Origin of the sequence: Streptomyces sp. NBRC 110611 (assembly GCF_001590865.1) — a bacterium.
In the GTDB taxonomy this organism is placed as follows: domain Bacteria; phylum Actinomycetota; class Actinomycetes; order Streptomycetales; family Streptomycetaceae; genus Streptomyces.
Window position 1 is genome coordinate 230,687 of sequence record NZ_BBUY01000005.1, and the last position, 56,552, is coordinate 287,238.

The window sequence follows — 56,552 nt, forward strand, 5'->3', positions numbered from 1 at the left end:
ACGGACCGTAGTCGTAGTCCTCCAGCGGGACCGCCTGGCCGGAGCCGGTGCCGAAGGGCGAGTAGTCGATGTCGTCGTAACCGACGGCCGAGTACATCGCGGCCTTGGCCTCCTCGGTGGGCTCGACCCGGATGTTGCGGTAGCGGGACAGACCCGTACCGGCCGGGATGAGCTTACCGATGATGACGTTCTCCTTGAGGCCGATCAGGGAGTCCGACTTGGCGTTGATCGCCGCGTCGGTCAGGACCCTGGTCGTCTCCTGGAAGGACGCCGCCGACAGCCAGGACTCGGTGGCCAGCGAAGCCTTGGTGATACCCATCAGCTGCGGACGGCCGGAGGCCGGGTGGCCGCCTTCCGCCACCACGCGACGGTTCTCGCCCTCGAACTTCGTGCGCTCCACGAGCTCGCCCGGCAGCAGCTCCGCGTCGCCGGACTCGATGATCGTCACCCGGCGCAGCATCTGCCGGATAATGATCTCGATGTGCTTGTCGTGGATCGCCACGCCCTGGCTGTTGTAGACCTTCTGGACCTCGCCGACCAGGTGGACCTGGACGGCGCGCTGGCCGAGGATCCGCAGCACGTCGTGCGGGTTGATCGCACCCACCGTCAGCGGCTGGCCGACCTGGACGTGATCGCCCTCGCCCACCAGGAGACGGGCGCGCTTGGAGACGCCGTAGGCCGTCTCGTCGCTGCCGTCGTCCGGCGTGACGATGACCTTCTTGGTCTTCTCGGTCTCCTCGATCCGGACGCGGCCGGCCGCCTCGGAGATCGGGGCGACACCCTTGGGCGTACGGGCCTCGAAGAGCTCGACGACACGCGGCAGACCCAGGGTGATGTCGTCACCGGCCACACCACCGGTGTGGAAGGTACGCATCGTCAGCTGGGTACCGGGCTCACCGATGGACTGGGCGGCGATGATGCCGACCGCCTCACCGATGTCGACCAGCTTGCCGGTGGCCAGCGAACGGCCGTAGCAGAAGGCGCAGGTGCCGACCGCGGACTCACAGGTCAGGACCGAGCGGGTCTTGACCTCCTCCACGCCGTGCGCGATCAGCTGGTCGATGAGCACGTCACCGAGGTCGACGTTCGCCGAGGCGACGACCTTGCCGTCGACGACGACGTCCTCGGCCAGCATGCGGGCGTAGACGCTGGACTCGACGTCGTCCGCCTTGCGCAGCACGCCGTCCGCGCCCTTCGACCCGATCCGCAGCTTGAGGCCGCGCTCGGTGCCGCAGTCCTCCTCGCGGATGATGACGTCCTGGGAGACGTCGACCAGACGACGGGTGAGGTAACCGGAGTCGGCGGTACGCAGAGCGGTGTCCGCCAGACCCTTACGGGCACCGTGCGTGGAGATGAAGTACTCCAGCACGGACAGGCCCTCGCGGAACGAGGCCTTGATGGGACGCGGGATGGTCTCGTTCTTCGCGTTCGACACCAGACCACGCATACCGGCGATCTGCCGCATCTGCATCATGTTTCCTCGGGCACCCGAGTCAACCATCATGAAGATGGGGTTGGTCTTGGGGAAGTTGTCGTTCATCGCCTCGGCGACCTCGTTGGTCGCCTTGGTCCAGATGTTGATCAGTTCCTGAGTGCGCTCGTCCTTGGTGATCAGACCGCGCTCGTACTGCTTCTGGACCTTCTCGTCCTGGGCCTCGTAGCCCGCGACGATCTCCTTCTTCGCGTCCGGGACGACGATGTCCGACACCGCGACGGTGACACCGGAACGGGTCGCCCAGTAGAAGCCGGCCGCCTTCAGGTTGTCGAGCGTCGCCGCCACGATGACCTTCGGGTAGCGCTCGGCCAGGTCGTTGACGATCTGGGAGAGCTGCTTCTTGCCGACCGAGTAGTCGACGAAGGGGTAGTCCTCGGGCAGCAGCTCGTTGAAGAGCGCGCGGCCCAGGGTCGTCCGCAGGCGGAAGCTGTCACCCTGCTGCCACTCGGGCTCACCCTCCTCCGGCGCCGGCGGGGTCCAGCCGCGGGGCGGAACCGTACCGATCGGGAAGCGGATGTCGACCTTCGCCTGGAGCGAGAGCTCCTTGGCGTCGAACGCCATGATCGCCTCGGCGACCGAGGAGAACGACCGGCCCTCGCCCTTGACCTCGCGCTCCTCCTCGTCCGTGGTGAGGAAGAAGAGGCCGAGCACCATGTCCTGGGTCGGCATGGTGACCGGACGGCCGTCGGCCGGCTTGAGGATGTTGTTCGAGGACAGCATCAGGATGCGGGCCTCGGCCTGCGCCTCCGCGGACAGCGGGAGGTGGACGGCCATCTGGTCACCGTCGAAGTCCGCGTTGAACGCGGTGCAGACGAGCGGGTGGATCTGAATGGCCTTGCCCTCGACCAGCTGCGGCTCGAAGGCCTGGATGCCGAGGCGGTGCAGGGTGGGAGCACGGTTCAGCAGAACCGGGTGCTCGGCGATGACCTCTTCGAGGACGTCGTAGACGACCGTACGGCCGCGCTCCACCATGCGCTTGGCGCTCTTGATGTTCTGCGCGTGGTTCAGGTCCACCAGGCGCTTCATCACGAACGGCTTGAACAGCTCCAGCGCCATGGCCTTGGGCAGACCGCACTGGTGCAGCTTGAGCTGCGGGCCGACGACGATGACGGAACGCGCCGAGTAGTCGACTCGCTTACCGAGCAGGTTCTGACGGAAGCGGCCCTGCTTGCCCTTCAGCATGTCGCTGAGGGACTTCAGCGGACGGTTGCCGGGGCCCGTCACCGGGCGGCCGCGGCGGCCGTTGTCGAAGAGGGCGTCAACCGCCTCCTGAAGCATGCGCTTCTCGTTGTTGACGATGATCTCGGGCGCGCCGAGGTCGAGCAGCCGCTTCAGACGGTTGTTGCGGTTGATCACACGGCGGTACAGGTCGTTCAGGTCGGAGGTCGCGAAGCGGCCACCGTCCAGCTGCACCATCGGACGCAGGTCCGGCGGGATCACCGGGATGCAGTCCAGCACCATGCCCTTGGGGCTGTTGCGGGTCTGCAGGAAGGCGGAGACGACCTTGAGGCGCTTGAGCGCACGGGTCTTCTTCTGGCCCTTGCCGGTCCGGATGATCTCGCGGAGGCGCTCGGCCTCCTCCTCGAGGTCGAAGGTCTCCAGGCGCTTCTGCAGCGCGGCGGCGCCCATGGAACCGTCGAAGTACGTGCCGAAGCGGTCACGCAGCTCGCGGTAGAGCAGCTCGTCGCCCTCCAGGTCCTGGACCTTGAGGCTCTTGAAGCGGTTCCAGACCTCGTCGAGACGGTCGACCTCGCGCTGCGCACGGTCGCGCAGCTGCTTCATCTCGCGCTCGGCACCCTCGCGCACCTTGCGGCGCACATCGGCCTTGGCGCCCTCGGCCTCCAGCTCGGCCAGGTCGGTCTCGAGCTTCTTGGCGCGGGCCTCCAGGTCGGAGTCGCGGCGCTGCTCGATCTGCTGGCGCTCGACGGAGACGTGCGCCTCCAGCGAGGGCAGGTCGCGGGTGCGGCGCTCCTCGTCCACGTACGTGATCATGTACGCGGCGAAGTAGATGACCTTCTCAAGGTCCTTGGGCGCCAGGTCCAGCAGGTAGCCCAGCCGGCTCGGGACGCCCTTGAAGTACCAGATGTGGGTAACAGGAGCGGCCAGCTCGATGTGGCCCATCCGCTCACGGCGCACCTTGGCGCGAGTGACCTCGACGCCGCAGCGCTCGCAGATGATGCCCTTGAAGCGGACGCGCTTGTACTTACCGCAGTAGCACTCCCAGTCCCGGGTCGGACCGAAGATCTTCTCGCAGAAGAGTCCGTCCTTTTCGGGCTTGAGGGTGCGGTAGTTGATGGTCTCCGGCTTCTTGACCTCACCGTGGGACCACTGACGGATGTCGTCAGCGGTGGCGAGGCCGATCCGCAGCTCGTCGAAGAAGTTGACGTCGAGCACTATGCGTCAATCCCTCTCAGGGTCGTGTCTCAATGGTCTGTCGGGGTCCGGGGCGGGGCCGGGAGCTCCTGGGGCAGAAGCTCCCGGCCAGACCCGTCAGACCTCTTCGACGCTGCTCGGCTCGCGCCGGGACAGGTCGATGCCGAGCTCCTCCGCAGCGCGGAAGACGTCCTCGTCGGTGTCGCGCATCTCGATGGACATGCCGTCCGAGGACAGCACCTCCACGTTGAGGCACAGGGACTGCATCTCCTTGATGAGCACCTTGAAGGACTCGGGGATGCCGGGCTCGGGGATGTTCTCGCCCTTGACGATGGCCTCGTAGACCTTCACGCGGCCGGTGACGTCGTCGGACTTGATCGTCAGCAGCTCCTGGAGGGCGTATGCGGCGCCGTAAGCCTCCAGCGCCCACACCTCCATCTCACCGAAGCGCTGACCACCGAACTGAGCCTTACCACCCAGCGGCTGCTGGGTGATCATCGAGTACGGACCGGTCGAGCGGGCGTGCAGCTTGTCGTCGACCAGGTGGTGCAGCTTGAGGATGTACATGTACCCGACGGAGATCGGGTCCGGGAACGGCTCACCCGAGCGGCCGTCGAAGAGCTGGGCCTTGCCGGAGCTCTTGACCATCCGCTCGCCGTCGCGGTTGGGGAGCGTCGAGTCGAACAGACCCGCCAGCTCGTCCTCGCGCGCGCCGTCGAAGACCGGGGTGGCGACGTTGGTGCGCGGCGCGACGTCGTCGGCGCCGATCGCCTGCAGCCGCTGCTGCCAGTCCTCGGAGCCCTCGACCTTCCAGCCCTGGCTGGCGAGCCAGCCGAGGTGGATCTCCAGGACCTGTCCCGGGTTCATTCGGGACGGGACACCCAGCGGGTTGAGGATGATGTCGACCGGGGTGCCGTCCTCCAGGAACGGCATGTCCTCGACCGGCAGGATCTTCGAGATGACGCCCTTGTTGCCGTGGCGGCCGGCGAGCTTGTCACCGTCGGTGATCTTGCGCTTCTGCGCGACGTAGACGCGGACCAGCTGGTTCACGCCCGGGGGCAGCTCGTCGCCCTCCTCGCGGTCGAAGACGCGGACGCCGATGACCTTGCCGATCTCACCGTGCGGCACCTTCAGCGAGGTGTCGCGCACCTCGCGTGCCTTCTCACCGAAGATCGCGCGGAGCAGACGCTCCTCGGGGGTCAGCTCGGTCTCACCCTTGGGCGTGACCTTGCCGACGAGGATGTCACCGGCCACGACCTCGGCACCGATGCGGATGATGCCGCGCTCGTCGAGGTCGGAGAGGACCTCCTCGGAGACGTTCGGGATGTCCCGGGTGATCTCCTCGGGGCCGAGCTTGGTGTCACGGGCGTCGACCTCGTGCTCCTCGATGTGGATCGAGGACAGGACGTCGTCCTGGACGAGGCGCTGCGACAGGATGATCGCGTCCTCGTAGTTGTGGCCCTCCCACGGCATGAACGCCACGAGCAGGTTCTTGCCGAGCGCCATCTCGCCTTCGTCCGTGGACGGACCGTCGGCGAGGACCTGGCCCTCGACGACCCGCGCGCCCTCGTCCACGACGACCTTCTGGTTGAAGGAGGTGCCCTGGTTGGAGCGGGTGAACTTGGCGACGCGGTACGTGGTGTACGTGCCGTCGTCGTTGGCGACGGTGATGTAGTCCGCGGAGACCTCCTGGACCACACCGTTCTTCTCGGCCTTGATGACGTCACCGGCGTCGACCGCGCAGCGGTACTCCATGCCGGTGCCGACCAGCGGCGACTCCGCCTTGATCAGCGGCACGGCCTGGCGCATCATGTTCGATCCCATGAGCGCGCGGTTGGCGTCGTCGTGCTCGAGGAACGGGATCATGGCGGTCGCCGCCGACACCATCTGGCGCGGCGAGACGTCCATGTAGTCCACCTCGTCGGCGGGGACGAGGTCGACCTCGCCGCCACGCCGGCGGACCAGCACACGCTGCTCGGCGAACCGCATGTCGTCGGTCGTCTTGGCGTTCGCCTGGGCGATGAGGAAGCGGTCCTCCTCATCGGCCGTGAGGTAGTCCACGTCCTCGGTGATCTGACCGTCGACGACCTTGCGGTACGGGGTCTCGATGAAGCCGAAGACGTTGACCCGGCCGTACGAGGCCAGCGAGCCGATCAGACCGATGTTCGGGCCTTCGGGGGTCTCGATCGGGCACATGCGGCCGTAGTGCGACGGGTGCACGTCACGGACGTCCAGGCCGGCCCGCTCACGGGAGAGACCACCCGGGCCCAGCGCCGACAGACGGCGCTTGTGGGTCAGACCCGACAGCGGGTTGGTCTGGTCCATGAACTGGGACAGCTGGCTGGTGCCGAAGAACTCCTTGATGGAGGCGACGACCGGCCGGATGTTGATCAGGGTCTGCGGCGTGATCGCCTCGACGTCCTGGGTGGTCATGCGCTCACGCACGACGCGCTCCATACGGGCGAGACCCGTACGGACCTGGTTCTGGATGAGCTCGCCGACGTTGCGCAGACGACGGTTGCCGAAGTGGTCGATGTCGTCGGTCTCGACGACGATCATCTGGCCGTTGCCACCGGTCGTCTCGGTCTCCCCGGCGTGCAGCTGCACCAGGTACTTGATCGTGGCGATGATGTCTTCGGTGGTCAGCACGCCGGCGTCGAGCGGCTCGTCGCCGCCGAGCTTCTTGTTGACCTTGTAGCGGCCGACCTTGGCGAGGTCGTAGCGCTTGGGGTTGAAGTAGAGGTTCTCCAGCAGCGTCTGCGCGGCCTCACGGGTCGGCGGCTCGCCCGGACGCAGCTTGCGGTAGATGTCGAGCAGCGCGTCGTCCTGGCCCTGGGTGTGGTCCTTCTCCAGGGTGGCGCGCATGGACTCGTAGTCGCCGAACTCCTCGAGGATCTGGTCGTTGGTCCAACCCAGAGCCTTGAGCAGCACGGTCACGGACTGCTTGCGCTTACGGTCGATACGCACACCGACCATGTCGCGCTTGTCGATCTCCATCTCCAGCCAGGCACCCCGGGACGGGATGATCTTGGCGGAGAAGATGTCCTTGTCGGACGTCTTGTCGATGGAGCTGTCGAAGTAGACACCCGGCGAGCGGACCAGCTGCGACACCACGACACGCTCGGTGCCGTTGATGACGAACGTGCCCTTGTTGGTCATGAGCGGGAAGTCGCCCATGAAGACCGTCTGGGACTTGATCTCGCCGGTCTCGTTGTTGGTGAACTCCGCCGTGACGAAGAGCGGGGCGGCGTACGTGAAGTCGCGCTCCTTGCACTCGTCGATGGAGTTCTTCGGAGGCTCGAAGCGGTGGTCGCGGAACGTCAGCGACATCGACCCGGAGAAGTCCTCGATCGGGGAGATCTCTTCGAAGATCTCTTCCAGACCGGACTTGGTGGGGACTTCCTGCCCACTCTCCAGCGCAGCCTCGACGCGACCCTTCCATGCGGCATTGCCGAGCAGCCAGTCGAAGCTTTCGGTCTGCAGCGCAAGGAGGTTCGGAACCCCGAGGGGCTCCTTGATCTTCGCAAAAGAGATGCGCAGCGGGGCGGTGCTGTCGCCGTTGTTCGTATTGGCAGTCGAGGCGTTGCGCGAGGCGGCCAAGAGGGGGTCCTTCCGAGGGCTCGGACTCACTACGCGCGTACCGGTCCCGAATCGAGCAGACTGAGGGAAAGCCCAGGTCAGGGCGGATCAATCAGCTTTGCTCGGGCTCGGGTATGCCCCTGGTGACGGGCAGGGAGCAGCTAACAGGCAGCGCAAAGGGTCAGTGTAGCCACAAGGCCCACTGATGTCCAGAGCGAGTTTCCGGAGACCGGTTCAGCACCGTGATACCGATCTTCTCCCTCCGGGAAGCCATCTCCTCCACTGCGGAGGATCCCCTCGTTTGTTCTTCTCAATGCCTGCGTCAACGCCTGCGCCTGCCGAAAGCCCCGCGCCAGTGGCGCACCCCGATGCTTCCCTCTTCGTCGGCGATCCATGCCTCGAACCCGGGATCGCTTCCGCGTCGCGTCCCGAGAATTGCGCGCCGCGTCCGGTTCGTCAAGGCCTCCACCTCTGGGAGATCGTCACGTGAGGCCACGTCCGGGCAACGAAGATCACCATACTCGCACTCCGGCCCGAGGCAACGCAGCCGTGGCGAGCACGCCGAAGGGCGACCACCCGTATGGGTGATCGCCCTTGGCATGGTGTCCGTTACGCCTGAGGCGCTGTGGACGTGAGTCGGGGACTCAGCGGGGTCACTTGACCTCGACGGAGGCGCCGGCGCCCTCGAGGGCCTCCTTGGCCTTGTCCGCGGCGTCCTTGGCGACCTTCTCCAGGACCGGCTTCGGGGTGCCGTCCACGAGGTCCTTGGCCTCCTTCAGGCCCAGCGAGGTCAGCTCACGCACGACCTTGATGACCTGGATCTTCTTGTCGCCGGCACCGGTGAGGATGACGTCGAACTCGTCCTTCTCCTCGGCGGCCTCGGCGGCACCGCCACCGGCGGCACCACCGGCGACGACGACCGGCGCGGCAGCGGCGGCGGTGACGTCGAACTTCTCCTCGAACGCCTTCAGGAACTCGGAGAGCTCCATGAGGGTCATCTCCTCGAACTGCGCGAGCAGGTCTTCCTGGCTGAGCTTCGCCATGATGGGCGATCCTTCCACTAAATCGGCTGGTGCCGGATGTACATGTAAGGCGGGCGTACGTCAGGCCCGCTGTGGCGTCCCCGCCCAGGCGCACCTAGGCGACGGCTGCCAGTGTGCGAGCCGAATTACTCGGCACCGCCCTGCTCGGCCAGCTTGACGCGAAGCGCTTCCGTGGTACGGGCGAACTTCGACGGCAGCGCCTGGAAGAGCGAGGCAGCCTGGGACTGCTTGCCCTTCATGGCACCGGCCAGCTTGCTGAGCAGAACCTCGCGGGACTCGAGGTCCGCAAGCTTCTTGATCTCGTCGGCGGACAGCGCCTTGCCTTCAAGGACACCGCCCTTGATGACGAGAGCGGGGTTGTCCTTGGCGAAGTCACGAAGACCCTTCGCCGCCTCGACCGGGTCACCGGTCACGAAGGCGACAGCCGTCGAGCCCTTGAGGTGCTCGTCCAGCTGAATCCCGGCCTCATTGGCCGCGATCTTGGTCAGCGTGTTCTTCACCACACGGTACTGAGCGTTCTCGCCGAGAGAACGGCGCAGATCCTTGAGCTGCGCCACAGTCAGTCCGGTGTAAGAGGTGACAACCGCCGCGTTGGACGCACGGAGCTTCTCCGTGATCTCTGCAACGGCTGCGTTCTTCTCGGACGTCGCCATGAGCCTCGGCCTCCTTCCGGGTGATGAGGACCGCACAGAAGGGGCTGGGCAAAACAAACGCCCCGGCGCAGGCGCACGGGGCGATACTCGACCAGGCTCACGCCCGGGAGTTCTTCCACAGTCACCTGCGCAGGCCGTCCGCAGCTAGCGGATCCTTCGGCCACCACACGCCCGGGGGTCGGACGCGCGGAGACAACCAGCGGTCTTTGGCTTCCCGGACACGGTACGGGAACGGCCTGCGCCAGGCAAATCGGATACGTCAGTCAGCCCTGGGCGAGGGCCTTCTGCTTCTCGGCGGCTTCCTTGAGCATCTTGAACAGGTCGACGGTCTCGTCCTCGGCGGGGGTGCTCACCTCGGCCTTGGCCCCGTAGTCGTAGAGGTCCATCTGCATCTTCGTCAGGCCCTGCTTGCCGTCCATGGCGATGTTCATCTTCGAGGGGTAGTCGTCCTCGTTGACCCACACGTCGATGTCGTACCCCGTGACACCCGCCTTCTTGACACGCTCCAGCAGCTTCTTCCGCTCCTCCGGGCTGAGCGCGTCGGCCTGCTTGTTGCTCTTGAGGGCCTCGTCGACGGTCAGCTTGCCCTTGTAGTGCTGGTTCTGCTTGCCGTCGATCTTCTCGGCGCCGACGTGCTTGATGCTGGGCGAGTCGAGCATCAGGGCGAGCTGCTGGGCCGGGTCCTGGTTCATGTCGTCCAGGCCGCGGGTCATCTGCTGGACGGCCTTCTCGTCACCCGACGCCTCGGCGGCCGCCTTCAGGTCGAGCTTGAGCCACCGCTTGCCCTCCATGTCCTGGCCGGGCATCTGGCCGGCCTCCATGTACATGGCGCCGTCCTTCATGATCATGCGCATCTTCTGCGGCCCCCCGGAGGCGGCGGCGACCTTGGACATGTCCACGGTCATATCCATGACGGACGGGTTCCAGCCCGTGACGCCCTCGGCCTTCATGTCCCCGCCGCCGGCCGCCGCCGGGCCGGGCATGGACATCGCCATGCGGAACTTCGCCGACTTGGCGGCCCGGGTCTTCTTGTACGCGGCGGTGACGGCCTGCGCGGGCGTGCGCGACTGTGCCTGCGCACCCGCCTTGTCCGAGCCGCCGTCCTTCTCCGCGCCGTTCTGACAGCCGGCGACACCGGCCACCAGCGCGACCGCGGCCACGGAGATCCCCACCCTGCGTATGGTCGTGCGCTGCACCTTCCACCCCTCTATGTACGTACTTTACGAATTTTTGTTCTTCGCACAGTAACGCACGGCTATGACGGGCCAACGGCCCGGCGGTGCGACGGCCGAACGCCTTCGGCCCCGCCCTCCGCGAAGGAGGACGGGGCCGAAGGCTCGCGTGTGCGCTACGAGGCGTCGATCAGGGGATCAGACGGCCTCGTCCTCGACGAGGAGGTTGCGGGTGCGGTTGACATCCACCGGGATGCCGGGGCCCATCGTGGTGGTGATGGTGGTCTTCTTGATGTACCGGCCCTTGGCAGCGGACGGCTTGAGGCGGCTGATCTCCTCCAGCGCCGCGGCGTAGTTCTCCACCAGCTTGGTCTCGTCGAAGGAGGCCTTGCCGATGATGAAGTGGAGGTTCGCGTGCTTGTCCACGCGGAACTCGATCTTGCCGCCCTTGATGTCGGTGACAGCCTTGGCGACATCCGGGGTGACGGTGCCGGTCTTCGGGTTCGGCATCAGACCACGCGGACCGAGCACGCGGCCGAGGCGGCCGACCTTGCCCATCAGGTCCGGGGTGGCGACGACGGCGTCGAAGTCCAGGCGGCCCTTGGAGACCTCGTCGATCAGTTCGTCGGAGCCGACGATGTCGGCGCCCGCGGCTTCCGCGGCCGCAGCACGGTCACCGGTCGCGAAGACCAGGACCCGGGCGGTCTTACCGGTGCCGTGCGGGAGGTTCACGGTGCCACGGACCATCTGGTCGGCCTTGCGCGGGTCGACACCCAGGCGCATGGCGACCTCGACGGTCGCGTCGAACTTGGCGGACGAGGTGTCCTTGGCGAGACGGACGGCCTCGAGCGGGGCGTACACGCGCTCCCGGTCGATCTTCGCGTCCGCGTTGCGAAGAGTCTTGCTGCGCTTCACTTCTGCTCCTGATGAGTGGGGTGGAGTCGTGGTACGGACCAGCGCCTGGTCCTGCCACGGTGCCCTTACGGGCCGAGGTCAGCGGAGGCTGAGGATCAGCCCTCGACCGTGATGCCCATGGAACGGGCGGTGCCGGCGATGATCTTCGACGCGGCGTCCAGGTCGTTGGCGTTCAGGTCGGGCATCTTGGTGGTGGCGATCTCGCGGACCTGCGCCTCGGTGATCTTGGCGACCTTGGTCTTGTGCGGCTCGCCGGAGCCCTTCTCCACGCCCGCGGCCTTCAGGATGAGCTTCGCGGCCGGCGGGGTCTTGGTGACGAAGGTGAAGGAACGGTCCTCGTAGACCGTGATCTCCACCGGCACGACCATGCCACGCTGCGACTCGGTCGCGGCGTTGTAGGCCTTGCAGAACTCCATGATGTTGACGCCGTGCTGACCCAGCGCAGGGCCGACCGGCGGGGCCGGGTTCGCGGCGCCGGCCTGGATCTGGAGCTTGATGAGCCCCGTGACCTTCTTCTTCTTGGGAGGCATAGCTCTCCGGGTCCTTTCGATTCGGGTCTATACCGTCGGCCGGGTTGCTCTCCCGGCTGAAGGCATACCGCACAACGATAGCGGGTATGGATGCGCGGCTAAAAACCGCGCAGGTCAGACCGTCCCCCGCCAGGGAGTACCCCCGGCGAAAGCTCCGTCTGACCTGCGCGGAAGCGGTACGCCTGAAGGGGCCGGCCCGCCCGGACCGGCCCCTTCAGGATCAGTTCTTCTGGATCTGGTCGAAGGAGAGCTCCACCGGCGTCTCCCGGCCGAAGATCTCCACCAGGCCCTTGACCTTCTTCGAGTCGGCGTTGATCTCGTTGATCGTCGCCTGCAGCGTCGCGAACGGGCCGTCGGTGACGGTGACGGAGTCGCCCACCTCGAAGTCCAGCACCTGGACCTCGACCTTGCGGGACGGCGCCGGCTTGCCCTCGGCCGCGGCGGCCTCCTTGGCGGCCTTCTCCTCGGCCTCCGGGGCGAGCATCTTGACGATCTCGTCCAGCGTCAGCGGGTACGGGTCGTAGGCGTTGCCGACGAAGCCGGTGACGCCCGGCGTGTTGCGGACGACGCCCCAGGACTCGTTCGTCAGATCCATGCGCACGAGCACATAGCCCGGGAGCTTGTTCTGGCGGATGGTCTTGCGCTCGCCGTTCTTGATCTGGGCGACCTCTTCCTGCGGCACCTCGGCCTGGAAGATGTAGTCCTCGACGTTCAGCGAGACGGCGCGCTGCTCAAGGTTGGTCTTCACGCGGTTCTCGTAGCCCGCGTAGGTGTGGATGACGTACCACTCACCGGGGAGGCCGCGCAGCTCGTCGCGGAGGGCGGCCACCGGGTCGGCCGGCTCCTGCTCCTCGGCGTCCGCTGCCTCGGCCGCCTCTTCGGCGGACTCGACGTGCACCGCGGCCTCTTCGGCGGGCTCGCCGGCCGCGGCGTCCTCGGCGTCGAGCTCGTCGACGGTGTCGGCGCCCTCGACGATGTCGCGCGCGGTGTCCTCGCCCTCGACCTCGGCCGGGGCAGCCGCGTCAACGTCGGCCGCTGCCGTCTCGGCGGAGTCGGCGGCGTCGTTCAGGTTCGGGTCAGACACGGTGGCTGCTTCTTCCTGGCTTCAAGGGGTTGAACATGCGAAATGGATGCCCGCGCAGGCTCCCTCCGCGGGATCAGCCGAAGACGTACCCGACGACTCGGTTGATTCCCAAGTCAAGCACGGTTACGAGACCAATCATGATGACAACGAAGACGATCACCACAGTGGTGTACGTCGACAGCTGGCCACGCGTGGGCCAGACGACCTTACGCAGCTCCGCGACGATCTGGCGGTAAAAGAGTGCGAGACGCGCGAAGGGGCCCTTCTTACCGCGCTTGCCGCCACGGCGGGGCTTTTTCTGGGACTCGGCGGCCTCGTCCTCGGAACGACCGCGCTCAGGCATGTCGATGGAGCCCAGGGCGTCCGTCACTCGTCCTCACCTGAATCCGGGTCGTGGCCGTGCCGCGCCCGGTGGAGCCGCACGGCGGTGCATACGTACGCGTGCACGCACTGCGGTGAAGAGTGCGTGTAGCAGGGCCGGAGGGACTTGAACCCCCAACCGCCGGTTTTGGAGACCGGTGCTCTACCAATTGAGCTACGACCCTTTGTGGTTCCCCAACCTACCGCATGCGGCCGACTGCACTAAGTGCGTGCGTCGCGGCGACCCGTTGGGAGCCAACGGTCAGCGAGTGTACGTGGTTCCGGGCCGGGCGTCGAACAGGATCCTCCCGGGCGGCGCCCGCAAACCCGTGTGCCGGGCCCGTCGGGGGTCTGCAACGATGCCTTCATGAGCCCTGCAAACCCATCCGTACCGTCCGCCAGCGACCGCCGGGTCTCGGCCCGCGTCGGTTCGATCTCCGAGTCCGCGACCCTCGCCGTCGACGCCAAGGCGAAGGCCCTCAAGGCCGCCGGACGCCCGGTGATCGGGTTCGGCGCCGGTGAGCCCGACTTCCCCACGCCGGACTACATCGTCGAGGCCGCCGTCGAGGCCTGCCGCAACCCGAAGTACCACCGCTACACCCCGGCCGGCGGCCTCCCCGAGCTGAAGTCCGCGATCGCCGCGAAGACGCTGCGCGACTCCGGCTACGAGGTCGAGGCGGCGAACGTCCTGGTGACGAACGGCGGCAAGCAGGCCATCTACGAGGCGTTCGCCGCCATCCTGGACCCGGGTGACGAGGTCATCGTCCCTGCGCCCTACTGGACCACCTACCCGGAGTCGATCCGGCTCGCGGGCGGCGTCCCCGTCGAGGTCGTCGCCGACGAGACCACCGGCTACCGCGTGACCGTCGAGCAGCTGGAGGCGGCCCGTACGGAGCACACCAAGGTGCTGCTCTTCGTCTCGCCGTCCAACCCGACCGGCGCGGTCTACACCCGTGACCAGGTCGAGGCGGTCGGCCGCTGGGCCGCCGAGCACGGCCTGTGGGTGCTGACCGACGAGATCTACGAGCACCTGGTCTACGGCGACGCCACGTTCTCGTCGCTGCCGGTGGTCGTGCCCGAGCTGCGCGACAAGTGCATCATCGTCAACGGCGTGGCGAAGACGTACGCGATGACCGGCTGGCGGGTGGGGTGGGCGATCGGCCCCAAGGACGTCATCAAGGCCGCCACGAACCTCCAGTCGCACGCCACCTCCAACGTCTCCAACGTCGCGCAGGCCGCGGCCATCGCGGCGGTCTCCGGTGACCTGACGGCCGTCGAGGAGATGAAGACCGCCTTCGACCGGCGCCGCCGGACGATCGTGCGGATGCTCAACGAGATCGACGGAGTCCTCTGCCCGGAGCCGGAGGGCGCGTTCTACGCCTACCCGTCGGTGAAGGAGCTGCTGGGCAAGGAGATCCGCGGCAAGCGCCCGGCGACGAGCGTCGAGCTGGCCGAGCTGATCCTGGAGGAGGCGGAGGTCGCCGTCGTCCCGGGCGAGGCCTTCGGCACCCCCGGCTACCTGCGGCTGTCGTACGCGCTCGGCGACGAGGACCTGGTCGAGGGCGTGTCCCGGATCCAGAAGCTGCTGGCGGAGGCGAAGTAGCGCCACGCGCCGAGTGGGCCGAGCGGGCAGCCGGGAGGTGTTCCGGCTGCCCGCTCAGCCGTTCTGCGGGACACCCCTTCGCGAAAGGCCCTACCGGCCGGGGGCCCGCGTGCGGCAAGATCTCCGAATGGAGAGCAACCGTGCCCGCGACGGAGCCGGCGTCCGAGACCTGCGCCGGCTGCCGAAGGCCCATCTGCACCTGCATTTCACCGGCTCGATGCGGCCCGCGACCCTGCTGGACCTCGCCGACAAGTACGGCGTCCATCTGCCGGAGGCGCTGAGCAGCGGAAAGCCGCCCAAGCTGCGGGCCACGGACGAGCGCGGCTGGTTCCGCTTCCAGCGGCTGTACGACATCGCCCGGTCGTGTCTGCGCGCGCCCGAGGACATCCAGCGGCTGGTGCGCGAGGCCGCCGAGGAGGACGTCCGCGACGGGTCGCGCTGGCTGGAGATCCAGGTCGACCCGACCTCGTACGCGCCGCGGCTGGGCGGCCTGATCCCGGCGCTGGAGATCATCCTGGACGCGGTGCACGGCGCCTCCCGCGACACCGGCCTGGGCATCCGCGTCCTGGTCGCGGCGAACCGTACGAAGCACCCGCTGGACGCCCGTACGCTGGCCCGGCTCGCGGTGCGCTACGCCGACCGGGGCGTGGTCGGCTTCGGGCTCTCCAACGACGAACGGCGGGGTTTCGCCCGCGACTTCGACCGGGCCTTCGCCATCGCCCGGGAGGGCGGGCTGCTGGCCGCCCCGCACGGCGGTGAGCTGTCCGGTCCGGCCAGTGTCCGGGACTGCCTGGACGATCTGCACGCGGGGCGGGTGGGGCACGGCGTGCGGGCCGTGGAGGACCCCGCGCTGCTGCGCCGGCTGGCCGCGCGCGGGGTGACCTGCGAGGTGTGCCCGACGTCGAATGTGGCGCTGGGGGTCTACGAGAAGCAGGCGGACGTACCGCTGCGGACCCTCTTCGACGCCGGTGTGCCGATGGCGCTGGGCGCGGACGACCCGCTGCTGTTCGGGGCGCGGCTGGCCGCCCAGTACGAGGCCGCCCGGACCGCGCACGGCTTCACCGACGAGGAACTGGCCGAGCTGGCCCGCCAGTCGGTCCGCGGCTCGCGCGCCCCGGAGGACGAGCGGCGGCGGCTGCTGGCGGACATCGACGCCTGGCTGGCCTCCTGACCTCACCGACTCACGTGAGTCGGTGACCTGACAAGGGGCCTTACAGGCTGACGCCGACCGTCACCGGCTCGTTCACCAGCGTGACCCCGAAGGCCTCCCGCACGCCGTCCCGGACCTCCCGGGCCAGCGCGAGCAGGTCCTCCGTGGTGGCCTCGCCGCGGTTGGTGAGCGCGAGGGTGTGCTTGGTGGAGATCCGGGCCGGGCCCGTGCCGTAGCCCTTGGTGAAGCCGGCCCGGTCGATGAGCCAGGCGGCGGAGGTCTTCACCAGACCGTCGCCGGCCGGGAAGGCGGGCGGGGCGGTGTCGGGGCCGAGGCGGTCCTGGACGCGCCCCAGGAAGGCGGCGTGCTCGGCCTCGGTGAGGACCGGGTTGGTGAAGAAGGAGCCGGCCGACCAGGTGTCGTGGTCCGCGGGGTCCAGCACCATGCCCTTGCCCGCGCGCAGGGCCAGGACGGTCTTCCGGGCGATGGCCACCGGGACGCGGTCGCCGGCCTCGACGCCGAGGGCGCGGGCGGTCTCGGCGTACTTCAGGGGCGCGGAGAGGCCGCCGGCGTCCTCCAGGGCGAAGCGCACCCGGAGCACCACGAACCGGTCCGGGTGCTCCTTGAAGCGGCTGTGGCGGTAGGCGAAACCGCACTCGTCGCCGGGGATGACGACCGTCTCGCCGGCGCGGCGGTCGTAGGCGACGACCTCGGTGACCGTGGCGGAGACGTCCTGGCCGTACGCGCCCACGTTCTGGATCGGGGTGGCGCCCGCCGAGCCGGGGATGCCGGCCAGGCACTCGATACCGGCCAGGCCGGCCTCGACCGCACGGGCGACCGCGTCGGACCAGTTCTCGCCGGCGGCGAGTTCCAGTGCCGTGCCGTCGAGCCGGAAGCCCGTGGTGGCGATGCGCAGAGCGGTGCCGTCGAAGCCCTTGTCGCCGATGACGAGGTTGCTGCCGCCGCCGATGATCAGCAGCGGGGTGCCGGCGTCGTCCGCCGCGCGGACGGTGGCGATCACCTCCTCGTCGGTGGCGGCCGTGACGAGGCGGGTCGCCGGGCCGCCGAGGCGGAAGGTGGTCAGCGGGGCGAGGGGGGCGTCATGGAGTTCCTGCACCCGGCCAAGGGTACGGGCACCCGGTGACACCACCGGGTGCCCGTACCCGTCTATGCCCGAGGTGCGGACGCTCAGGCCAGGCGGACCACCGCGCGGGCCATGCCCAGCACCTTCTGGCCCGCGCTCCGCGCGGTGAGGTCGACCCGGACCGTACGGGCCTCGTCGTCGAGCTTGGCCGCGACCTTGGCGCTGACCTCTATCACGGCGCCGTTGTCGTCGTTGGGGACGATGACCGGCTTGGTGAAGCGCACGCCGTACTCGACGACCGCGCCCGGGTCGCCGGTCCAGTCGGTGACCACCCGGACCGCCGCGGCCATGGTGAACATGCCGTGGGCGATGACGTCCGGCAGCCCGACCTCCTTGGCGAACTTCTCGTTCCAGTGGATGGGGTTGAAATCGCCGGAGGCGCCCGCGTACCTGACGAGTGTGGCCCGGCTCACGGGAAAGTCCTGCGCCGGGAGTTCGGTGCCGGCCTCGACCTCGTCGTAGGAAATCTTGGCAGTCATCTCAGGCCTCCTCCTTCGCGGCACGGACGACCAGCTTGGTGAAAGCGGTGACGACGTGTTCGCCCGCTTCGTCGTGCACCTCGCCGCGGATGTCGATGATGTCGTTGCCGGCCATCGACTTGATCGCCTCGATGGTGGAGGTGACGGTCAGCCGGTCACCGCTGCGTACCGGCCGCGTGTAGGCGAACTTCTGGTCGCCGTGCACCATGCGGTCGTAGTCCAGGCCCAGTTGCGGGTCCGCGACGACCTCTCCCGCGGCCGCGAAAGTGATCGCGAACACAAAAGTCGGCGGTGCGATCACATCGGGGTGGCCGAGTGCCCTGGCCGCTTCGGCATCGGTGTAAGCGGGGTTGGTGTCACCGATCGCCTCGGCGAATTCCCGGATCTTCTCCCGGCCGACCTCGTAAGGCGTGGTGGGCGGATACGTACGGCCGACAAAGGACTGGTCGAGCGCCATGGCCCGCAACCTCCGTTTACTGATGGTGATAACGCCGTGAGGCCGCCCCCATTCCTGGGGACGGCCTCACGGACGAGCCTGTGTTATCGCGTCTCGCGGTGCGCGGTGTGCGAGTTGCAGCGCGGGCAGTGCTTCTTCATCTCCATGCGGTCCGGGTTGTTACGCCGGTTCTTCTTGGTGATGTAGTTCCGCTCCTTGCACTCCACGCAGGCCAGCGTGATCTTCGGGCGGACGTCGGTGGCAGCCACGTGAGTGCTCCTTGACGGACGGATGGACGGATTAACGCAGAAAAGAGTAGCCGATCGAAGGACCGACCCCACAATCGGCTACTGTCTGTAGCGGTGACCGGACTTGAACCGGTGACACAGCGATTATGAGCCGCTTGCTCTACCGACTGAGCTACACCGCTGCGATGCGCGTGGACCCCGTCCGAAGACGGGAGCCTCACACATCAGAGCCCCAAAACGGAATCGAACCGTTGACCTTCTCCTTACCATGGAGACGCTCTGCCGACTGAGCTATTGGGGCGAGCGATGAAGACATTACACGGCCCGCCGCCAAACGTGAAATCCGTACCGGCGGCCGCGGCCCGCCCGCCCCGCGCACCACACCGGTACGACTATTGCGCGCCTGCGCCAAGCTCCCCCGGCGGCGCCCTAATCTCAAAGGCACGCTGCGTGATCATGTACGCCGGGCCCTCGAGGAGCGCGATGACCGACAGCACTTCGCCGCAGCCGCAGCCCCAGCCGGGAAAGCCGGGCGGCCCCGGCCGGCGCACCAGGGCGGACAGCGGCGCGCTGGTCCTGTGCGGCGCCCGGCTCGCCGACGGCCGCACCGTGGACGTACGGCTGGGCGGCGGATGCATCGAGGCCGTGGGGACGGCCGGCAGCCTCGCCCCGCAGGGCTCCCGCGTCGACCTGGCCGGCTACCTCCTGCTGCCCGCCCCCGCCGAGCCCCACGCGCACTGCGACACCGCGCTGACGGCGGACTCCGAGGGCCCGGCCTCCGACTCCCCCGACGATGTCCAGCGGCGCACCACCGAGGCCGCGCTGCTGCAGCTGGGGCACGGCGCCACCGCCTCCCGCAGCCATGTCCGGATCGGCGACGTACAGGGGCTGCGCTCCCTGCAGGCGGTGCTCCAGGCCCGCCGGTCGCTGCGCGGGCTGGCCGATCTGGCGGCGGTCGCGGTGCCGCGGGTGCTGACCGGGGTGGCCGGCGCGGACGGGCTGGCGATGCTGCGGGACGCGGTGAAGATGGGCGCCTCGGTGATCGGCGGCTGCCCCGACCTGGATCCCGATCCGGCCGGATACGTCGAGACGGTCCTGGAGCTGGCGGGGGAACACGGCTGCCCGGTGGACCTGCACACCGACGGTGACGACCCGGCCCGGCTGGCCCGCTTCGCGGCGATGTCCGGCGGACTTCGGCCGGGCGTCGCACTCGGCCCGTGCGCCGGGATGGCCCGGATGCCGCGCAGTGTGGCGGCCCGGGTCGCCGAGCAGCTGGCCGCCGCCGATGTGGCCGTCGTCTGCCTGCCGCAGGGCGACTGCACGGGCCTGGAGCGCTACGGCTCGCGGGTGGCGCGGCCGGCTCCGGTACGGCTGCTGCGGGCGGCCGGGGTGCGGGTGGCGGCCGGCAGCGGGGCGCTGCGGGACGTGGCGAACCCGGTGGGGCGCGGTGACCCGTTGGAGGCCGCGTACCTCCTGGCGTCTCTGGGCGAGGCCACGCCGGAGGCGGCGTACGAGGCGGTGAGCTCGGCGGCGCGGGCGACGCTGGGCCTGCCGGAGGTCCGCGTCGAGGCGGGCTTCCCCGCGGAGCTGCTGGCGGTGCGCGGCGAACGGATCGCCGGGGTGCTCTCCCTGGCCTACAGCCGGATCGTGGTCCACCGGGGGCGGGTGGTCGCCCGCACCAGCGCGGTGCGCGAGTACTGCGACTCCGCGGCCGAGGTGGCACTGGAACTGCCCCGGCAGTCACAGCGTTAGGTGTTCCGTCCGGAGGGGCTTCCCGGAGGGGTTGGCGGCGCTTCGCCCGGCCGGTCCCCCGCTCGCCGGCGGCACGTGGGCGTACCGTCGTGATCATGCGCATTGTCATCGCAGGTGGACATGGTCAGATCGCGCTGCGGCTGGAGCGGTTGCTCGCCGCGCGCGGGGACGAGGTCGCGGGTGTCATCCGCCGGACCGAGCAGGCCGGCGACGTGCTGGCCGCGGGCGCCGAGCCGGTGGTCTGCGACCTGGAGGCGGCATCGGTCCCGGATGTCGCCCGGCATCTGGAGGGCGCCGACGCGGCGGTCTTCGCGGCGGGCGCGGGCCCGGGCAGCGGCGCCGCGCGCAAGGACACGGTGGACCGTGGCGCGGCGGCGCTGTTCGCGGACGCCGCCGAGGCGGCGGGCGTACGCCGCTTCCTCGTCGTCTCCTCCATGGGCGCGGACCGCGAGCCGCCGGCGGGCACCGACCCGGTGTTCGCCGCGTATCTGCGGGCGAAGGGCGCCGCGGACGCGGACGTACGCGCCCGCGCCGGCCTGGACTGGACGATCCTGCGGCCCGGACGGCTGACCGACGGCACCGGCACCGGCCTGGTGCGGCTCGCCGAGACCACCGGGCGCGACGAGGTGACCCGCGACGACGTGGCGGCCGTCCTGGTGGAGCTGCTCGACGAGCCGGGCACCATCGGCCGCACCCTGGAGCTGATCGGCGGCGACGTCCCGGTCCCCGAGGCCGTACGCGCCGTAGCCGCCGGATGAGGACACGAACCGCCGCGTGAGGTCACGAACCGCCGAGTAAGGACACGAACCGTCGCATGAGGACATGAAAAACCCCTCCTCTCTCTGCCGTTCTCGCAGAGAGAGGAGGGGTTTTCGCTACCTGTGGCGGCGCTAGGATTCGAACCTAGGAAGGCGAAGCCGGCAGATTTACAGTCTGCTCCCTTTGGCCGCTCGGGCACACCGCCAGGTTTTACCGACAAAGAGCCGCTGTGGGCGGCGCTCCGTGGCAACGACGTAAACGATACCTGATGCCCAGGGGTGCTCCGCCACTCGATTCGGAACCGCTGGATCTTGGCCGGGTGGCTAGGCTTGGCAAGCGGTCCGGGCACGGTCCGCACCCTGACGGATCTACGTACGAGGAGCCAACTCAACATGGCCGACTCCAGTTTCGACATCGTCTCGAAGGTAGAGCGGCAGGAGGTCGACAACGCCCTCAACCAGGCCGCCAAGGAGATCTCCACGCGCTACGACTTCAAGGGCGTGGGCGCGTCCATCGCCTGGTCGGGCGAGAAGATCGAGATGCGGGCCAACGCCGAGGAGCGGGTCAAGGCCGTGCTCGACATCTTCCAGTCCAAGCTGGTCAAGCGCGGGATCTCACTGAAGGCGCTGGACGCCGGTGAGCCGCAGGCCTCGGGCAAGGAGTACAAGATCTTCGCCTCGATCGAGGAGGGGATCTCCCAGGAGAACGCCAAGAAGGTCGCCAAGATCATCCGCGATGAGGGCCCGAAGGGCGTCAAGGCGCAGGTGCAGGGCGACGAGCTGCGGGTCAGCTCGAAGAGCCGGGACGACCTGCAGGCGGTACAGCAGCTGCTGAAGGGCAAGGACCTGGACTTCGCCCTCCAGTTCGTGAACTACCGGTGATCAACCGGCCTGACCTGCACGAACGCGGCTAGGCAGACTGCGCAGGGCACAACGGGGGCACATCGCCGAGGACAGCCTCGACGGCAGCCCGCGTTGTGTCTTCCTCATCGGGCCACAGGTGCGTATACGTGTCGAGCGTGATCGACGGCTTCGTGTGCCCGAGCCGCTTCTGCACGGTCTTCACGTTCTCACCGTGCTTGATCAGCAGCGAGGCGTAGAAGTGCCGTAGGTCGTGCAGGCTGGCCCCCTCGGGGATCACCACCCGGGCCGGTTCGCGCCCCTCGGGCTTGCCGGCGCGTACCCATGCCGCGTGCGCAGTGTCGTACGCCTTGGCGAGCGCCTCGCCCGCACGCTTGCGGGACCTCCCCCACACCTGCGACCAGGCGCCGCGCCGGAACACTTCCCGATGCTGGTTGAGGAAGAGGAGCCGCGCCGTGCGGGTACGGGGTTTCCGCGGGTCCGTACGATCCTCGATCTTCACGCCATGCGCCGGGAACTGTTCGAGATGCGCGGCGAGCGCGTCGACCACTGCTTTCGTGAGCGGCACCGTGCGATAGCTCTGATGGGTCTTGGGTTCGCCGAGGTACGGCTCGCCGTCGTCCGGGTCGACGAGTTGCTGACGCACCTTGACCTCCCGGCGCAGGAAGTCGATGCAGTCGACCTCCAGGCCGAACAGTTCCCCTTGGCGCAGCCCCGATGACGCCGCGAGCAGGTACAGGGCGCGGAATCTCGGCGCCGCCGCTTCGATGAGCGCCCGTACGGCGTCGTTGTGCAGGGGCGTGACCTCGGCTTTCCGCTGGCGCGGCAGCCGAACGCCGTCACACGGGTTGCTCGCGATGATCCGGTCTCGTACGGCCGCCTTCAGGGGCGTGACCAGATAGGCGTACGTGACCTCTAGCGTCGAGGGCGCCAGCACCTGCGAACGGTCCTTTATCCAGGCTCGTATGTCCGACGCCCGTATGCCGGCAACCGGCCGATCACCGAACATCGGATAGATGTGATTGCGCAGCCCACGCTCAACGCGTGACGCCGTGGTGGGCCGGTGGACTGCGGACGTGCGCCACCGCTCGGCGACGGCCCGGAAGCTCTCTTTGCCGGCCGAGGGGGCGATGTACAGACCACGATCAAGGTCGGCCTTGACGGCGGCCGCGCGCGTGTCGGCGTCGGCCTTCTTGCCAAGTTCTCTTTGCACTGCTTCCCGCTGGCGTCACGCCAGCGGACCTGCCACCGCTTCCCCTTGCCGTGCTCGCTGCTCGGCACCAGCTTCCGCGTCTTGCTGGTGTGCTCGCCGCACTCCTTGTCGTCCTTACCCGGACGGGACTTGTGCCAGCGGTCGTAAACCTCAGCCATCCGTTTCCCTCCCCTTGCTGGGCAGCCCCTCTGCCTCTGTGAGTACCGCTCGATCGGACTGTGCGCTGCGCCGTCCCCCGTACGCCTTCACGACCGGTTCGAGCTCGGCCAAGAGCGCTCGCGTGATGTGGCCGCGTGCGGATTGGAGAGCGCGCCTGCCTTCCGGCAGGTCGCCCCGCTCGCGTAGTCGCACCTCGCGTTCCGCGGCCAGGCCGTGCCCCCAGGTCTCGCGCGCCGCGTAGGCGACGTAATGCGGCGTGACACCGAGCCGCTTCGCTGCCTTGGCCTCCGCTTCATCGGGCTTGTCCTGCGTGTAGCGCACCTGTGCGTCGGCCGGCCAGGGGGAGCGCTCCGACAGCTCTGTCACCGCCTGCGCCACGCGGCCGGCCAACTCCTCTCCGGTCTGGTCGCTCCACCCCTTCACGTGCCAGCCGCCGGGGGTTCTCAGGGCGCGGGCGCTGGGGTTGTAGTCCCCGCCGAGCACGCGCCGCACCTCGCGGTCGTAGACGCCCAGGTCGGGCGTCAGCCAGAGCGTTCCCTCGGGCAGCAGTTCCCCCAACGGGCGCCCGTAGATCAGCGGCAGTACGACCAGCTCGACGGCGGAAAGTGCACGCTGCCCGCGCTCGATCTGTCCCACAGTCGGACGGTGCCACGAGAGCCCGAGCTGTTGCGCCGTGCGCGCCACGTCTTCGGCTGTACGCCCCTTCTCCTCCCGTACGCGCTGCAACTGTCGGCCGATCGCCTTACCGAAGGCCGGGGCCTCTTCCAGGGCTCGCGTCCACTGATCGTCGACGCCGCCGGCGGCTGTGGAGCCGCCCTGCTGTTCTCGCTCGTTGCCATCACTTCGACTCATGGAGCGAAAGAATACATTCCGCTGGACACGGGTGCGAAAGATCGTTAAGTTTCGAGAGAACGATTTGATAACGCTTCAGCCGGAGGAATCCACACCATGTCCCGCGCTCAACTCACCGGCCTCGCCGCCCCGAAGCACCGCAAGCTCGCCACCGCGCAAGAGCTCGCCGACTACTGCGGCGTACCGCTCGCCACGGTCTACCAGTGGAGTCACCGCGGAGGTGGCCCCCGCATGATCAAGGTCGGCCGCCACCTGCGCGCCCGCTGGGAGGACATAGAGCGCTGGCTCGACGAACAGGCGATAGACGCCGCATGACGCGCGTGCCACTCGCCCCGCCACGCACAAGGGCCGCCGAACTCGATCATCTTCGGGACCTCCCGAAAATGATCGCCCCCGCCACGCACAAGGGCCGCCGGCGCAGCCACGCCGACGGCCCGAACGCCCTCGCTCACCACTTCGCCAGTGATCGCTGGCGGCACCGGATCTCTCACCACCCGGGCCGCCCAGAAGGACGCACCACCATGCAGACTACGTACCCCCGCCGCCCGCTCACCCCGCCCGCCATGGCCTACCGCCTCCGCGTCCGGCACGGATGGGTCGCGCTGCCCCAACCGACAAGGGAGTTCGGCGGGCTGGCCCCCGTCCCGTACGGCTACCGGGCCGACATCTACATCGGGGCCGCGCGCGATATCGATGCGCACACCGCGCAGCAGCTCGCCACCGCCCTGGATGGCTGCGCGTTCTACACCGTGCGCGGCACCGACCCGCAGGGCCTCGCCGCCGTTGGTGACGCGCTGGACGCCCTGATCGGCGACGTCGCAGCGGGGAGGACCGTTTGAGTTCCCCGGCCCCCGATCCGCTGCGCGTCGCCCTGCGGCTGGCCGGCCAGGGCTACGCCGTGCACCCGCTCGCCCCTGGCATGAAAGTGCCCGTGCGCGGCTGCGGCCGCTGCTCCCCCGGTACCACCGACCGGCCCAACCCTGCCTACGTCGAACACGACGGGCACACCTGCCCCTGCCACGCTGACGGCCACCCCTGTCATGGGGTGCTGGCCGCCACGACTGACCCCGACCGCCTCACTACCTGGTGGGCGAACATGCCCGCGGCCGGGGTCGGCGTGGCCGCCGGCCCGTCCGGGCTGGTGATCCTCGACGTCGATTGCCACGGCGGGGAACCCCCGGCCGACCCCGAGAAGCTACTGCCCGGCATCGAACTGCCCGACGACATCACGCCAGGGAGCATCGTGGACGGCCGGGACGTCCTGGCGCTGCTGGTGGAGGCGCGCCACGCCACGCTGCCCGGCTGCGCCCCGGAAACACTGACCGTGCGGACGCCGTCGGATGGGCTGCACTACTGGTTCCGAGCCCCGGCCCGTACCGTCTGGCGCCCCCAAGCAGGGGCGCTGGGCTGGTAGTTGGACGTACGGGCCGGATCGTCGTACGCCGTCGCTCCGGGCACTGTCACACGCGATGGCGCCTACACCGCCCTCGGGGACTGCCGTACGGTCGCCGAGCTGCCGGTGTGGCTGACCCGCGACCTCGACCGCACCGGCCACCGCGTACACCCGAACGCCCCCGCGTCGTCCTGCCCTGGCGCTCCTCTCATCGCGTGGACAACGGGTATGTCGCCGCTGCTGTCGAGGCCGAGCTGCGCGCCGTCGCCCAGGCTCCGGCTGGCACCCGCAACGCCACGCTCAACCGCGCCGCGTTCAGCCTCGGCACCCTGTGCGGTGCCGGCCGCCTCGACCGCGTCCATGTCGCCGGCGTCCTCGCCGACGCCGCCCGGCACGCCGGGCTCGGCGAGCGGGAAGCCGAAGCCGCGATTCGCTCGGGCCTCGCCGCCGGCGAGCGCCACCCGCGTCCGCTTGCCGGAGCCGCCGCGTGACCCAGGCCCCGACCTTCAATCCCACCGCCGCCGCGCGTACCGTCGTCCCCTTTCAACGGCCGGAAATGGGCACGGAGCAGCCGCGCGCGCCGAAGTCCGAGCGCCAGCCGCCGCAGGCCGAGCTGCTGCGCGTCCTCGGGCAGAACCGTTTCCGCTACCTGCATCACAACGGCGCACCGTACGCCGTGGCCTACGCCGGCCCGCCCGTCGCCGTACCCCTGCACGCCACCGCCCACACGGGCACCGGCAGCCTGCGCCAACACCTCATCCACGCGTCCGTGACCGAGCACAACCGCACACCATCGCAATCCGCGCTCGCCGACGCCCTCGCCGCCCTCGACGCGCTCGCGATGCACGCCCCCGAGACGGAGCTGCACCTGCGTGTTGCTCCCGACCCGCACGACCCTGCGGTGTCGTGGCTCGACCTCGGCCGCGCCGACGGGGAGTCGGTACGCCTGTCTCCGGAGGGCTGGCAGTTGACGTACCCGGACGTCGAGGCAGGCCCGATCTGGCGGCGCAGCAGGCTGATTCGCCCGCTACCGCGCCCGGACCGCCCAGCAGGCGGCTGGCAAGCGGGCATCGAAGAATTCGCCGCGCTGTTGCCGTTCACCGCCGAGACGCTCCCGCTCGCCGTCGGCTGGCTGCTCGCCGCCCTACGCCCCGCCATCCCGCGCCCCATCGCCTACCTCACCGGCGAGCAGGGTACGGGCAAGAGCACGTCCGGGCAGATGCTCGCCGGGGTCGTCGAGGGTGCCCGCGCCCCGCTGCGACAGGCCCCCGAGGGTCCACGCGACCTCGGTCCGACTACCGCCGCCGGGTGGGTGCTGGCGCTGGACAACCTCTCGGGGATGCAGGGCTGGCTGTCCGACGCGCTGTGCCGTGTCGTCACCGGCGACGCCCAGGTAACCCGCGCCCTGTACACCGACGACGACAACGTGCTCACCTACCAGCGCCCCGTCCTGCTCACGGGCATTGACCTCGGCGCGCTCCGCAACGACCTCGCCGAACGCATGATGCCGCTCGAACTCCAACCCATCCCCCGCCACAAGCGGCGCACCGCCGGCACCTTGTGGACGGCGTACGAGCGGGCGCACCCGCGCATCCTCGGCGCGCTGCTCGACCTCGCCGCCACCGTGTGGGCCGACCTGCCGCACGCCGCCGCCGACTTGACCGAACGCCCGCGGCCGACTTCGCCGAACTGCTGCACGCCCTCGACCGCGTGACGGGATGGCGCAGCCTCGAGACGTTCAACCGTGCGCAAGACGCGCTGAACGAGGCAGCCATCGACGGGAACCCCGTTGCCTCCACCCTGCGCGAGTGGGTCACCGCGCCCACCTTCCCGCTCGGCGGATGGACCGGAACCATGACCGAGCTGCTCGCCATCCTCGACGAACGCACCAACCCACACAGGAAGGAATGGCCACGTACCCCGCGGGTCCTCAGCGGCCGCATTACACAGAGCGCACCCGCCCTGCGGTCCATCGGCATCCGGGTCGAGCGCGCTACGGGCAGCAAGAAGAACGGCAGGCTGTACGACGTCACCCACACCCCACCCACATAGCCCCTACAGGCCCCTGCGCGCCCCGGCACCGCACCCCGCCGCCCCGGGGCGCTCCCATGCCCGGGGGGCGCAGAGGGGACGCACGGGGGACGCTAAGGGGACGCACCCTGCCCCTGCTGCGCCCCACCAGTTCCCCACCCCCGCCAGCGGAAACGGACGAACCGGCCACGCAAGGGGACGCAGGGGACGCAGAAACCCCCACTCCTCTCTGTCCCAATGAGAAAAGGAGAGAGGAGCGCAGAGAGCAGCCCGGAAACTGCGCCCCCTCCGCCCCCGCGTCCCCCGCCGTTCCTGGAATGTCTCGCTGCGACCGGTCGCGTCATTGAGCACGGGCGCGCGCGAATACCACACCCCACCGACAACAGCGATGAACTGGCCCGACTCCTCGGCACAGCCGCTAACCATCGACCGGTCGACGCCCCTCCCACGCGCGGGGCGGGAAAGGAACCCCCTTCTTCGCAGCGCCGCGCAAAAGGTCCGCGGCCAGCATGCATCAAGCAGCTTCATACCACCGCCGGCAACAGGGATCATGTTGACATCGCCGTCAAGATGATCCCTGGGAGGCCCCTCCCCTACGGGTCGTCTAGGAAGCCAGCACCTGATCGAGGTACTCCTGAACCGGTTCGTAGAGCCCGTAAGGCACGTACCCGGGGATTTCGGAGTGCCGGCACCATATGAGTTCGGCGAGTTCCTCGGGGTCTGCGACGTATGCGGTTCCGGACACGACGTCGCATGCCGTGTACGACATGAGCCGCTGCGTCTTCGGGTGCACACGTTCGCCGAGCAGCTTGACCGCGGACACCGTCAGACCGGTCTCCTCGCTCGTCTCGCGAACGGCCGCTTCCTCCGCCGACTCTCCCCGCTCGATCTCCCCCGCGGGAAACTGCCACGACAGCTCCCCTTCCTTCACCCGGCGTCGAACCAGCAGGACCCTGCCCCCATCGACGACGATCGCGGCCGAGATGCCGGGGCGCGCTGCGGTGGTCTGCTCCGTCATGGGTGCTCCTCCAAGACTTCCGAGATCGGTGGAAACGTTAGGGGCGCCCATGAGATAGCCCCGACACGCGCAACTCATCGGCGAGACGTTCCGGTCCGATGGTCGCGAGCGCCCACAAGGCGCTGACCTCGCGTGCGGACCGCCAGATGCCGGACACGGAAGCATCCGGGAGCAGGAAGGGGACGACGACGATGCGCAGCGCGGCAAACGGCTCGGCGTTGAGGTACCGCATTCCGCCAGTTCCGCACAGATAGGCGCCGCTTCCCACCGCCGCGGCGAGATCGGCGAGACGCTGCGATCGGCCGGCGCGGGCAGGGAGATCGCTGCTGCGCACTACCTCACCTTGCCAATCCACCGACGCGAGCAGGGCAAGCGCGGACGACTCGGCGATATCAGCCGTGCGATCAGTTGTGCCGAAGCGGTCGAGAACGGGCTCAAGGGCCGTCTGCACGGTTTTCCAGTGGGTGCTGTGGCCGTAGTGCTGCCGGACGCGTTCGGCAACCCTGCGGTGGCTCTTCAGCGGCTCGACGAGCCGCCCCTCGCTGATCAGAGTCGGCCGCCCGTTGGGCAGGTGCGTCGGAAGTGAGAGCCACTGGCGGGCATGGGGCGCATCCAGGGGTGCCAAGCGGGCCCGGTGCTGGTAGTCGCGTCGGGCGAACTGCACGTCGTCGAGGACGACCCAGCAGTCTGCCGCGAACAGCTTCGCCAGTGTGGACAGCCGCGGGAAGAGGTTCGGTTGATGGATGGCGCAGAGCTTGCTGCCCGGAGTCGCCGGCGACGTGTCAGGGCTTGAGGAGCCGGCTGTCGAATCCGGCGTGCAGGAGGCGCTCGTAGGCGGCAAGGACTTCATCCGGTACCTCCTGCTCGATGGCGAACCCCAGCTTCGGGTACTCGATCACTCGTTGCAGGTCACCGACCATGGTGTCGATGACGAGTCGTTCGTCGCCGATGCTCTTCACGTAATCGGCGAAGTCCAGCGGATCGGAAGCACATACGACGTCGACCTCGGGCCATACCTTGCGGCACGTCGCGTAGGCGCGGCGCTCCATGTACGGCATGGCGATCAGCATCACGGACTCGACCTCGACGCCGGCCCCGAGCAGGACCTCGCGCGAGAACGTGATGTTCTGGCCCGTGTTTCCGGCGTTGGGTTCGAGGAGGATCGCACTGTCGGGCACGCCGAGGTCGAGCGCGTGCTCGCGGAAGTGCACGGCCTCGCCGCGAGGGTAGAGGGCTGCCGTGGTCGGGCTGTTGCCACCGCTGAACACGAGCACGGGGAACAGGCCGGCGTGGTACTGCCTGGCGGCGAACGTGGCGGCGCCGAGATCGTGGCTTCCCAGGCAGATGGCGGCCGAGCAGGGGCGCGGCTCGTGCCCCATCTGGTGATAGTCCCAAATCACCGTGGCGTCGTTCCACTGCGCATCGGTGATCGTGCGCTGCTCGCGGTCCGGCACTGGTACTCCCTGGTTCATCCTCGCTGGCCACTTACCTCAACAGGGCGGTCGACGGGCCGTCGCACGACCGTCGGATGCCCTCAATGCTGCGAAGCTGGTGGCTCAGTCCGTACTGCCTCGCCACCTGCGCCGCGTCGTCGAGGACGGACAGCCCATCATCCCGGGTGGCGAGGTCGGACAGAAGAATGTGCCCGTGTGCGGTGTCCAGCCGCACGCGCTGCATGGGGGAGTCGACCGTACCGGTGGTGCGTGCGATGTCGATGTACTGGAGAGCTCGCGTGAGGTCGCCGGCCCCGCGGTAGGCGAGCGCGATTTTCTGGTGAGCGACGGACCAGTCCTCCGGTTCCGCGAGAGCCTCGAAATCGTGGGTGGCAGTCGTCATCACCTTGACTGCGTAGTCGTTGTTCCCGTCCTTACTGAGCGCCGTACCGACCCATAGACGGGCCCGGGCACGGTCACGGCCGCTCAGCCGCTCGTCGGTCGCCAGCCGCTCGTACTGGTGGGCAGATGCGTCGAGCCTTCCGGACATCTCGTCGAGTACGGCGAGCGACAGCTCGATCTGTGCGACCCGGCGCGGGATGTCGAGCTCGGCGAACAAGCCGCGTGCGGTGCTGTACGAGTGGTGCGCCGAGAGGGGGCCGAGGGTGGCGCCCTGGTCGCGTTGGAGGTCGCCGAGGAGGACAAGCGACCGGCCGTAGAGGTACAGGCCCTTGTCGTCGAGGGTGCGCGGGTCGTGGCGCGCAAGCCATCGGTTCAACAGGTTGGAGGCGAACGAGAAGTTCTGACGGCTCAGGCACACCACGGCACGCTCGATGTCCTCCGTCCATGTCTCGTAGTCCGCCGCGCGCACGGGGCTCCGCCTTGCACCGCCGTCCACGGATTGGTCGAGCCGCACCTCGAAGCGTCCCCGCGCCAACGTGTCCGCGCGCACGAGCGCGGTGTCGAGGATGGCCTGCGTATCCGGCCGGGGGACGGTGCCCGCGCCAAGCTGCTCCCACTTCGCCACCGTGCGCAGTGCGACACCCAGGTGCTCGGCGAACGCGCGCGTACTCATCCGGAGGGCGGCGCGCAGGGCGCTCGCTTCGCGGCCGGTCCATTGCTGCACGCTGATCACGGGCCACCTCCCTCCAGTTACGTATCGAAGCACGCCGCAAGGGGGCTGTGGTCCCGAAGTGCAACGGAAGTGCAACACCCGGTCATTTCGAGGCCGTTGGACTGTCGCGACGCTCGACCCATGGAACCCATCACAGAGCGACTGCCGGTGAACGGCCCGCACGTGTACGGCTACTTGCGTCGGACGAGCAGCAAGTCGAGGCACGCCGCCCTTGCTGACTCGCTGGCCGAATACTGCCGGCAGCACGAGCTGACGCTGTGCGGACTCTTCACGGAGTGGGGGCCGGTCACAGAGGTTCGGTCACCGGCCTTCGTGGGGCTGCTCGACGTTCTCGCACTGCCGGATGCGTACGGCGTGGTTCTGCCTGCTCGCGTCCACCTGGGGCCGAAGCGCATCGCTGTCGAGCGCGAACAGCAGATAGCCCAGACAAGCGCGCGCCTGATTGTCGTCCGGTCCTCTCATCCGAGGCGCGGTGATACGCGCCCTGTCGACGCCGGCCCGCACGTGCGGCAGAGAGGAGGTACGTGATGTCTCTGCGTGAGGCGCTGCGCGCCGCTCCGCTCATCGAGGACATCCCGGGTGTGCATCTGCTCGCGGTCGGCCACGAATGGGACGTCGTCCGAGTGCCCGCCGACACTGGATTCCTCGCGCTCTCACAGCTCAGAGCAACCGACGAGCAGCTCGGCCCGGTGCTCTACGACCGGCCGGGCGACTACCTCTACTTCGCCGTGCCGATCGGCAGCCGGGGCACATGGGTCGGACTGCCGGTGCATCTGCTGTGCAAGGGCTCATGGCTCGTCGCCCCGCACCCGTACCGCTGCGACGAGTGGTTCGGCGGATGGTGCGAGCTTCCCGACGACGAGAGGCTCACCGCCCCAGAGACGCTGCGCCGCGCCCTTGAGCAACAACAGATCGGCCCCGCACCACAACCGGAGATCGTCGCAAGGGAGGACAGGCAAGAATGGAAACCTTCGAACGCGCTCGTCTCGACACCTACTTTGGGCGCATCGCCACGCGCTTTGCTCCCTCGGAGCGCCCGGCATCGTTCCTGATCACGCACCTTCTGCCAGAGCGCCCGGCATTTGTGCGGGGCGTGGCGAACATGACTGATCTACGAGCCGTGCTGCCAAAGCCGAAGTCGGTGCAGGCTGAGGCGCGGCGCCAGGTCGAGGCCGACGGGCACGCCTGCGACAGGCTGACCCGCAGCCTGTTCGCCGATGCCGACCGCGCCGTGCGCTACGTCGAGGCACGCGCCGCCGGCCGCCCAGTCGTACTGCTCGACGTCGGCGGGTACTTCGCCCCAGCCCTCGACGCGCTGTGCAACCGCTTCTCGGGCCGCATCCTGGGAGTGGTCGAGGACACGGAGAACGGGCACAAGCGGTACGCCGAGCGCGACAAGCTGCCCTGCCCCGTCGTCTCGGTGGCCCGCTCACCACTCAAGGACCCCGAGGACTTCCTCGTCGGACAGTCCGTCGTGTTCTCCACCGAGGCCCTGATGCGTACCCGCGGCGACATCCTTCACGGCCGTACTGCCCTCGTGATCGGCTTCGGCAAGCTGGGCAGCTCCATCGCCCGCCTGCTGCACGCCAAGGGCGTACGGGTGGCCGTCTACGACATCGACCCCGTACGCCGCACACAGGCCCTCTCGCAGGGCTTCACAGTGGCCCGTGACCGCGTGAGCGGCTTGGCGGACGCCGGACTCGTGCTGTGCGCTACCGGCTCGCTGTCACTCCGCGGTGAGCACTTCCCGCGGCTTCGCAACGGGGCGTACGTGGCGACAGTGACGAGCAGCGAGGACGAGCTCGAACTCGACGGCCTGCCCGACGTCTACGAACGCGCCCGCATCGGCGAGCACGTCACCCGGTACCTGACGACCGGCCACTACTTCTACCTGCTCAACGGAGGCAACGCCGTCAACTTCCTGCATGGTGCCAGCGTGGGGCCGTTCATCTTCCTCGTGCAGGCCGAGATACTCGCCGCTTCCGCCGTCCTCGCCCGTGACGAGCTGGACCCCGGTATGCACGAGATCAGCCCGACCGACCGCGCCGCCATCGCCGCGACGTGGCTCGACTACTTCAACCGATAGGAGCGCCCGTGCCCATCACAGCCCAGCACATCCGCGAAACCGTCGAGGACTACCTCGACGCCCACCCCGAAGAGAAGGGCCAGCTCGCGCCCGTCCTCGACCTTCTCGACGCCGGGGCCGACCTCAACTCGCGCAAGGAATTCCGAGGACACGCCACGGCTGGTGCGATCCTCGCCGACCCCGCCGGCCGCGTGCTCCACATCCAGCACCTGGCCCTCGACCGCTGGTTGCTGCCCGGTGGACACCTTGAGGCAGACGACACCCGGCTCGCCGACGCTGCGCAGCGCGAGCTGACCGAGGAGACCGGCATTCCGGCATCCGCCGTCATCCCGGTAGGGCTCCGGCCGCTCCACATCGACGTCCACCCCATCCCCGCCAACGACGCCAAGGGCGAGCCGGAACACCAGCACTTCGATTTCCGGTTCCTCTTCCGCACCTCGGCCGACGTCGGCGAGCTGCAAACCGAGGAGGTCACCGCCGCAGCGTGGCGCCACGCCGAGACCATCGCGAACGAGCCCCTGCGCAGCCGAGTCATGCACGCCCTGCGCTGACTGAGCGTCTACGTCATCACGACCAAATAGGAACACGCCACAACTGGGCAGCCGCACGGATACCCTGCGAGCATGTCCGGTCTTCCCGCGCCCAGAGGGGCGTTCGGCCTAGCTGTCGAACGCTTTTCTCGCTGGCGGCTGAGAGGCTCGTCCTCCAGCGCTTCGCGGGAGACGCTGAGCGCGGTCCGCAGGCTTCCCAAAGCAGTCCAAGGTCACGACTTTGTGCAACTCGACTTGGAATCCTGGACGTTTGCGGTCGATCCGGCCGTGGGGACAGCGGGCTTTCTCCACGACTCCTTTCTCTCGTTCCTGCGAGAAGCCCGAAGCGCGCGAGAGGACATCAGGCGTGCTCTCGAACAAGAGCGTTCCCTTGGTTGCACCTCCGATGCGCTGACATCCAGCCTCCTGACCACCGTTGAGGCCGATACGAAGCTTCCAGGCATCGTGGCCCCGCACGCCCCCGGACACCCTCGTGTTCCGGTAGGCGACGAGAGGGTGGATGCGGAAGTTCGCGTCGAGCGACTGAAGCGCATGGAAGCTGCTCTCTGTGCCTTGATCACTGTTCTGTGCGATCTGCTTGACTTGGCGCTTGGCAACCGCCGATACGAGTTCATCGATCTCGTTCCACCACACTCCTCGTCACCGTGCGGAGTCATTCGGTTCGCGGCTCCAGTGGTGCCTCGCGCTCCGGGAGCGGCCGGCGATTCACCGGTCTCATCCCGTTGGAGTGCACTGGCCGCCTGACTTCGCTCGATCCGAAGGGGCGACCGGCGTCTCCCCTTTCGACAAGCGAGGTCTTCCTGAAGATGCGTCTAGCCGAACTAGTCGAGGATGCTCCCCTGTGGGCGCTCATCCTCGGCTTGGTGATTCTTGTGCCGGCCGTGGCGTGGTGGGCGAAGGTGATCACGGCGGTGGGCTCGTTGGGGCGCGTTGTGCTGGGCATGGCGAAACTGCGCACGCAGGCATGGCTGCGACGGTCACTGCAATCCCTGATGCGCGACCCTGACAACTCCTCGACCGACTGACCCCCGATATCGGTCACGTGGATAGTGCCCCGGTCCGCCGCTCGCTGTGGCTGGCCGGGGCGTCGTGCGCCCTGCCTGCACCCGAGGGCACAACGAGGGCACACGGGCCAGGAAGGGCCCGAAAAACGGCGGCAACTACTGAACGTAGTTTTCGCAGTTCACGGGCCCTTCCAGAGCAAGATCGCAGGTCAGACGATCATGCGGGAAGTTCGTGAACTACCGGTAACCCACGACTCCCGGGTGCCACGGATGGGGCGGTGCGCTGCGGCGTACCGCCCCACCGGCGTTCCGGGGTACGGGCCTCCCGGCCACCACTTGACGTCAACCTTGGTTGAGGTTGCACGGTCGTTCCATGACTTCCTCTCACACGGATTCTCACGCGCATGACGCGGCCCGCTCGACTCGACCGGCTTCCGGCACCCGGGACGGCTTCCGCGCCGATGTGTTCCCGGAGATCCGGCGTCCGGATGCCGGACATGTGCTGCTCGGTGAATGGGACGCGGGCAGCCCCGAAGGGCAGCGGGCCGTCCAGGACGGCGTCGTCCGGGCGGTGGCGGAGACGCCGCTGCCGGCGGGCTTCCTGTCGCGGGTGCTGTTCGCCGGGACGGACGGGCGCGGTGTGCTCGATTACGGGCAGTGGACGAGCGAGGCCGCGCACCGGGATTTCCTGCGGAACGACGGCGGCGGGCTGCCCGAGCGGGTCACGGCGGCACTGGCGTCCGCGGGGGCGCTGCCGTCCTCGGGGGCATTGCCGTCCCCGGGGGGCGTCGGCGGCCCCGGGCCCGCCCGCTACCGGCTGTACCGCAGCATGCTGCCCCAGGGGCGGCCGGAGGCGCCGGGCTGCGTCGTACGCGTGGCCTTCCGGACGGCGGGGCAGGAAGCGGCCCGCGAACTCGTCGACGGCCTGCTGGACCGGGTGATCGGGGAGCGGCAGCCCGGCGAGGGCGGGATCGCCTCGCACTTCCACATCAGCGAGGACGGCACCCGGGTCGTCAACTACAGCGAGTGGACGGACGCGGAGTCGCACGCCCGGGTGATCGGCTCGATGCTGCGGCCCGACGGGCGAGTGATCGGCTTCATCGAGAGCCTGCCCGGCGTCGAAACGCTGGGGTTCCGGCGGTACGTCGGCCCCAGGGGGCTCGTACGGGCATGAACCGGGCCCGTACGGACGCGACCCCGGGCTCTCACGGGGGTGCCCGGGGCCGGTCCGTACGTACATCCGGGCCGGTCCGTACGTACCGGCGGTCGGTACGTACGGACACGGACCGGGTGCGGCCCCCGGGCCGGGCGTCAGCGGGTCGCGAACGGCTGATCCGTCGGGACGATCTCCCGGCCGAGCGGCACCAGGGACACCGGGATCATCTTGAAATTGGCGATGCCGAACGGAATACCGATGATCGTCACGCAGAGGGCGATACCGGTGACGATGTGCCCGAGGGCCAGCCACCAGCCCGCGAAGACGAACCAGATCACATTGCCGATCGCGGAACCGGCACCGGCGTCGTTCCGCACCACGGTCGTCCGGCCGAAGGGCCACAGCGCGTAGCTGGCAACACGAAAGCTTGCAAGGCCAAATGGAATGGTGATTACCAAGACGCAGCAGATGATGCCCGCGAGGACGTAGCCGAGCGCCAGCCAGAAGCCGCTGAGGACCAGCCAGAGGATGTTCAGGAGGGTTTTCATGATCGACAGCCTTCCACGGGCACGGTGGGCCATGAGTCGGTGGACAGTGGGTCTGCCCTGGTAGACGCGTGCGGCACAGTGAACCGTTGCGGTGAAGGCGGCGGCGGGCGAGGGCGCCCGGACGTGCGGTGAGCGGGGCGGCGCCGCGGGGATCCGGCGGAAGCGCCCTATGGGCGGTGGGGGCCCGCCATCTGTTCCAGGCGGGTGATGCGTTCGCGCATCGGGGGGTGGGTGGAGAAGAGCCGGGACATGCCGTCGCCCGGGCGGAACGGGTTGGCGATCATCATGTGGCCGGCGGTCTCCAGCCGCGGCTCGGGCGGCAGCGGGAGCTGCTGGGTGCCCGCCTCCAGCTTGCGCAGGGCGGAGGCGAGGGCGAGCGGGTCGCCGGTGAGCTGGGCGCCCGAGGCGTCCGCCTGATACTCGCGGGACCGGCTGACCGCCAGCTGGATCAGCGAGGCCGCGACCGGCCCGAGGATCATGACCAGCAGCATGCCCAGGATTCCGGGTCCCTCGTCGTCGTCGGAGCGGCCCACCGGAATCAGCCAGGCGAAGTTGACCAGGAACATCACGACCGAGGCCAGCGCACCCGCGATGGACGAGATGAGGATGTCGCGGTTGTAGACGTGGCTGAGCTCATGGCCGATGACGCCGCGCAGTTCGCGTTCGTTCAACAGCTGGAGGATGCCGTCGGTGCAGCAGACCGCGGCGTTGCGCGGGTTACGGCCGGTGGCGAAGGCGTTGGGCGCCTGGGTCGGGGAGATGTACAGCCGCGGCATCGGCTGGCGGGCGGCCGTCGAGAGCTCGCGGACCATCCGGTAGAGCTGGGGCGCCTCGAACTCGCTGACCGGGCGGGCACGCATGGCGCGCAGGGCCAGTTTGTCGCTGTTCCAGTACGCGTAGGCGTTGGTGCCCAGCGCGACCAGGACGGCGAGGATCAGGCCCGTACGGCCGAACAGGCCGCCGATGACGATGATGAGTGCGGACAGTCCCCCGAGGAGTACGGCGGTTCTCAGCCCGTTGTGCCGGCGGTGCACGGTACGCCCTCCAAGCGGTGCGGCAGGGGAACCCTGTGCTGCGTTGCTCCACTCTCCAGTGGACCCTTACTCACTGGTCAACGTGAGATGGAGGGGAGTGGTTCCCCGGCGTGAAGGGCGTGCACCGCCTCGTGGTGCCGCGTCGGAGCAGCGCCCGTCCGGTCCGTCAGGCTCATCGGGCCCGTCCAGCCCGTTGGGCCCATGGGGCCCGTCGGCCCGTCAGGCCGCCCGTCCGGGCGTCAGAGCAGCGCGCCGGACGCGAAGCGCAGGACCAGCTGCGGGGCGCCGGAGAGGGCGATGCCGAGGGCGGTGGCGAGGACGATCGCGGTGGCGAGCGGGGCCGGGATCCCGGCCGCCCGGTACGGCCCCGGTGCCGCGAGCGCGGCGGTCTCGGCCGCCCCTCCGGCGGGCTCGACGGCCTCGGCGGGCTCGGCGGCCTCGGCGCCCCGGAAGAGCACCGCGGTCCACTGCAGGTAGTAGTAGAGCGCGATCACGACGTTGACCGCCATGACCACCGCGAGCCAGCCCAGCCCGGCGTCGACGGCCGCGGAGAAGACCACGACCTTGGCGAACAGCCCGATGATGCCCGGCGGCAGACCGGCGAGGCAGAGCAGGAAGAAGCCGAGGGCGAGCGCCGCCAGGGGCCGCCGCTGGTACAGGCCCCGGTAGTCGGCGAGGCGGTTGGCGGGGCGCGTACGGGCCACCAGGGCGGCGACGGCGAAGGCGCCGAGGTTCACCACCGCGTACATCAGGGCGTAGGCGACGGTGGACCCGATGGCGTGCGCGGGCTGCCGCGCGTAACCGGCCGCCGCGAGCGGGACCAGGAGGTAGCCGGCCTGGCCGACCGAGGACCAGGCGAGCAGCCGTACGGCGCTGTGCGCGCGGTGCGGGTCCTGGCGGAGGGCGGCGGCGTTGCCGACGGTCATGGTGACCGCGGCGAGCACGGCCAGCGCCGGGCCCCAGACGTCCGCGTACGAGGGGAAGCCCTGGACGGTGACGAGGATCAGGCCGGAGAAGCCGACGGCCTTGCCGACCACGGAGAGGTAGCCGGCGATGGGCAGCGGGGCGCCGACGTAGGTGTCCGGCACCCAGAAGTGGAACGGGGCGGCCGCGGTCTTGAAGGCGAAGCCCACCAGGGTGAGCGCGACGCCGGCGCCGGCCAGCGTGGCCAGGCGCGGGTCCGGGAGGGCGGTGAGGGCGTCCGCCACCCGGGTGAGGTACAGGCTGCCGGTGGCGGCGTACAGGAAGCTCACACCGAGCAGCATCACGGCGGTGGCGGCCACCGAGGAGAGGAAGAACTTCAGCGCCGCCTCGGAGGAGAGCCGGTCGCCGCGGCGCAGCCCGACGAGGGCGAAGGCGGGCAGCGACGCGACTTCGAGGGCGATGACGAGGGTGGCGAGGTCCCTGGACGCGGGCAGCAGGGCGGCGCCGGCGGCCGAGGACAGCAGCAGGAACCAGTACTCGCCGGTGGGCAGGCCGTGGTCCCGCACGGTGTCGATGGACAGCAGGGCGGTCAGCAGCGCGCCGGCGAGCACCAGGAACTGGATGACCAGGGCGAACGGGTCGGCCGCGTAACTGCACACATCGGCGTGCCCGGGGACGCAGAAGGTGCGCCGGCCGGCGCCGATCAGGGGCAGCAGCGACAGTGCGGCGAGGGCGAGCCCGGCCGTGGCGATCCAGCCCAGCAGCGGCTTGCGGGCCACCGGGAGGAAGAGGTCGGCGACGAGCACCACCAGGGCGACGACCGCGGTGATGGTGGGCGGTGCGAGGGCGACCCAGTCGACGGACTGGACCAGAGAGGTGACCGAACTCATCACTTACCGCCTCCGAGGAGCTGCTGGACGGCCGGGTCGGTGAGGCCGAGGAGGGCCGCGGGCCACAGTCCGGTGAGGACGGTGAGCACGGCGAGGGGGGTCCAGGCGGCGTACTCGTAGCGCGCGATGTCGGGGATGGCGGGGGCTGCGGGGGCGGCGCCAGCGGCCCGTGCGGACGCGCCTCCGGGCGTCCCGGCGCCGTCGCCGTCGCCGTCCGGGCCCACCGGGCCGTCGGGGCCGTCCGGGTCGGCGGCGGCGAGCGGGGCGGTCGGCGCGAGGTGCGGGGTGCCGCCCATGCAGACGCGGCGGACGACGAGCAGCAGGTAGGCGGCGGTCAGCAGGGTGCCGAGGCCGGCCAGGGCCATGAACGTCAGGAAGGCGGGGCGGCTGAGTCCTTCGGCCGGGCGGAAGGCACCGAACATGGCGAGCATCTCGCCCCAGAAACCGGCCAGCCCGGGGAGGCCGAGGGAGGCGATGGCCCCGAAGGCGAGCAGGCCACCGAAGCGGGGGGCCCTGCCGTAGAGGGCGGCGCCGGTGGCGACCGGAAGGGGCGCGGCGGAGCCGCTCGTTGAGGGGCGGTGGTCGGGCGACGGGCGGGACAGGGCGTCGAGGTCGGTGGTTCTGGTGCGGTCCTTGAGGGCGCCGACCAGGAAGAAGAGGAGGCCGGTGATGAGGCCGTGCGCGATGTTGGCGAAGAGCGCGCCGTTGACGCCGGTGGGGGTCATGGAGGCGATGCCGAGCAGGACGAAGCCCATGTGGCCGACGGAGCTGTAGGCGATCAGGCGCTTGAGGTCGCCCTTGGCGCCCTTGCGTACGAGGGCGAGGCAGGCGAGCGAGCCGTAGATGATGCCGACGGCGGCGAACGCGGCGAGGTACGGCGCGAAGGTCTGCATGCCCTCGGGCGTGATGGGCAGCGCGATCCGCACGAACCCGTACGTGCCCATCTTCAGCAGCACACCGGCCAGCAGCACCGAGCCGACGGTGGGGGCGGCGGTGTGGGCGTCGGGCAGCCAGCTGTGCAGCGGCCACATCGGGGACTTGACGGCCAGTCCGATGCCGACCGCGAGCACCGCCAGGACCTGAACGGTGTGGCTGAGCTGGGCTTTCGGGCCGTTGTCAGTGGCGAGTGCCACCATGTCGAACGTGCCGGATTTCAGGCCGATGAGGAGGAGGCCGAGCAGCATCACGACGGAGCCGAGCAGCGTGTAGAGGATGAACTTCCACGCCGCCGCCTGCTTCCCCGCACCGCCCCAGCGGGCGATCAGGAAGTACATCGGGATGAGGACCATCTCGAAGGCGAGGAAGAAGAGCATCAGGTCCAGGACGGCGAAGGTGGCGAGGGTGCCGGCCTCCAGGACGAGCAGCAGGGCCACAAAGGCCTTGGGTGACGGGCCCGTTGGCATTGTGAAGTAGCTGTAGAGCGCGCAGAGGAAGGTCAGCAGCGCGGTCAGGACGAGGAGGGGGAGCGAGATGCCGTCGACGCCGAGGTGGATGCGGATGTCCAGCGCCGGGATCCAGCTGAGGTCGGTGGTGGCCTGCATACGGGCCGGGTGACCGTGGTCGAAGCCGGCGGCCAGCGCGACGGTCGCGGCGAGCACGGCACCGGTGACGGTCACGCCGTGGCGCAGTACGGCCTGGTCGGGGTTGCGGCCCTTGAGGCCGGGCGGGGCCGGGAGCAGTGCGGCCAGCGCACCGATGAGGGGGAGGACGATGACGGCCGCGAGGAGGATCTGCATGGCGGTGTGAGTCAGGTGCATCGGTCAGGCTCCCGTGCCCGTAGCGACGAGGACGGCGGCGATGGCCAGGACGAGCGAGCCCGCGAGCAGCGCGCCGAGGTAGGTCTGCACGTTCCCGGTCTGGGCGCGGCGGACGGCGGCGCCCAGCAGGCGGGGGGCGGTGCCCGCGCCGCGGACGTAGGCGTCGACGACCTCGCGGTCCAGGAAGCGGACGAGCGAGGCGGCGGCGCGTACGGGCCGGACGAAGAGCGCGGAGTAGACGGCGTCGAGGTGGAAGCCGACGGCCGCGTGGCGGTGCAGCGGGCCGAGGAGGAGGCGGCCCGGGTCGGCCGGGTCGGCGGCACCGGAAACACTTCCGTACACGGGGGCGTGGGTGGCCAGGGCGGTCTCCTCGGCGAGGCCGGGGGCGGCGTCCGGGGCGGTGATGACCGCGCCGATGGGCGTACGGGCGGCGAGGCCGGTGGTGTGCCGCCAGGCGACGTAGGTGAGCAGGACGCCCGCGAGGGCGATGACGGTGCCGAGGACGGAGGTGGTCAGGGTCGGTGCGAGGGAGCGCCCGTCGAACCAGTCGGGCAGGAAGGGGGCGGTCAGCCCGAGCGCGAGGGTGGGGACGAAGAGCACCCACAGGACGCCGTTCATGACCACCGGCTGTCCGCCGTGGTCGGGGGCCTCGGCTCCCCTGCCCTTGAAGGCGAGCAGCCACAGGCGGGCCGCGTACGCCGCGGTGAGGAGGGCGGTGAGCAGTCCGGAGAGCAGGACGGTCCAGCCGACGGCACCGGGGACGCCGGGCGCGGAGCCGTGGGCGGCGTGCTCGGCGGCGCCGAGGACGGCTTCCTTGGAGAAGAAGCCGGCGAACGGCGGGATCGCGGCGAGCGCGAGCAGCGCGACGGTGACGGTCCAGTACGCGTCCGGGATACGCCGGGCCAGTCCGCCCATCCGGGACATGGCGGCCAGCGAGTTGGTGCCGGCGGCGTGGATGATCACGCCGGCGCCGAGGAAGAGGAGGGCCTTGAACGCACCGTGGGTGAGGAGGTGGAAGACGGCGGCGCCGCGGTCGCCGACGGCCAGCGCGCCGAGCATGTAGCCGAGCTGGCCGACCGTCGAATAGGCCAGGACGCGTTTGATGTCGTCCTGGGCCAGCGCGGCGAGGGCGGAGCCGACCATGGTGATCGCGGCCAGGACGGCGAGCACGGCCAGCGCGGCCGCGGAGGCCGCGAAGACCGGGAGGAGACGGGCCACGACATAGACACCGGCCGCCACCATCGTCGCGGCGTGGATCAGCGCGGAGACCGGCGTCGGGCCGGCCATCGCGTCCGGGAGCCAGGTGTGCAGCGGGAACTGCGCGGACTTGCCCGCGACGCCGCCCAGCAGGAGCAGCGCGATCAGCGTGGGGTGGTCCAGGCCGCCGCTGGTGACGGCGCCCAGGATGCCGGTGATGCGGAACGTACCGGCGTCGGCGGCCAGCGCGAAGATGCCGAAGAGGAAGGGGACATCGCCGAGCTTGGTGACGAGGAAGGCCTTGAGGGACGCGGCGCGGGCGGTCTCGGTCTCCCAGTAGTGGCCGACGAGGAAGTAGGAGCAGATGCCCATGACTTCCCAGCCGACCAGCAGCAGCATCAGGTCGCCGGTGTAGACGACCAGCAGCATCGCGGAGGTGAAGAGGGAGACCAGCGCGGCGTAGGACGGGTAGCGCGGGTCGTCGCGCAGATAGCCGGTGGAGTAGATCTGCACACAGGTCGCCACGACACCGACCAGGACGGCGATCAGCGCGGCGAAGCCGTCGATGTGCAGGGCCAGGTCGATGGGGACCGAGCCGGTCGGGGTGAGCCGGGTGGCGACATCGGTCGCCGGGCCGCCGCCCTGTCCGAAGGCGACGGCGATGGTCAGCACGGCCGCGGCCAGCGTCGGCAGCACGGCCAGCGGCCGTACGAAACCGGGCGCGCGCCGGCCGAGGAGGAGGCCGGCCACGGCCCCGAGGAACGGCAGGAGGGGAACGAGGAAGGCGGTGGTCGTGAGTGTCACGCGGTGGCCTCCGCCTTGGGATCCGGCTGCGGGGTCGCGGTCGCCTGCGCACCGCCCGCGCCGTCCGTGTCGTCCGGCCGCTCGGCGAGGTCGCGGAGCCGGTCGATGTCGGAGCTGCCGCGGTTGCGGTACACGAGCAGCACGATCGCCAGGCCGATGCCGATCTCGGCGGCGGCGACGGCGATGGTGAAGAGGGTGAGCGCCTGGCCGGCGTGCAGGGTGTCGCGCAGCCAGACGTCGAAGGCGACGAGGTTGAGGTTGACGGCGTTGAGCATCAGCTCGACGGACATCAGCACCAGGATCGCGTTGCGGCGGGCGAGCACGCCGTACAGACCGGTGCAGAAGAGGAGGACGGCGAGGACGGCCGGGTAGGCGAGGTGCATCAGCGCCGCTCCTCTCGCGGGGCGGGGGCGGTGGGGCCCGCGGCGGCCGCGGGTCCTGCGGAGTCCGCTGCGGGGGCGGCGGAGGCGCCGTTCCCGAGGGTGGCCGCGGCGCCCTTGCCCTCACCCGTCTTGCGGGACAGCACGATCGCCCCGACGAGCGCGGCGAGCAGCAGCACGGACAGCGCCTCGAAGGGCAGCACCCAGTACTGGAAGAGGCTGCGCCCCGTGGTTTCGCTGGAGCCCTGGGGCGTGCCCAGGTCGATCCAGGTGGCGCGGAAGGCGTCGACGACGACCCAGACCAGGGCCCCGGCCGAGGCGAGGGCCACCGCGAGCGCCGCCCAGCGGTTGCCGGAGTCCGCGTCCAGGGAACGTCCGATGGGCGCCTTCGTCAGCATCAGCCCGAAGAGGAGGAGGACGACCACGGAACCGACGTAGATCAGCACCTGCACCCAGGCGATGAACTCGGCCGTGAGGAGGAGGTACTCGACAGCGACCCCGCCGAGCGCGACGACCAGCCAGAGGGCGGCGTGCACCAGCTGCCGGGTGGTGACGGTGATGACGGCGGCGCCGAGGGTGGCGATCCCGACGAGCAGGAAGGCGATCTCGACACCGGTGGGCGAGAGGAAGCCGTGGCCTGCGGCCGTGGCGGCGAGCAGCGTCACGCTTCCTCCCCTGAAGTCCCTGAAGTCTCCGAGGTACCCGAGGTACCCGAGGTCTCTGAAGCCTCCGAGGTCTCCGGTCGTTGCCGGTCTCCGGCCGCGGCCTCGGCCTCGGCCCGCGCCGCGGCTTCCGCCGCCTGCTGCGCGGCGAGCTTGTCCGCGGCCTTGCGGGCGGCGGCGAGCTCCTTGGGCTCCTCGGCCGCCGGGTCGAGCGCCGGCGGCTCGGGCACCGTCCACATCCACTCGCGGAGCTTGTCCCGCTCGTGGGTCAGCTCGCGGATGTCCGTCTCGGCGTACTCGAACTCCGGCGACCAGAAGAGCGCGTCGAAGGGGCAGACCTCGATGCAGATACCGCAGTACATGCACAGCGAGAAGTCGATCGCGAAGCGGTCCAGCACATTGCGGCTGCGCTCCCGTCCTCCGGGCGCGGCCGGCGGCACCGTCTCCTTGTGGGAGTCGATGTAGATGCACCAGTCCGGGCACTCACGCGCGCACAGCATGCAGACCGTGCAGTTCTCCTCGAACAGCCCGATGACACCGCGGGTACGGGGCGGGAGGTCGGGCTGGACGTCCGGGTACTGCGCGGTGACGGACTTCCGCGTCATCGTCCGCAGAGTGACGGCCAGGCCCTTGGCCAGACCTGATCCGGGGATGCCCATTACGAGATCACCACCTTGACGACGCCGGTGACGGCGATCTGGGCCAGGGCCAGCGGGATGAGGACCGTCCAGGACACCTTCTGGAGCTGGTCCTCGCGCAGCCGCGGGTAGGTGACCCGCAGCCAGATGACGCCGAACGCGAGGATCGCGGTCTTCAGCAGCGTCCACAGCCAGCCCAGGCCGTCGGCGCCGAACGGGCCGTGCCAGCCGCCGAGGAAGAGCACCGACGTCAGCGCGCACAGGACGACGATGCCCGCGTACTCGGCGAGCAGGAACAGCGCGAACCGCAGTCCGGTGTACTCGGTGTACGCACCGAAAATGATCTCCGAGTCGGCGACCGGCATGTCGAACGGCGGCCGCTGCAGCTCGGCGAGCCCCGCGGTGAAGAAGACCAGCCCGCCCACGAGCTGCCACGGCACCCACCACCAGTGGAAGGCCTCGACGATGCCGGGCAGCGAGAGAGTGCCGGCCGCCATCGCGACCGAGGCCGCGGCGAGCAGCATCGGCAGCTCGTACGCCAGCAGCTGTGCGGCCGTCCGCAGGCCGCCGAGCAGCGAGAACTTGTTCGCGGAGGCCCAGCCGGCCATCAGCGAGCCGAGTACGCCGACGCCCATGACGGCGAGGACGAAGAAGATCCCGGCGTCCAGGACCTGTCCCACCGCGCCGCCCGGGCCGATCGGGATGGCGACCAGGACCAGGAGGTACGGCAGCAGGGCGACGGCGGGCGCGAGCTGGAAGATCCGCCGGTCGGCGCCGGCCGGAACGATGTCTTCCTTCTGCGCGAACTTCACGCCGTCGGCGACCAGCTGGGCCCAGCCGTGGAACCCGCCCGCGTACATGGGGCCGAGGCGGCCCTGCATATGGGCCATGACCTTGTGCTCGGTCTGCCCGATGACCAGGGGGAACACCAGGAACACGACGAAGACGGCGAGGAGGCGCAGCGCGATGTCGAGAGCGTCGCTCATGGGGTGTCACCTCCTTGTGCGGGCTTCTCGGGTCCTTGTGCGGGCTTCTCGGGTGAGGATTTCTCGGATGAGGTCGCGGACGCGGGCTTTTCGGGCGCGGGCTCTTCCGGTGCCGGTTTCTCCGGCTTCGCGGGCCGCTCGGGCCGCTCGGGCTCCTCGGCCTCGGGCCTTTCCCGCTGTTCGGGCGCGGGCCTCTGCTCCGGCTCGTCGAAGGCGGGGCGGGCGTGGTGCCAGGGCGCGTCGGACGAGCGCGGGGCGGCGGCCGCCTCCGGCGCCTTCTCGGCGGGTGCCGCCTCGGCCCTGGCCGCCGGGGCCCGCTCGGGCCCGGCCGTCCCGGCAGGCTCAGCCGTCCCGGCAGGTTCCGGCGTACCGGCAGGTTCCGGCGTTCCCGCCGCCGCACGCTGCTGGCTCGCCGATCCCTGGCTCGCCGAGCGGGTACGGCGCGCCGGGCGCTCCGGACGCGCGGTACGCGCCGGGGCGGCCGGCGCCGCCGGGGCTTCCCCGGCCGCCGGGGCCGCCGGGGCTCCGGCCCCCTCCGCCGCGGTCTGCTGGCTCGCCGACCCCGCGCTCGCGCTACGGGTACGCCGGGCCGGGCGCTCACCCACTGCGGTGCCCGCCGCGCGGGCCCCGCCCGCCGCGCGCGCACCCCGCGCCGGCCGCGCGGGCGCAGGCGGCAACTGGCCCTTGAGCGGACCCCACTCGTTCGGGTCCGGGACGCCCGGAGGCAGCATCTGCCGCCGCTTGGGCCCGCCGTGCTCGGACTCCCCCGGCTCCTTGGCTCCCGGCCACGCCTTCGCGACCCGCGCCGCCAGCACGAAGTCCTTGCGCAGCGGATGGCCCTCGAAGCTCTCCGGGAGCAGCAGCGGTACGAGGTGGGGGTGGCCGGTGAAGTCCACGCCGAACATCTCGTGGGTCTCGCGCTCGTGCCAGCCCGCGCCCGCGTACACGCCCACGGCGGTGGGCAGCGCGGCCGCATCGTGCGGCACCGTCGTCCGGACGATCAGCCGGCGGACGGTACCCGGGTGCGCCACGTCCGCGAGGTGGGCGCAGATCCGGAAGCCGGTGCCGGGCTCGTCGACGGCGCTCAGCCAGTCGAAGTAGCGGCAGCCGAGGTCGTCGCGGGCGGCCGTCAGCGCGGTGAGCCAGTTGTCCACGGGGACGTCGACGGTCAGCAGATCGTAGGCCAGCTCCGCGGTGGCCCCCGTCCCGAAGATCTCGCTCGCGGGCCGCGGCAGCCAGCCGACGACGGGCTCGGGCGCGGGCGCGGACTCGGCGGCAGGCTCCACGGACTGCCCGGACTGCCCGGACTGCCCGGACCACTCGGGGTTCTCCGGCTGCTCGTTCATCGGGGCTCCTCCCCCGCCGTCCGGGAGGCAGGCGGCGCCACCAGTCCGCTGCGCAGCGCGGCGGCGGACGGCCGGGCGGCGGGGCCGTGCGCGTACCGCTCCCCCAGCGACTCGCGCGCGATCTTCTCCTGGAGTTTGAGGATGCCCTGGAGCAGCGCCTCCGGCCGCGGCGGGCACCCGGGCACGTACACATCCACCGGAATGATCTGGTCCACGCCCTTGGTGACCGAGTACGAGTCCCAGTAGGGGCCGCCGCAGTTGGAGCAGGCCCCGAAGGAGATGACGTACTTCGGCTCGGGCATCTGCTCGTAGAGCCGCTTGACCGCCGGTGCCATCTTGTCGGTGACGGTGCCGGAGACGACCATCAGGTCGGCCTGGCGCGGGCCGGGCGCGAACGGGATCACGCCGAGCCGGATGAAGTCGTGACGCGCCATGGAGGCCGCGATGAACTCGATGGCGCAACAGGCCAGGCCGAAGTTGAAGACCCACAGGCTGTAGCGGCGCCCCCAGTTGAGGACCACCTTCATCGGTTCCGGCGCGAGCCGGGCGAGCGTGCCCAGACGGCGCGGCGCCGGCAGGAACTCGGGGGCGGCGCCCTCGGGCGCGGCTGCCGGGCCGGCGGAGGCGGGAGTCACGTCCATTGCAGGACGCCCTTCTTCCATGCGTAGAGCAGGCCGATGGCGAGGAACCCGAGGAAGATGAACATCTCCACGAGCGTCACCCCGCCGAAGCCGGGGGCGGCGAAGATCGTCGCCCAGGGGAACAGGAAGATCGAGTCGACGGCGAAGATGACGTAGAGGAAGGCGTAGACGTAGTAGCGGACCTGGGTGTGCGCCCAGCCCTCACCGACCGGGTCCACGCCGCATTCGTACGTCAGCAGCTTCTCGGGCGTCGGTACGACAGGCCTCAGCAGCCGCCCGGCTCCGAAGGCCACGGCGACGAAGAGCACGCCGACCACGGCGATGATCCCGACGACCGAGTAGCCCTGGAAGTAGTCCGCGGCGACGGTGGTGCGTACGGTCGCGTCCGGCACGTCCGCCCCTCGCTCCCTGACTGCGCTTGTTCAACGACTTCGACGATCTGTACGGAACGGGAGTCTAGGCCCTGGCGTGCCGCCCTGAGCAGCCGCGTCTTCGCCGATGGCGAGCCCGCCCGCGCCGCACCCCGGCACTTCGCCCGACTTCGCCCCACCTTGGCGCCGCGCGGCGCGCACGCCCCGCCCTTCCATCTCAGCAGTTGTCTCACAGAGCGGACGAAACGCCGCTCCCCGCCCCCCGCCCCTCGCTCCCCGCTCCCGTCGTTGCCGCCGCCCTCTCCCCCGTCGGCGACGTGGGGTAAACCCCACCCCCGTCACCCCGGCCACCCCATGGCACCCGGGCGGGCGACCGGGCAGGCTGGGCATATGACGGAGAGTTTCCGCCCCAGCGCTGAAGGCCATACCAGCATTCCGGACAACGCCCCGGACCCGGACGGCGCCCTGGACGACGACACACCACCGCCGCCCCGCCCGGCGTTGAGCGGTGCGACCTGGCGGGAGATCGGGTATCTGCTCGCCAATTTCCCGCTGGGCACCGTGACGTTCCTGGTGCTGATGGTGTGGCTGGCGCTGGGTATCGCGCTCTCCGTCACGGTGATCGGGCTGCCCCTGCTGGCCGTGGGGCTCATGGTGTGCCGGCAGTACGGGAAGCCGGAGCGGGCCCGGGCGCGGGCGCTGCTCGGGGTGCGGATCGAGGAACCGAGCCCGCTGCGGATGCGGGAGCGGGGATTCTTCCCGTGGCTGTGGATGTGCCTGAAGGATCCGGTGGCGTGGCGGCATGCGCTGTTCACGTTCGTCCGGCTGCCGTGGATCATGCTCACGTTCACGGTCGTCCTCGTCTCGCTCGTCGCGGCGTGGCCGGCGCTGCCGTGGGTGGCGCGCTGGCTGTCGAACGTGGACCGGGCGATGGTGCGCGGGCTGCTGTCGCCGTCCGACGAGCTGGAGCGGCGGATCGCCGAGCTGGAGTCGGACCGGATGACGGTGACCGACACCGCGGCCGCCGACCTGCGGCGCATCGAACGGGATCTGCACGACGGGGCGCAGGCCCGGCTGGTGGCGCTGGCCATGGGGCTGGGTCTGGCGAAGGAGAAGCTGCTGGAGGGGCAGGCCGACGCGAGCGTGGCCGCGATGGTGGACGAGGCGCACGGCGAGGCGAAGCTGGCGCTGCAGGAGCTACGGGACCTGGCACGGGGCATCCATCCGGCGATCCTCACCGACCGCGGCCTGGGGCCTGCCCTGGCCTCGCTGGCCGGGCGCTGCACGGTGCCGACGACGGTCTCCGTGGATCTGGACGAGCGGCCCGCGCCGGCCATCGAGGGGATCGTCTACTTCACCGTCTCCGAGCTGCTGCAGAACGTCGCCAAGCACAGCGGGGCGCGGCGGGCGTCCGTCGAGGTGCGGCGAGTCCGAGTCGAGGGGGGCAGGCCCGCAGGGCCCTCGGACAAGGGCGGTGCTGCGCGACGGGCGGGCGACCAGCTGCTCATACAGGTGGTGGATGACGGGCGGGGCGGCGCGCGGCTGGACGGCGGCAGCGGGATGGCCGGGCTCGCCGAGCGGCTGGGGTCGGTGGACGGCCTGTTCGTCCTGGATTCCCCGGCCGGCGGGCCGACGCGGGTGACGGCGGAGCTCCCGTGGCGGCCGTCGTCGACGACGTCACCGTAGGGCCGGGCCGCCGACCAGGCGACCGATCGCGCTCGACCGCAGCAGGTGCGGGAGGGGCACGGGGGTGGGGAAAACCCCCGGAGAAGACTGCAAAGAGCCTCATGGTGCGGGGAGCCGGGGGCGCGGAGGCTGGTCGTAGCGGAAGAGCCACTGGGGCGAGAGGCCACCCGAGCCGCCGGCGCCGCGACGCGCGACGCAACGAGGCCCGCACACGGCAGAACGGCAGAACGGACGACGACGGGACGATGGACACCACATACCCACCGCACGCATCACAGCCACCCCAGGCACACCGGACGTACAGGACGCACGGGACGCACAGGACGCACAGAACGCACGGGACGCGCCAGGCATCGCACACGCCGCAGGCACCACGCGCACCACACGCACCGCGCCCTCATGGCTCCCGGGTGCCCGTGGGGCTGCGCGCCCCCTTCTCCGGGCGCACCTGGCGGGCCTTCCTGTATCTCTTCCTCAGCCTTCCGATGGCCGTCCTGATGTTCGCGTACGCGATAGCGGTGATCGCGCTCGGCGCCGGTCTGCTCGTCACGTTCCTGGGCGTCCCGGTGCTGGCGGGCGGGCTGGCCGGCAGCCGGGGCCTGGGCGCCCTGGAGCGGGCGCGGGCGCGGGCCCTGCTGGGCCTGGAGGTGGCCGCCCCGGAGCCGGTGCGGCCCGCGAAGCCGGGCCTGATGGCGTGGATCGGGGCCGTGCTGAAGAGCGGGGCGTCCTGGCGGCACCTCCTCTACTCCCTGCTGCACTTCCCGTGGGCGGTCTTCGCCTTCGTCTTCTCGCTGGTGTTCTGGTCCGTCGGCTGGCTGCTGCTGTCCTATCCGTTGTGGCGGTGGACGTTCCCCGCGTACCTCGACCAGCCCGGTATCCAGCTGGTGGACTTCGGCAACGGCCACTTCTACTACGCCGACACTCCGGCGAAGATCGCTTTCACCAGCGGGATCGGGCTGCTGCTGGTGCTGGCCGGGCCATGGGTGATCCGCGGGCTGACGCAGGTGGACCGGGTCATGGTCCAGGGCCTGCTGGGTCCCTCGCCCCTCGCCACCCGGGTCTCGCAGCTGGAGTCGGACCGCGGGGTGGCGGTCGACACCGCGGCGGCCGACCTGCGGCGGATCGAGCGCGATCTGCATGACGGGGCCCAGGCCCGGCTGGCCTCGCTGGCGATGGATCTCGGGCTGGCGAAGGCGAAGCTGGCGGAGGATCCGCAGGCCGCCGCGAGGCTCGTCGACGAGGCGCACGGCGAGGTCAAGATCGCGCTCCAGGAGCTGCGGGATCTGGCCCGTGGGATACACCCGGCGATCCTCACCGACCGCGGGCTCGGCCCGGCGCTGTCGGCGCTCGCCGCGCGGTGCGCGGTTCCGGTGCGGGTGACCGTGGATCCGGACCTGAACCTGGACCACAGGCCGGCCGCGGCGATCGAGGGCATGGCGTACTTCACGGCGTACGAGCTGCTGCGGAACGTCTCCCGGCACTCCCGGGCCGGCAGCGCGACGCTGGACGTCTGGCGCACCGCGGACCGGATCATGCTGCTGGTGACGGACGACGGCCGGGGCGGTGCCGACCTCCACGGCGGCACCGGCCTGGCGGGCCTCGCCGAACGGCTCGCCGCCGTCGACGGCCTGCTGATAGTGGACTCCCCGGCCGGCGGCCCGACGGCCATCACCGCCGAGCTGCCCTGGCGCGGGTGACGGCGAGCTGCGCCGGCGCGGGTGACCGCGAGCCACGCCGGCGCGGGTGACCGCCGGCGAGCACGGCGGGCGGGCGGGCAGGTGTGGCGGGGCCGGGACGGGGGTCCGGCCCCGCCACACCGCCGTCGCGCCCCTCCCTGGCCCTCGGCCCCCAGTGCCCCCGGTGCCTCCGTAAGCCCCTCTCCCCTCTCCTCCTCTGCCCTCTCCCCCTCCGCCCCACCCCGCCCGCCCGTCCGGCCCGCCCATCCAGATGCTGGGATGCTGGAGGCCGACAGGGTGGGGCGCGATGAGGCTGGGGGATCCGAGCCGTGAAGGACGTGGAGGACAAGGTGCGGGTGGTGATCGCCGAGGATTCGGTGCTGCTGCGGGAGGGGCTGAGCCGGCTGCTCACCGACCGGGGGCATGAGGTCGTGGCGGGCGTGGGCGACGCCGAGTCGCTGATGAAGACGGTCGGGGAGCTGGCGGACGAGGGCGCGCTGCCGGATGTGGTGGTGGCGGACGTCCGGATGCCGCCGACCCACACCGACGAGGGGGTGCGGGCCGCGATCCGGCTGCGCCGGGACCACCCCGGCCTGGGGGTGCTGGTGCTCTCCCAGTACGTCGAGGAGCAGTACGCCACGGAGCTGCTGGCGGGTTCGAGCCGGGGGATCGGCTATCTGCTCAAGGACCGGGTGGCGGAGGTGCGCGAGTTCGTCGACGCGGTGGTCCGGGTCGCCGAGGGCGGGACCGCGCTGGACCCGGAGGTGGTGGCGCAGCTGCTGGGGCGCAGCCGTAAGCAGGACGTACTGGCCCATCTGACTCCCCGGGAGCGGGAGGTGCTGGGGCTGATGGCCGAGGGCCGGACGAACTCCGCCATCGCCCGTCAGCTGGTGGTCAGCGGTGGTGCGGTGGAGAAGCACGTGAGCAACATCTTCCTGAAGCTGGGCCTGGCGCAGAGTGACGAGGATCACCGCAGAGTGCTCGCCGTGCTCACCCATCTCCGGTCCTGAGCACATCTCCGGTCCCGAGCCGCTCCCACCGCGACCACCCGGGGCCTAGGACTTCGGACGGAGAACCAAAGCACGAGCCCGGAGCGTCTTGAATAAGCGGTCACGGGGGCGGTGATTTCATGACAAAACACACCAGAACGGTGTCTCATGCCAGGCTCCACCATGCGATCACCCCGGGGAAGGGAACCCTTACCCACGTACGATGGTTATGGGACAACCGTCCGGTACGACACGTCCCGAGCCCTGCCTCCGGCGGGGACGCCGCACCCCTCGAGGGAGGTCCGAAGCAGTGACCAGCCAGGTCAGTAGCCCAGCCGAGCAGACCGACGCAGCGCATGTCGGGGAACAGCGCTCTTCCGGTGACGGCGGGCAAGGCAAGGAAGTCCGGCGTCTGGACCGGGTGATCATCCGGTTTGCCGGTGACTCCGGTGACGGTATGCAGCTCACCGGGGACCGTTTCACGTCCGAGACGGCGTCGTTCGGCAACGACCTGTCGACGCTGCCGAACTTCCCCGCCGAGATCCGGGCCCCCGCCGGCACCCTGCCCGGGGTCTCCAGCTTCCAGCTGCACTTCGCCGACCACGACATCCTCACCCCCGGCGACGCCCCCAACGTCCTGGTCGCGATGAACCCGGCCGCCCTCAAGGCCAACCTCGCCGACGTCCCGCGCGGCGCGGAGATCATCGTCAACACCGACGAGTTCACCAAGCGCCCGATGGCGAAGGTCGGCTACGAGACCAGCCCGCTGGAGGACGGCTCACTGGCCGCCTACAACGTCCACCCGGTGCCGCTGACGACACTGACCATCGAGGCGCTCAAGGAGTTCGGGCTCTCCCGCAAGGAGGCCGAGCGCAGCAAGAACATGTTCGCGCTGGGGCTGTTGTCGTGGATGTACCACCGGCCGACGGAGGGCACGGAGAAGTTCCTGCGGGCGAAGTTCGCGAAGAAGCCGGATATCGCCGAGGCGAATGTGACGGCGTTCCGGGCGGGGTGGAACTTCGGTGAGACCACGGAGGATTTCGCGGTCTCGTACGAGGTCGCTCCGGCCACGCGGGCCTTCGAGGCGGGGACGTACCGGAACATCTCCGGGAACCTGGCGCTGTCCTACGGGCTGATCGCCGCCTCCCAGCAGGCGGACCTGCCGCTGTACCTGGGCTCGTATCCGATCACGCCGGCCTCCGACATCCTGCATGAGCTGTCGAAGCACAAGAACTTCGGCGTGCGCACGTTCCAGGCGGAGGACGAGATCGCCGGGATCGGGGCGGCGCTGGGGGCCGCGTTCGGCGGTGCGCTGGCGGTGACGACGACGTCGGGGCCGGGGGTGGCGCTGAAGTCGGAGACGATCGGGCTGGCGGTCAGCCTGGAGCTGCCGCTTCTGGTGGTGGACATCCAGCGCGGCGGGCCGTCGACGGGGCTGCCGACCAAGACCGAGCAGGCGGATCTGCTGCAGGCGATGTACGGCCGCAACGGCGAGGCCCCCGTCCCGGTCGTCGCGCCCCGGACCCCCGCCGACTGCTTCGACGCGGCGCTGGACGCGGCCCGGATCGCGCTGGCCTACCGCACCCCGGTGTTCCTGCTCTCCGACGGCTATCTGGCCAACGGCTCCGAGCCCTGGCGGATCCCCGATCCCGCCGAACTGCCCGACCTGCGGGTCCAGTTCGCCACCGGCGCCAACCACCGGCTGGCGGACGGCACCGAGGTGTTCTGGCCGTACAAGCGCGACGAGCACACGCTGGCCCGCCCCTGGGCGGTACCGGGCACGCCGGGGCTGGAGCACCGCATCGGCGGCATCGAGAAGCAGGACGGCACGGGCAACATCTCCTACGACCCGGCCAACCACGACTTCATGGTCCGCACCCGCCAGGCGAAGGTCGACGGCATCACCGTCCCGGACCTCGTCGTCGACGACCCCGCCGACGACGACGGGCGCGGCGCCGCCACCCTCGTCATCGGCTGGGGCTCGACCTACGGCCCGATCACCGCGGCGGTACGGCGCGTGCGGGGCGCAGGGGGGCGCATCGCGCAGGCCCATCTGCGCCATCTCAACCCCTTCCCCCGGAATCTGGGTGAGGTACTGGCGCGTTACGAGAAGGTGATCGTGCCGGAGATGAACCTCGGGCAGCTCGCCACGCTGCTGCGCGCCAGGTATCTGGTCGACGCGCGCTCGCACACCCAGGTCAGCGGGATGCCGTTCAAGGCCGAGCAGCTCGCGGAGGTCTTTAAGGAGGCCATCAATGACTGAGACGATCTCGGAGGAGAAGCCCGCGGTGCGGGGCAAGGCGTCCGCGGTGACGTCCCCGGTGCGGGCGGAGAGCAGCCCGCAGGCCGAGGCGCTGTCGCTGGTGCCCAAGGCCGAGGCCAAGCAGTCCATGAAGGACTTCAAGTCCGATCAGGAAGTGCGCTGGTGCCCCGGCTGCGGCGATTACGCCGTCCTCGCCGCCGTCCAGGGCTTCCTGCCCGAGCTGGGCCTGGCGAAGGAGAACATCGTCTTCGTCTCCGGTATCGGCTGCTCCTCCCGCTTCCCGTACTACATGAACACCTACGGGATGCACTCCATCCACGGCCGCGCCCCGGCGATCGCGACGGGGCTGGCCTCGTCGCGGCGGGACCTGTCCGTGTGGGTGGTCACCGGCGACGGCGATGCGCTGTCCATCGGCGGCAACCACCTCATCCACGCCCTGCGCCGCAACGTCAACCTCAAGATCCTGCTGTTCAACAACCGGATCTACGGTCTGACCAAGGGCCAGTACTCCCCGACCTCCGAGGTCGGCAAGATCACCAAGTCGACGCCGATGGGCTCCCTGGACGCTCCGTTCAACCCCGTCTCCCTCGCCCTGGGCGCCGAGGCCACCTTCGTCGCCCGCACCGTCGACTCCGACCGCAAGCACCTGACCTCCGTGCTGCGCGAGGCCGCCGCCCACCCCGGCACGGCGCTGGTGGAGATCTACCAGAACTGCAACATCTTCAACGACGGCGCCTTCGAGGTCCTCAAGGACAAGGAGAAGGCCCAGGAGGCCGTCATCCGCCTGGAGCACGGGCAGCCGATCCGCTTCGGCGCACCGGCCCCCGACGGCCTTGGCGCCAAGGGTGTGGTCCGCGATCCGGCCACCGGCGACCTCAAGATCATCGACGTCCTGGAGGAGGGCACGGACGGGGTTCTGGTGCACGATGCGCACAACCCCTCACCGACCACCGCCTTCGCCCTTTCCCGCCTCGCCGACCCCACCACCCTCCACCACACCCCCATCGGCATCCTCCGCAATGTCGACCGCCCGGTCTACGACACCCTCATGGCCGAGCAACTCGACACCGCCGTCGAGCAGCAGGGCAAGGGCGACCTCGCCGCGCTGCTGGCCGGCAACGACACCTGGACGGTCGTGGGCTGACGATCCCACGGCCGGGCCCAGCGGGGGCCTCCGGACGTCCTCACGGGCTCCGGAGGCCCCCGTTCCTGTTCCTGTTCCTGTTCCTGTTCCTCCCGATCCTGATCGGGCGTGACCAGGATCCTGATCACGTTCCTGGCGTCGGTGCTGCCGCGCGCGCCCCGCGTCCGTCATGACCGTATGCCGGGACGCACATGACGGGCAGGGCCGAACGACGCTACCGTCACAGGGTCACCGCAGCACCGTCAGGAGGGTCCCCCTTGCCGTCGAGAAGTGATCAGCGCACCGGACTCGCCTACGGTCTTGCCGCCTACACGATGTGGGGCCTGCTGCCGCTGTACTGGCATCTGCTGGAAGCCGCCGCACCGTCCGAGATCCTGGCCCACCGCATGGTGTGGTCGCTGCCGGTCGCCGTCGTGATCCTGACCGTGCTGCGCCGCTGGGCCTGGATAGGCCCGCTGCTGCGGCAGCCCAGGAGGCTCGCGCTGATCCTGGCCTGCACCCTGGTCATCTCGGCGAACTGGTTCCTCTACATCTGGGCGGTCAACTCCGGCCACGTCCTGGAGGCATCGCTGGGCTACTCCCCTAAAGGACAGCTTTAGGGACGTAGGCGAATGCCGACTTCCCTAGGCAGTGAGTTCGAGCGATGACCACCGCTCAGAGGTCCACACGGGCGTGATCTCGATGTGCGGCCCGGGGAACATGTGGACTCGGTCGATGAGTGACGCGAGGATGCCCCGCACGACCGACACGGGGAGGGTGTCCCACTCCTCCAGCAAGTTGCGGACCGCGGGCAGGTAGGGCGCCGCGCCTTCCGCCTTCACTTCTTCGAACTCCAGCTCGCTTAGTTGCTTCTCGATCTTCTCGCGCTGCTTCTTGAGCGTCGCTTTCGTCCGCAGGAACTCGTCGCGGTCGAGATCACCAAGAGCGTGCAGTGTGTTGGCATTGTCGAT

54 protein-coding genes, 4 tRNA genes and 1 pseudogene (2 of these 59 running past the window's edge) are annotated in these 56,552 nt (G+C 70.0%); 22 read left to right on the forward strand and 37 right to left on the reverse strand.

Features of this window, described 5'->3' with window-relative positions; all coding sequences use genetic code 11:
- The 10 genes from AZE13_RS14140 to AZE13_RS14185 form a co-directional block, all read right to left on the reverse strand.
- Positions 1 to 3,889, reverse strand: the 5' portion of a protein-coding gene (locus AZE13_RS14140) for a DNA-directed RNA polymerase subunit beta' (RefSeq protein WP_066930911.1). 11 nt of this gene lie to the left of the window's left edge; 3,889 of the gene's 3,900 nt are visible here — the first part of the coding sequence; it begins with the start codon at positions 3,887 to 3,889; its stop codon lies off the left edge, out of view.
- A gap of 96 nt (positions 3,890 to 3,985) precedes the next feature.
- A complete protein-coding gene (gene rpoB / locus AZE13_RS14145) occupies positions 3,986 to 7,468 on the reverse strand; it encodes a DNA-directed RNA polymerase subunit beta (protein ID WP_066930913.1) in 3,483 nt (1,160 codons plus the stop codon).
- Positions 7,469 to 8,100: 632 nt separating this feature from the next.
- Entirely contained in the window at positions 8,101 to 8,490 is a 390-nt protein-coding gene (gene rplL, locus AZE13_RS14150) for a 50S ribosomal protein L7/L12 (protein ID WP_066930915.1), read from the reverse strand.
- 125 nt (positions 8,491 to 8,615) lie between these two features.
- Positions 8,616 to 9,143, reverse strand: a complete 528-nt coding sequence (rplJ, locus tag AZE13_RS14155; protein WP_066930917.1) for a 50S ribosomal protein L10 — start codon at positions 9,141 to 9,143, stop codon at positions 8,616 to 8,618.
- Between the two features lie 263 nt (positions 9,144 to 9,406).
- Positions 9,407 to 10,315 (reverse strand): hypothetical protein, encoded by a 909-nt coding sequence (locus AZE13_RS14160; protein WP_258527789.1) that lies wholly within the window; start codon positions 10,313 to 10,315, stop codon positions 9,407 to 9,409.
- A 198-nt stretch (positions 10,316 to 10,513) separates the two neighbouring features.
- On the reverse strand, positions 10,514 to 11,230 hold the full coding sequence (gene rplA, locus AZE13_RS14165) for a 50S ribosomal protein L1 (protein WP_066930921.1): 717 nt from the start codon (positions 11,228 to 11,230) through the stop codon (positions 10,514 to 10,516).
- A 95-nt stretch (positions 11,231 to 11,325) separates the two neighbouring features.
- A complete protein-coding gene (gene rplK / locus AZE13_RS14170) occupies positions 11,326 to 11,760 on the reverse strand; it encodes a 50S ribosomal protein L11 (RefSeq protein WP_016571043.1) in 435 nt (144 codons plus the stop codon).
- A gap of 220 nt (positions 11,761 to 11,980) precedes the next feature.
- Positions 11,981 to 12,844, reverse strand: a complete 864-nt coding sequence (gene nusG, locus AZE13_RS14175; RefSeq protein ID WP_066930923.1) for a transcription termination/antitermination protein NusG — start codon at positions 12,842 to 12,844, stop codon at positions 11,981 to 11,983.
- A 73-nt stretch (positions 12,845 to 12,917) separates the two neighbouring features.
- Positions 12,918 to 13,214, reverse strand: a complete 297-nt coding sequence (secE, locus tag AZE13_RS14180) for a preprotein translocase subunit SecE (protein ID WP_066930925.1) — start codon at positions 13,212 to 13,214, stop codon at positions 12,918 to 12,920.
- Between the two features lie 102 nt (positions 13,215 to 13,316).
- A tRNA-Trp gene (locus AZE13_RS14185) sits at positions 13,317 to 13,389 on the reverse strand.
- A gap of 182 nt (positions 13,390 to 13,571) precedes the next feature.
- On the opposite strand from AZE13_RS14185, the gene AZE13_RS14190 reads away from it, so the two are divergent.
- Together AZE13_RS14190 and AZE13_RS14195 are read left to right on the forward strand one after the other, a co-directional pair.
- On the forward strand, positions 13,572 to 14,807 hold the full coding sequence (locus AZE13_RS14190; RefSeq protein WP_066931396.1) for a pyridoxal phosphate-dependent aminotransferase: 1,236 nt from the start codon (positions 13,572 to 13,574) through the stop codon (positions 14,805 to 14,807).
- Between the two features lie 127 nt (positions 14,808 to 14,934).
- Positions 14,935 to 15,978, forward strand: a complete 1,044-nt coding sequence (locus AZE13_RS14195; RefSeq protein WP_066930927.1) for an adenosine deaminase — start codon at positions 14,935 to 14,937, stop codon at positions 15,976 to 15,978.
- Between the two features lie 40 nt (positions 15,979 to 16,018).
- On the opposite strand, the gene AZE13_RS14200 is transcribed toward AZE13_RS14195, so the two are convergent.
- From AZE13_RS14200 to AZE13_RS14225, 6 genes are all read right to left on the reverse strand, one after another.
- Positions 16,019 to 17,074 carry a UDP-N-acetylmuramate dehydrogenase gene (locus tag AZE13_RS14200; protein WP_066930929.1) on the reverse strand — a complete coding sequence of 352 codons (1,056 nt, stop codon included), beginning with the start codon at positions 17,072 to 17,074 and terminating at the stop codon, positions 16,019 to 16,021.
- Between the two features lie 71 nt (positions 17,075 to 17,145).
- Entirely contained in the window at positions 17,146 to 17,580 is a 435-nt protein-coding gene (locus AZE13_RS14205) for a MaoC family dehydratase (RefSeq protein ID WP_066930931.1), read from the reverse strand.
- A gap of 1 nt (position 17,581) precedes the next feature.
- The gene (locus AZE13_RS14210; protein WP_066930933.1) at positions 17,582 to 18,037 is read right to left on the reverse strand and encodes a MaoC family dehydratase N-terminal domain-containing protein; all 456 of its coding nucleotides are present in this window, start codon (positions 18,035 to 18,037) and stop codon (positions 17,582 to 17,584) included.
- Positions 18,038 to 18,120: 83 nt separating this feature from the next.
- Complete coding sequence (gene rpmG / locus AZE13_RS14215; protein ID WP_007265873.1) at positions 18,121 to 18,285, reverse strand: 50S ribosomal protein L33; 165 nt, start codon at positions 18,283 to 18,285, stop codon at positions 18,121 to 18,123.
- 88 nt (positions 18,286 to 18,373) lie between these two features.
- Positions 18,374 to 18,446 (reverse strand) — tRNA-Met (locus AZE13_RS14220).
- Between the two features lie 46 nt (positions 18,447 to 18,492).
- Positions 18,493 to 18,565 (reverse strand) — tRNA-Thr (locus AZE13_RS14225).
- A gap of 182 nt (positions 18,566 to 18,747) precedes the next feature.
- On the opposite strand from AZE13_RS14225, the gene AZE13_RS14230 reads away from it, so the two are divergent.
- Positions 18,748 to 20,016, forward strand: coding sequence for an amidohydrolase family protein (locus AZE13_RS14230; RefSeq protein ID WP_066930935.1), 1,269 nt, complete (start codon positions 18,748 to 18,750; stop codon positions 20,014 to 20,016).
- A 95-nt stretch (positions 20,017 to 20,111) separates the two neighbouring features.
- A complete protein-coding gene (locus AZE13_RS14235) occupies positions 20,112 to 20,774 on the forward strand; it encodes an NAD(P)H-binding protein (RefSeq protein ID WP_066931398.1) in 663 nt (220 codons plus the stop codon).
- A gap of 124 nt (positions 20,775 to 20,898) precedes the next feature.
- Here AZE13_RS14235 and AZE13_RS14240 read toward each other — a convergent pair.
- Positions 20,899 to 20,980 (reverse strand) — tRNA-Tyr (locus AZE13_RS14240).
- Positions 20,981 to 21,167: 187 nt separating this feature from the next.
- On the opposite strand from AZE13_RS14240, the gene AZE13_RS14245 reads away from it, so the two are divergent.
- The gene (locus tag AZE13_RS14245) at positions 21,168 to 21,656 is read left to right on the forward strand and encodes a YajQ family cyclic di-GMP-binding protein (protein WP_066930937.1); all 489 of its coding nucleotides are present in this window, start codon (positions 21,168 to 21,170) and stop codon (positions 21,654 to 21,656) included.
- Positions 21,657 to 21,684: 28 nt separating this feature from the next.
- Here AZE13_RS14245 and AZE13_RS14250 read toward each other — a convergent pair whose 3' ends face one another.
- The gene (locus AZE13_RS14250; protein ID WP_258527821.1) at positions 21,685 to 22,572 is read right to left on the reverse strand and encodes a tyrosine-type recombinase/integrase; all 888 of its coding nucleotides are present in this window, start codon (positions 22,570 to 22,572) and stop codon (positions 21,685 to 21,687) included.
- Positions 22,573 to 22,998: 426 nt separating this feature from the next.
- Positions 22,999 to 23,859, reverse strand: a complete 861-nt coding sequence (locus AZE13_RS14255) for a helix-turn-helix domain-containing protein (RefSeq protein ID WP_147264661.1) — start codon at positions 23,857 to 23,859, stop codon at positions 22,999 to 23,001.
- A 96-nt stretch (positions 23,860 to 23,955) separates the two neighbouring features.
- Here AZE13_RS14255 and AZE13_RS14260 point away from each other — a divergent pair, with 96 nt between their 5' ends.
- The 6 genes from AZE13_RS14260 to AZE13_RS34005 all read left to right on the forward strand — a co-directional run bounded on the left by AZE13_RS14260 (position 23,956) and on the right by AZE13_RS34005 (position 27,304).
- Positions 23,956 to 24,174: a helix-turn-helix transcriptional regulator gene (locus tag AZE13_RS14260; protein WP_066930940.1), complete on the forward strand. Its 219-nt coding sequence runs from the start codon at positions 23,956 to 23,958 to the stop codon at positions 24,172 to 24,174.
- A 206-nt stretch (positions 24,175 to 24,380) separates the two neighbouring features.
- Positions 24,381 to 24,698 (forward strand): hypothetical protein, encoded by a 318-nt coding sequence (locus AZE13_RS14265; protein ID WP_066930942.1) that lies wholly within the window; start codon positions 24,381 to 24,383, stop codon positions 24,696 to 24,698.
- On the forward strand, positions 24,695 to 25,273 hold the full coding sequence (locus AZE13_RS38040) for a bifunctional DNA primase/polymerase (RefSeq protein WP_258527790.1): 579 nt from the start codon (positions 24,695 to 24,697) through the stop codon (positions 25,271 to 25,273). The genes AZE13_RS14265 and AZE13_RS38040 overlap by 4 nt, the downstream gene beginning before the upstream one ends.
- Positions 25,274 to 25,467: 194 nt before the next feature.
- Entirely contained in the window at positions 25,468 to 25,743 is a 276-nt protein-coding gene (locus tag AZE13_RS38045) for a hypothetical protein (protein ID WP_258527791.1), read from the forward strand.
- The gene (locus AZE13_RS14275) at positions 25,740 to 26,966 is read left to right on the forward strand and encodes a hypothetical protein (RefSeq protein ID WP_079123982.1); all 1,227 of its coding nucleotides are present in this window, start codon (positions 25,740 to 25,742) and stop codon (positions 26,964 to 26,966) included. Before AZE13_RS38045 ends, AZE13_RS14275 begins: the two co-directional genes overlap by 4 nt.
- Complete coding sequence (locus AZE13_RS34005) at positions 26,963 to 27,304, forward strand: hypothetical protein (protein WP_079123983.1); 342 nt, start codon at positions 26,963 to 26,965, stop codon at positions 27,302 to 27,304. The genes AZE13_RS14275 and AZE13_RS34005 overlap by 4 nt, the downstream gene beginning before the upstream one ends.
- A 583-nt stretch (positions 27,305 to 27,887) precedes the next feature.
- On the opposite strand, the gene AZE13_RS14280 is transcribed toward AZE13_RS34005, so the two are convergent.
- The 5 genes from AZE13_RS14280 to AZE13_RS36875 all read right to left on the reverse strand — a co-directional run bounded on the left by AZE13_RS14280 (position 27,888) and on the right by AZE13_RS36875 (position 31,331).
- Positions 27,888 to 28,301, reverse strand: a complete 414-nt coding sequence (locus AZE13_RS14280) for an NUDIX hydrolase (protein ID WP_066930944.1) — start codon at positions 28,299 to 28,301, stop codon at positions 27,888 to 27,890.
- A 37-nt stretch (positions 28,302 to 28,338) separates the two neighbouring features.
- Entirely contained in the window at positions 28,339 to 29,151 is an 813-nt protein-coding gene (locus tag AZE13_RS14285; protein WP_079123984.1) for a WbqC family protein, read from the reverse strand.
- Positions 29,084 to 29,773 carry a YdcF family protein gene (locus tag AZE13_RS14290; RefSeq protein WP_066930946.1) on the reverse strand — a complete coding sequence of 230 codons (690 nt, stop codon included), beginning with the start codon at positions 29,771 to 29,773 and terminating at the stop codon, positions 29,084 to 29,086. The genes AZE13_RS14285 and AZE13_RS14290 overlap by 68 nt, the downstream gene beginning before the upstream one ends.
- Positions 29,774 to 29,786: 13 nt before the next feature.
- Positions 29,787 to 30,869 carry a helix-turn-helix domain-containing protein gene (locus AZE13_RS14295; protein WP_066930948.1) on the reverse strand — a complete coding sequence of 361 codons (1,083 nt, stop codon included), beginning with the start codon at positions 30,867 to 30,869 and terminating at the stop codon, positions 29,787 to 29,789.
- A gap of 300 nt (positions 30,870 to 31,169) precedes the next feature.
- Positions 31,170 to 31,331 (reverse strand): hypothetical protein, encoded by a 162-nt coding sequence (locus AZE13_RS36875; protein ID WP_181690343.1) that lies wholly within the window; start codon positions 31,329 to 31,331, stop codon positions 31,170 to 31,172.
- A gap of 65 nt (positions 31,332 to 31,396) precedes the next feature.
- Here AZE13_RS36875 and AZE13_RS34010 point away from each other — a divergent pair, with 65 nt between their 5' ends.
- The 5 genes from AZE13_RS34010 to AZE13_RS14320 all read left to right on the forward strand — a co-directional run bounded on the left by AZE13_RS34010 (position 31,397) and on the right by AZE13_RS14320 (position 35,684).
- On the forward strand, positions 31,397 to 31,921 hold the full coding sequence (locus AZE13_RS34010) for a hypothetical protein (RefSeq protein ID WP_181690344.1): 525 nt from the start codon (positions 31,397 to 31,399) through the stop codon (positions 31,919 to 31,921).
- Positions 31,831 to 32,955 carry an adenosylhomocysteinase gene (locus AZE13_RS14305; protein WP_066930952.1) on the forward strand — a complete coding sequence of 375 codons (1,125 nt, stop codon included), beginning with the start codon at positions 31,831 to 31,833 and terminating at the stop codon, positions 32,953 to 32,955. Before AZE13_RS34010 ends, AZE13_RS14305 begins: the two co-directional genes overlap by 91 nt.
- Before the next feature lie 8 nt (positions 32,956 to 32,963).
- Positions 32,964 to 33,506, forward strand: a complete 543-nt coding sequence (locus AZE13_RS14310) for an NUDIX hydrolase (protein WP_066930954.1) — start codon at positions 32,964 to 32,966, stop codon at positions 33,504 to 33,506.
- A gap of 806 nt (positions 33,507 to 34,312) precedes the next feature.
- Positions 34,313 to 34,531, forward strand: coding sequence for a hypothetical protein (locus AZE13_RS14315; RefSeq protein ID WP_066930956.1), 219 nt, complete (start codon positions 34,313 to 34,315; stop codon positions 34,529 to 34,531).
- Positions 34,532 to 34,883: 352 nt separating this feature from the next.
- Complete coding sequence (locus AZE13_RS14320) at positions 34,884 to 35,684, forward strand: antibiotic biosynthesis monooxygenase (protein ID WP_107288343.1); 801 nt, start codon at positions 34,884 to 34,886, stop codon at positions 35,682 to 35,684.
- Between the two features lie 137 nt (positions 35,685 to 35,821).
- Here the strand turns inward: AZE13_RS14320 and AZE13_RS14325 are convergent, their stop codons facing one another.
- The 12 genes from AZE13_RS14325 to AZE13_RS14380 all read right to left on the reverse strand — a co-directional run bounded on the left by AZE13_RS14325 (position 35,822) and on the right by AZE13_RS14380 (position 47,865).
- Positions 35,822 to 36,214: a YccF domain-containing protein gene (locus tag AZE13_RS14325; RefSeq protein ID WP_066930960.1), complete on the reverse strand. Its 393-nt coding sequence runs from the start codon at positions 36,212 to 36,214 to the stop codon at positions 35,822 to 35,824.
- 167 nt (positions 36,215 to 36,381) lie between these two features.
- Positions 36,382 to 37,248 (reverse strand): zinc metalloprotease HtpX, encoded by an 867-nt coding sequence (htpX, locus tag AZE13_RS14330; RefSeq protein ID WP_066930962.1) that lies wholly within the window; start codon positions 37,246 to 37,248, stop codon positions 36,382 to 36,384.
- 239 nt (positions 37,249 to 37,487) lie between these two features.
- Positions 37,488 to 39,062 carry an NADH-quinone oxidoreductase subunit N gene (locus AZE13_RS14335; RefSeq protein WP_066930964.1) on the reverse strand — a complete coding sequence of 525 codons (1,575 nt, stop codon included), beginning with the start codon at positions 39,060 to 39,062 and terminating at the stop codon, positions 37,488 to 37,490.
- Entirely contained in the window at positions 39,062 to 40,819 is a 1,758-nt protein-coding gene (locus AZE13_RS14340; RefSeq protein ID WP_258527792.1) for a NuoM family protein, read from the reverse strand. The genes AZE13_RS14335 and AZE13_RS14340 overlap by 1 nt, the downstream gene beginning before the upstream one ends.
- A gap of 3 nt (positions 40,820 to 40,822) precedes the next feature.
- Complete coding sequence (locus AZE13_RS14345) at positions 40,823 to 42,820, reverse strand: NADH-quinone oxidoreductase subunit L (RefSeq protein ID WP_066930966.1); 1,998 nt, start codon at positions 42,818 to 42,820, stop codon at positions 40,823 to 40,825.
- Complete coding sequence (gene nuoK, locus AZE13_RS14350) at positions 42,817 to 43,203, reverse strand: NADH-quinone oxidoreductase subunit NuoK (protein WP_066930968.1); 387 nt, start codon at positions 43,201 to 43,203, stop codon at positions 42,817 to 42,819. The genes AZE13_RS14345 and nuoK overlap by 4 nt, the downstream gene beginning before the upstream one ends.
- Complete coding sequence (locus tag AZE13_RS14355; RefSeq protein WP_066931404.1) at positions 43,203 to 43,859, reverse strand: NADH-quinone oxidoreductase subunit J; 657 nt, start codon at positions 43,857 to 43,859, stop codon at positions 43,203 to 43,205. The genes nuoK and AZE13_RS14355 overlap by 1 nt, the downstream gene beginning before the upstream one ends.
- Before the next feature lie 2 nt (positions 43,860 to 43,861).
- A complete protein-coding gene (locus AZE13_RS14360; RefSeq protein ID WP_066930970.1) occupies positions 43,862 to 44,521 on the reverse strand; it encodes a NuoI/complex I 23 kDa subunit family protein in 660 nt (219 codons plus the stop codon).
- The gene (locus AZE13_RS14365; protein WP_066930972.1) at positions 44,521 to 45,486 is read right to left on the reverse strand and encodes a complex I subunit 1/NuoH family protein; all 966 of its coding nucleotides are present in this window, start codon (positions 45,484 to 45,486) and stop codon (positions 44,521 to 44,523) included. Before AZE13_RS14365 ends, AZE13_RS14360 begins: the two co-directional genes overlap by 1 nt.
- Entirely contained in the window at positions 45,483 to 46,832 is a 1,350-nt protein-coding gene (locus tag AZE13_RS14370) for an NADH-quinone oxidoreductase subunit C (protein WP_079123985.1), read from the reverse strand. The genes AZE13_RS14365 and AZE13_RS14370 overlap by 4 nt, the downstream gene beginning before the upstream one ends.
- Positions 46,829 to 47,473, reverse strand: coding sequence for an NADH-quinone oxidoreductase subunit B (locus tag AZE13_RS39015; protein ID WP_066930975.1), 645 nt, complete (start codon positions 47,471 to 47,473; stop codon positions 46,829 to 46,831). Before AZE13_RS39015 ends, AZE13_RS14370 begins: the two co-directional genes overlap by 4 nt.
- A complete protein-coding gene (locus AZE13_RS14380; protein WP_066930976.1) occupies positions 47,464 to 47,865 on the reverse strand; it encodes an NADH-quinone oxidoreductase subunit A in 402 nt (133 codons plus the stop codon). Before AZE13_RS14380 ends, AZE13_RS39015 begins: the two co-directional genes overlap by 10 nt.
- A 369-nt stretch (positions 47,866 to 48,234) precedes the next feature.
- Here AZE13_RS14380 and AZE13_RS14385 point away from each other — a divergent pair, with 369 nt between their 5' ends.
- The 6 genes and pseudogenes from AZE13_RS14385 to AZE13_RS14410 all read left to right on the forward strand — a co-directional run.
- Positions 48,235 to 49,530: a sensor histidine kinase gene (locus AZE13_RS14385; protein WP_079123986.1), complete on the forward strand. Its 1,296-nt coding sequence runs from the start codon at positions 48,235 to 48,237 to the stop codon at positions 49,528 to 49,530.
- A 410-nt stretch (positions 49,531 to 49,940) separates the two neighbouring features.
- A complete protein-coding gene (locus AZE13_RS14390; protein ID WP_066930978.1) occupies positions 49,941 to 51,227 on the forward strand; it encodes a sensor histidine kinase in 1,287 nt (428 codons plus the stop codon).
- Positions 51,228 to 51,556: 329 nt separating this feature from the next.
- The gene (locus AZE13_RS14395) at positions 51,557 to 52,216 is read left to right on the forward strand and encodes a response regulator transcription factor (RefSeq protein ID WP_066931410.1); all 660 of its coding nucleotides are present in this window, start codon (positions 51,557 to 51,559) and stop codon (positions 52,214 to 52,216) included.
- Between the two features lie 289 nt (positions 52,217 to 52,505).
- Entirely contained in the window at positions 52,506 to 54,458 is a 1,953-nt protein-coding gene (locus AZE13_RS14400) for a 2-oxoacid:acceptor oxidoreductase subunit alpha (protein ID WP_066930980.1), read from the forward strand.
- A 127-nt stretch (positions 54,459 to 54,585) separates the two neighbouring features.
- Positions 54,586 to 55,602: a 2-oxoacid:ferredoxin oxidoreductase subunit beta gene (locus AZE13_RS14405; RefSeq protein ID WP_258527822.1), complete on the forward strand. Its 1,017-nt coding sequence runs from the start codon at positions 54,586 to 54,588 to the stop codon at positions 55,600 to 55,602.
- Between the two features lie 257 nt (positions 55,603 to 55,859).
- Positions 55,860 to 56,180: pseudogene (locus tag AZE13_RS14410) on the forward strand (EamA family transporter); the annotation flags it as partial.
- Between the two features lie 45 nt (positions 56,181 to 56,225).
- On the opposite strand, the gene AZE13_RS34015 reads toward AZE13_RS14410, so the two are convergent.
- A protein-coding gene (locus AZE13_RS34015) for a recombinase family protein (RefSeq protein WP_147264662.1) crosses the window boundary here: on the reverse strand, positions 56,226 to 56,552 show its end. Its footprint extends 1,251 nt past the window's final position; the window shows 327 of its 1,578 coding nt (coding positions 1,252-1,578); its start codon lies off the right edge, out of view; it ends in the stop codon at positions 56,226 to 56,228.

Coding starts and splice junctions, on each gene's coding strand:
- AZE13_RS14285 (WP_079123984.1), bottom strand. CDS start 29,151: ATGAAGTCCTTGCCGCCTACGAGCGCCTCCTGCACGCCGGATTCGACA.
- AZE13_RS14340 (WP_258527792.1), bottom strand. CDS start 40,819: ATGCACCTGACTCACACCGCCATGCAGATCCTCCTCGCGGCCGTCATC.
- AZE13_RS14280 (WP_066930944.1), bottom strand. CDS start 28,301: ATGACGGAGCAGACCACCGCAGCGCGCCCCGGCATCTCGGCCGCGATC.
- AZE13_RS14245 (WP_066930937.1), top strand. CDS start 21,168: ATGGCCGACTCCAGTTTCGACATCGTCTCGAAGGTAGAGCGGCAGGAG.
- AZE13_RS14265 (WP_066930942.1), top strand. CDS start 24,381: ATGCAGACTACGTACCCCCGCCGCCCGCTCACCCCGCCCGCCATGGCC.
- AZE13_RS34010 (WP_181690344.1), top strand. CDS start 31,397: ATGTCTCTGCGTGAGGCGCTGCGCGCCGCTCCGCTCATCGAGGACATC.
- AZE13_RS14385 (WP_079123986.1), top strand. CDS start 48,235: ATGACGGAGAGTTTCCGCCCCAGCGCTGAAGGCCATACCAGCATTCCG.
- AZE13_RS14325 (WP_066930960.1), bottom strand. CDS start 36,214: ATGAAAACCCTCCTGAACATCCTCTGGCTGGTCCTCAGCGGCTTCTGG.
- AZE13_RS14370 (WP_079123985.1), bottom strand. CDS start 46,832: ATGAACGAGCAGCCGGAGAACCCCGAGTGGTCCGGGCAGTCCGGGCAG.
- nuoK (WP_066930968.1), bottom strand. CDS start 43,203: ATGCACCTCGCCTACCCGGCCGTCCTCGCCGTCCTCCTCTTCTGCACC.
- AZE13_RS14205 (WP_066930931.1), bottom strand. CDS start 17,580: ATGACTGCCAAGATTTCCTACGACGAGGTCGAGGCCGGCACCGAACTC.
- AZE13_RS14190 (WP_066931396.1), top strand. CDS start 13,572: ATGAGCCCTGCAAACCCATCCGTACCGTCCGCCAGCGACCGCCGGGTC.
- AZE13_RS14360 (WP_066930970.1), bottom strand. CDS start 44,521: ATGGGCATCCCCGGATCAGGTCTGGCCAAGGGCCTGGCCGTCACTCTG.
- AZE13_RS14315 (WP_066930956.1), top strand. CDS start 34,313: ATGCGTCTAGCCGAACTAGTCGAGGATGCTCCCCTGTGGGCGCTCATC.
- AZE13_RS14290 (WP_066930946.1), bottom strand. CDS start 29,773: ATGAACCAGGGAGTACCAGTGCCGGACCGCGAGCAGCGCACGATCACC.
- AZE13_RS14320 (WP_107288343.1), top strand. CDS start 34,884: ATGACTTCCTCTCACACGGATTCTCACGCGCATGACGCGGCCCGCTCG.
- AZE13_RS36875 (WP_181690343.1), bottom strand. CDS start 31,331: ATGAGAGGACCGGACGACAATCAGGCGCGCGCTTGTCTGGGCTATCTG.
- AZE13_RS14260 (WP_066930940.1), top strand. CDS start 23,956: ATGTCCCGCGCTCAACTCACCGGCCTCGCCGCCCCGAAGCACCGCAAG.
- AZE13_RS14305 (WP_066930952.1), top strand. CDS start 31,831: ATGGAAACCTTCGAACGCGCTCGTCTCGACACCTACTTTGGGCGCATC.
- rplL (WP_066930915.1), bottom strand. CDS start 8,490: ATGGCGAAGCTCAGCCAGGAAGACCTGCTCGCGCAGTTCGAGGAGATG.
- AZE13_RS14230 (WP_066930935.1), top strand. CDS start 18,748: ATGACCGACAGCACTTCGCCGCAGCCGCAGCCCCAGCCGGGAAAGCCG.
- AZE13_RS14210 (WP_066930933.1), bottom strand. CDS start 18,037: ATGGCGCTCGACCAGTCCTTTGTCGGCCGTACGTATCCGCCCACCACG.
- rplJ (WP_066930917.1), bottom strand. CDS start 9,143: ATGGCGACGTCCGAGAAGAACGCAGCCGTTGCAGAGATCACGGAGAAG.
- AZE13_RS14255 (WP_147264661.1), bottom strand. CDS start 23,859: ATGAGTCGAAGTGATGGCAACGAGCGAGAACAGCAGGGCGGCTCCACA.
- AZE13_RS39015 (WP_066930975.1), bottom strand. CDS start 47,473: ATGGACGTGACTCCCGCCTCCGCCGGCCCGGCAGCCGCGCCCGAGGGC.
- AZE13_RS14235 (WP_066931398.1), top strand. CDS start 20,112: ATGCGCATTGTCATCGCAGGTGGACATGGTCAGATCGCGCTGCGGCTG.
- AZE13_RS14335 (WP_066930964.1), bottom strand. CDS start 39,062: ATGAGTTCGGTCACCTCTCTGGTCCAGTCCGTCGACTGGGTCGCCCTC.
- AZE13_RS14195 (WP_066930927.1), top strand. CDS start 14,935: ATGGAGAGCAACCGTGCCCGCGACGGAGCCGGCGTCCGAGACCTGCGC.
- AZE13_RS14365 (WP_066930972.1), bottom strand. CDS start 45,486: ATGAGCGACGCTCTCGACATCGCGCTGCGCCTCCTCGCCGTCTTCGTC.
- rplK (WP_016571043.1), bottom strand. CDS start 11,760: ATGCCTCCCAAGAAGAAGAAGGTCACGGGGCTCATCAAGCTCCAGATC.
- AZE13_RS14405 (WP_258527822.1), top strand. CDS start 54,586: ATGAAGGACTTCAAGTCCGATCAGGAAGTGCGCTGGTGCCCCGGCTGC.